41 protein-coding genes and 1 pseudogene (1 of these 42 only partly in view) are annotated in these 40,637 nt (G+C 68.6%); 29 read left to right on the forward strand and 13 right to left on the reverse strand.

The features are described from left to right. Nucleotides 1–398: the 5' portion of a ribosome biogenesis GTP-binding protein YihA/YsxC gene (gene yihA, locus Q673_RS19090; RefSeq protein WP_023004164.1), read on the reverse strand. Its footprint begins 220 nt before the window's first position; 398 of the gene's 618 nt are visible here — the first part of the coding sequence; it begins with the start codon at nucleotides 396–398; its stop codon lies beyond the left edge, outside the window. Nucleotides 399–631: 233 nt separating this feature from the next. On the opposite strand from yihA, the gene Q673_RS19095 reads away from it, so the two are divergent. From Q673_RS19095 to Q673_RS19120, 6 genes and pseudogenes are all read left to right on the forward strand, one after another. Further along, nucleotides 632–1,252: a c-type cytochrome gene (locus Q673_RS19095; protein ID WP_031217455.1), complete on the forward strand. Its 621-nt coding sequence runs from the start codon at nucleotides 632–634 to the stop codon at nucleotides 1,250–1,252. 163 nt (nucleotides 1,253–1,415) lie between these two features. Then, nucleotides 1,416–2,051, forward strand: a complete 636-nt coding sequence (locus Q673_RS19100) for a thiol:disulfide interchange protein DsbA/DsbL (RefSeq protein ID WP_031217456.1) — start codon at nucleotides 1,416–1,418, stop codon at nucleotides 2,049–2,051. A 1-nt stretch (nucleotide 2,052) separates the two neighbouring features. After that, on the forward strand, nucleotides 2,053–2,862 hold the full coding sequence (locus tag Q673_RS19105; protein ID WP_023004167.1) for an endonuclease/exonuclease/phosphatase family protein: 810 nt from the start codon (nucleotides 2,053–2,055) through the stop codon (nucleotides 2,860–2,862). 115 nt (nucleotides 2,863–2,977) lie between these two features. Beyond that, nucleotides 2,978–3,538 carry a TRAP transporter small permease subunit gene (locus Q673_RS19110; protein WP_023004168.1) on the forward strand — a complete coding sequence of 187 codons (561 nt, stop codon included), beginning with the start codon at nucleotides 2,978–2,980 and terminating at the stop codon, nucleotides 3,536–3,538. Then, nucleotides 3,538–4,941, forward strand: coding sequence for a TRAP transporter large permease (locus Q673_RS19115; RefSeq protein ID WP_023004169.1), 1,404 nt, complete (start codon nucleotides 3,538–3,540; stop codon nucleotides 4,939–4,941). Before Q673_RS19110 ends, Q673_RS19115 begins: the two co-directional genes overlap by 1 nt. A 105-nt stretch (nucleotides 4,942–5,046) precedes the next feature. Next, nucleotides 5,047–6,150 (forward strand): annotated as a pseudogene (locus Q673_RS19120) (TRAP transporter substrate-binding protein). A gap of 78 nt (nucleotides 6,151–6,228) precedes the next feature. On the opposite strand, the gene Q673_RS19125 reads toward Q673_RS19120, so the two are convergent. Further along, on the reverse strand, nucleotides 6,229–6,663 hold the full coding sequence (locus Q673_RS19125; RefSeq protein WP_031217465.1) for a YqaA family protein: 435 nt from the start codon (nucleotides 6,661–6,663) through the stop codon (nucleotides 6,229–6,231). A 66-nt stretch (nucleotides 6,664–6,729) separates the two neighbouring features. Between Q673_RS19125 and thiD the strand changes: the two genes are divergently transcribed. The 4 genes from thiD (at nucleotide 6,730) to dtd (ending at nucleotide 9,595) form a co-directional block, all read left to right on the forward strand. Further along, complete coding sequence (gene thiD / locus Q673_RS19130; RefSeq protein WP_031217457.1) at nucleotides 6,730–7,542, forward strand: bifunctional hydroxymethylpyrimidine kinase/phosphomethylpyrimidine kinase; 813 nt, start codon at nucleotides 6,730–6,732, stop codon at nucleotides 7,540–7,542. 92 nt (nucleotides 7,543–7,634) lie between these two features. Then, complete coding sequence (locus Q673_RS19135) at nucleotides 7,635–8,480, forward strand: universal stress protein (RefSeq protein ID WP_023004175.1); 846 nt, start codon at nucleotides 7,635–7,637, stop codon at nucleotides 8,478–8,480. A 67-nt stretch (nucleotides 8,481–8,547) separates the two neighbouring features. Further along, the gene (locus tag Q673_RS19140) at nucleotides 8,548–9,108 is read left to right on the forward strand and encodes a chalcone isomerase family protein (RefSeq protein ID WP_023004176.1); all 561 of its coding nucleotides are present in this window, start codon (nucleotides 8,548–8,550) and stop codon (nucleotides 9,106–9,108) included. Nucleotides 9,109–9,157: 49 nt separating this feature from the next. Further along, entirely contained in the window at nucleotides 9,158–9,595 is a 438-nt protein-coding gene (gene dtd / locus Q673_RS19145; protein WP_023004177.1) for a D-aminoacyl-tRNA deacylase, read from the forward strand. A gap of 167 nt (nucleotides 9,596–9,762) precedes the next feature. Here dtd and Q673_RS19150 read toward each other — a convergent pair whose 3' ends face one another. Then, nucleotides 9,763–11,703: an ABC-F family ATP-binding cassette domain-containing protein gene (locus Q673_RS19150; protein ID WP_023004178.1), complete on the reverse strand. Its 1,941-nt coding sequence runs from the start codon at nucleotides 11,701–11,703 to the stop codon at nucleotides 9,763–9,765. A gap of 50 nt (nucleotides 11,704–11,753) precedes the next feature. Between Q673_RS19150 and Q673_RS0117845 the strand changes: the two genes are divergently transcribed. From Q673_RS0117845 to Q673_RS19180, 7 genes are all read left to right on the forward strand, one after another. Further along, nucleotides 11,754–12,290, forward strand: coding sequence for a TIGR02444 family protein (locus Q673_RS0117845; RefSeq protein WP_235048462.1), 537 nt, complete (start codon nucleotides 11,754–11,756; stop codon nucleotides 12,288–12,290). Nucleotides 12,291–12,382: 92 nt separating this feature from the next. Beyond that, entirely contained in the window at nucleotides 12,383–13,405 is a 1,023-nt protein-coding gene (locus Q673_RS19155) for a TRAP transporter substrate-binding protein (RefSeq protein WP_023004180.1), read from the forward strand. A gap of 190 nt (nucleotides 13,406–13,595) precedes the next feature. Beyond that, nucleotides 13,596–14,174, forward strand: coding sequence for a TRAP transporter small permease (locus Q673_RS19160; RefSeq protein WP_023004181.1), 579 nt, complete (start codon nucleotides 13,596–13,598; stop codon nucleotides 14,172–14,174). A gap of 30 nt (nucleotides 14,175–14,204) precedes the next feature. Further along, nucleotides 14,205–15,488, forward strand: coding sequence for a TRAP transporter large permease (locus tag Q673_RS19165; protein ID WP_031217459.1), 1,284 nt, complete (start codon nucleotides 14,205–14,207; stop codon nucleotides 15,486–15,488). A 17-nt stretch (nucleotides 15,489–15,505) separates the two neighbouring features. Further along, on the forward strand, nucleotides 15,506–15,949 hold the full coding sequence (locus Q673_RS19170) for a universal stress protein (RefSeq protein ID WP_023004183.1): 444 nt from the start codon (nucleotides 15,506–15,508) through the stop codon (nucleotides 15,947–15,949). Between the two features lie 295 nt (nucleotides 15,950–16,244). Further along, entirely contained in the window at nucleotides 16,245–16,964 is a 720-nt protein-coding gene (locus tag Q673_RS19175; RefSeq protein WP_023004184.1) for an FKBP-type peptidyl-prolyl cis-trans isomerase, read from the forward strand. Continuing rightward, nucleotides 16,957–18,018, forward strand: a complete 1,062-nt coding sequence (locus Q673_RS19180) for a prolyl oligopeptidase family serine peptidase (RefSeq protein WP_023004185.1) — start codon at nucleotides 16,957–16,959, stop codon at nucleotides 18,016–18,018. The genes Q673_RS19175 and Q673_RS19180 overlap by 8 nt, the downstream gene beginning before the upstream one ends. Before the next feature lie 27 nt (nucleotides 18,019–18,045). On the opposite strand, the gene Q673_RS19185 is transcribed toward Q673_RS19180, so the two are convergent. Next, on the reverse strand, nucleotides 18,046–18,636 hold the full coding sequence (locus Q673_RS19185; RefSeq protein ID WP_023004186.1) for an SCO family protein: 591 nt from the start codon (nucleotides 18,634–18,636) through the stop codon (nucleotides 18,046–18,048). Beyond that, nucleotides 18,633–19,145 (reverse strand): hypothetical protein, encoded by a 513-nt coding sequence (locus Q673_RS19190; RefSeq protein ID WP_023004187.1) that lies wholly within the window; start codon nucleotides 19,143–19,145, stop codon nucleotides 18,633–18,635. The genes Q673_RS19185 and Q673_RS19190 overlap by 4 nt, the downstream gene beginning before the upstream one ends. A 107-nt stretch (nucleotides 19,146–19,252) precedes the next feature. Here Q673_RS19190 and Q673_RS19195 point away from each other — a divergent pair, with 107 nt between their 5' ends. After that, nucleotides 19,253–20,170, forward strand: coding sequence for an AEC family transporter (locus tag Q673_RS19195; protein WP_023004189.1), 918 nt, complete (start codon nucleotides 19,253–19,255; stop codon nucleotides 20,168–20,170). Nucleotides 20,171–20,367: 197 nt separating this feature from the next. Here the strand turns inward: Q673_RS19195 and hemN are convergent, their stop codons facing one another. Together hemN and Q673_RS19205 are read right to left on the reverse strand one after the other, a co-directional pair. Continuing rightward, complete coding sequence (gene hemN / locus Q673_RS19200) at nucleotides 20,368–21,753, reverse strand: oxygen-independent coproporphyrinogen III oxidase (RefSeq protein ID WP_023004191.1); 1,386 nt, start codon at nucleotides 21,751–21,753, stop codon at nucleotides 20,368–20,370. A 113-nt stretch (nucleotides 21,754–21,866) separates the two neighbouring features. After that, nucleotides 21,867–23,009 (reverse strand): NnrS family protein, encoded by a 1,143-nt coding sequence (locus Q673_RS19205; RefSeq protein ID WP_023004193.1) that lies wholly within the window; start codon nucleotides 23,007–23,009, stop codon nucleotides 21,867–21,869. Between the two features lie 87 nt (nucleotides 23,010–23,096). Here Q673_RS19205 and Q673_RS19210 point away from each other — a divergent pair, with 87 nt between their 5' ends. From Q673_RS19210 to Q673_RS19260, 11 genes are all read left to right on the forward strand, one after another. After that, complete coding sequence (locus Q673_RS19210; RefSeq protein WP_023004195.1) at nucleotides 23,097–23,510, forward strand: DUF454 family protein; 414 nt, start codon at nucleotides 23,097–23,099, stop codon at nucleotides 23,508–23,510. Between the two features lie 28 nt (nucleotides 23,511–23,538). Then, complete coding sequence (locus Q673_RS19215; protein WP_023004197.1) at nucleotides 23,539–23,988, forward strand: Rrf2 family transcriptional regulator; 450 nt, start codon at nucleotides 23,539–23,541, stop codon at nucleotides 23,986–23,988. Nucleotides 23,989–24,251: 263 nt separating this feature from the next. Then, nucleotides 24,252–24,566, forward strand: a complete 315-nt coding sequence (locus tag Q673_RS19220) for a c-type cytochrome (protein ID WP_023004199.1) — start codon at nucleotides 24,252–24,254, stop codon at nucleotides 24,564–24,566. 83 nt (nucleotides 24,567–24,649) lie between these two features. After that, nucleotides 24,650–26,779, forward strand: a complete 2,130-nt coding sequence (nosR, locus tag Q673_RS19225) for a transcriptional regulator NosR (protein ID WP_023004201.1) — start codon at nucleotides 24,650–24,652, stop codon at nucleotides 26,777–26,779. A 3-nt stretch (nucleotides 26,780–26,782) separates the two neighbouring features. Beyond that, the gene (gene nosZ, locus Q673_RS19230) at nucleotides 26,783–28,675 is read left to right on the forward strand and encodes a TAT-dependent nitrous-oxide reductase (protein WP_023004203.1); all 1,893 of its coding nucleotides are present in this window, start codon (nucleotides 26,783–26,785) and stop codon (nucleotides 28,673–28,675) included. Nucleotides 28,676–28,894: 219 nt separating this feature from the next. Further along, nucleotides 28,895–30,238, forward strand: coding sequence for a nitrous oxide reductase family maturation protein NosD (locus tag Q673_RS19235; RefSeq protein WP_023004205.1), 1,344 nt, complete (start codon nucleotides 28,895–28,897; stop codon nucleotides 30,236–30,238). Beyond that, nucleotides 30,235–31,173 (forward strand): ABC transporter ATP-binding protein, encoded by a 939-nt coding sequence (locus Q673_RS19240; RefSeq protein WP_023004207.1) that lies wholly within the window; start codon nucleotides 30,235–30,237, stop codon nucleotides 31,171–31,173. The genes Q673_RS19235 and Q673_RS19240 overlap by 4 nt, the downstream gene beginning before the upstream one ends. After that, nucleotides 31,170–31,994, forward strand: a complete 825-nt coding sequence (locus Q673_RS19245) for an ABC transporter permease (protein ID WP_023004210.1) — start codon at nucleotides 31,170–31,172, stop codon at nucleotides 31,992–31,994. The genes Q673_RS19240 and Q673_RS19245 overlap by 4 nt, the downstream gene beginning before the upstream one ends. 42 nt (nucleotides 31,995–32,036) lie before the next feature. Further along, nucleotides 32,037–32,612: a nitrous oxide reductase accessory protein NosL gene (locus tag Q673_RS19250; RefSeq protein ID WP_023004212.1), complete on the forward strand. Its 576-nt coding sequence runs from the start codon at nucleotides 32,037–32,039 to the stop codon at nucleotides 32,610–32,612. A gap of 66 nt (nucleotides 32,613–32,678) precedes the next feature. Then, nucleotides 32,679–33,227, forward strand: coding sequence for a hypothetical protein (locus Q673_RS19255; protein ID WP_023004214.1), 549 nt, complete (start codon nucleotides 32,679–32,681; stop codon nucleotides 33,225–33,227). Between the two features lie 69 nt (nucleotides 33,228–33,296). Next, the gene (locus Q673_RS19260; RefSeq protein WP_023004216.1) at nucleotides 33,297–33,878 is read left to right on the forward strand and encodes a peptidylprolyl isomerase; all 582 of its coding nucleotides are present in this window, start codon (nucleotides 33,297–33,299) and stop codon (nucleotides 33,876–33,878) included. A 119-nt stretch (nucleotides 33,879–33,997) separates the two neighbouring features. On the opposite strand, the gene ahpF is transcribed toward Q673_RS19260, so the two are convergent. The 6 genes from ahpF to Q673_RS19290 form a co-directional block, all read right to left on the reverse strand. Continuing rightward, a complete protein-coding gene (gene ahpF / locus Q673_RS19265; RefSeq protein ID WP_023004218.1) occupies nucleotides 33,998–35,551 on the reverse strand; it encodes an alkyl hydroperoxide reductase subunit F in 1,554 nt (517 codons plus the stop codon). Between the two features lie 169 nt (nucleotides 35,552–35,720). Beyond that, nucleotides 35,721–36,284, reverse strand: a complete 564-nt coding sequence (ahpC, locus tag Q673_RS19270) for an alkyl hydroperoxide reductase subunit C (protein ID WP_023004220.1) — start codon at nucleotides 36,282–36,284, stop codon at nucleotides 35,721–35,723. 136 nt (nucleotides 36,285–36,420) lie between these two features. Then, entirely contained in the window at nucleotides 36,421–36,825 is a 405-nt protein-coding gene (locus Q673_RS19275; protein ID WP_023004222.1) for a hypothetical protein, read from the reverse strand. A 168-nt stretch (nucleotides 36,826–36,993) separates the two neighbouring features. Beyond that, nucleotides 36,994–38,034: a proline racemase family protein gene (locus Q673_RS19280; protein ID WP_023004224.1), complete on the reverse strand. Its 1,041-nt coding sequence runs from the start codon at nucleotides 38,032–38,034 to the stop codon at nucleotides 36,994–36,996. Continuing rightward, nucleotides 38,031–39,236 (reverse strand): zinc-binding dehydrogenase, encoded by a 1,206-nt coding sequence (locus tag Q673_RS19285; RefSeq protein ID WP_023004226.1) that lies wholly within the window; start codon nucleotides 39,234–39,236, stop codon nucleotides 38,031–38,033. Before Q673_RS19285 ends, Q673_RS19280 begins: the two co-directional genes overlap by 4 nt. A 174-nt stretch (nucleotides 39,237–39,410) precedes the next feature. After that, complete coding sequence (locus tag Q673_RS19290; RefSeq protein WP_023004228.1) at nucleotides 39,411–39,938, reverse strand: HPP family protein; 528 nt, start codon at nucleotides 39,936–39,938, stop codon at nucleotides 39,411–39,413. Nucleotides 39,939–40,637: the final 699 nt, after the last annotated feature.

Below are 40,637 nucleotides of genomic sequence, written 5' to 3' on the forward strand. Positions count from 1 at the left end.
CCCAGCATGGTCTGGTCGAACTCGGAGAGCGGGTGGCGCACGTCCATCACCAGCACCAGCCCCTTGAGCGAGGCGCGGCGCTGCAGGTAGTCGGAGAGATGGCGCTGCCACTCCAGCTTGACCTTCTCCGGCACCTTGGCGAAACCGTAACCGGGCAGGTCCACCAACCGCCGCTCGAGGTCATCGCCCAGGGCGAAGAAGTTGATCAGCTGGGTGCGGCCCGGGGTCTTGGAGGTGCGCGCCAGCGCCTTCTGGCGGGTCAGGGCATTGATGGCGCTGGACTTGCCCGCGTTGGAGCGGCCGGCGAAGGCCACCTCGGCGCCACGGTCGTCGGGGCAGCGGGCCAGGGTCGGGGCGCTGGTGAGGAAGCGGGCAGCGGGGTAGTGGAGGCGCGCCATGGGCATGGTTTCCTGACAGTGATCAAGGACCCCGCGGCTTGCATTCCCGCCGCCAGGGTGATTCGGTATAATGCAGTGTCTTTTGTCTGCGACCCGGGGCACGCTAGTGTACCACCGCGCCCTCGACGTCCGCGATTCGCCAGCTCGGCAAGGGAGAGGCTGGCCCGCATCGCGATCCGGGCGGCACCCAGGGTACGTACCGGTCAACAACGTAACGGCATAGTGGATTAGCGATGAGAAAGTTACTGGCAAGCCTGGCAATCACCATGGGCGCCGTCGGCGCCGCCCACGCGGACCTCGAGGCCGATGCCGATGCGGCCGCGGGTCGCGACAAGGCCACCGCCTGCGCGGCATGTCACGGCCAGGAGGGCATCAGCCCCACCGGCGCCTTCCCCAACCTGGCGGGCCAGCAGGCCTCCTACCTGGCCAAGCAGATCATGGACATCCGCGACGGCAATCGCGTGGTGCCGCAGATGGCCGGCCAGGTCGACAACTTCTCCGACCAGGATGCCTGGGACGTGGCCAAGTACTATGCCGACAAGGACGCCGCCCTGGGTCAGGCCGACCCGGACGAGGCGCTGGTCGCCCGCGGCCGCGAGCTCTATCGCGCCGGCGACATGGCCAAGGGCATCCCGGCCTGCGCCGCCTGCCACACCCCCACCGGCCAGGGCATCGGCACCGCCGTCTACCCGGCGCTCTCCGGCCAGCACCCGGAGTATACCGTGTCGACCCTGCAGGCCTTCGCCGCCGGCGAGCGGGCCAACGATCCCGCCGCCATCATGCGCGATATCGCCGCCAAGATGAGCGATGCCGACATGGAAGCCGTGGCCAACTACGTACTGGGCCTGCACTGAGTTCCTCGCGGCCAGCGTAACAGTGCTCAGTCGGGGCGGCCTTCGGGCCGCCCCTGTCATATTTGCCACAGCGTAAGCGGGGAACCCGAGCCCGACACTGCGCTCAAAGGCAGCGACACCCGGACTCGCCGAGACGCGATTCATCCCAAGGAGAGAGATGCCCATGTTGAAGCCCCTGATATTCGTGCTCGCCGGCCTCGCCCTGCCGGGCCTGGCCACCGCCCAGAACCTGGTGGAGGGTGAGCACTATGAGGTGCTGCCCGAGCCCGTGGAGACCCAAGTGGGCGAAGGCCAGATCGAGGTCACCGAGGCCTTCTGGTTCGGCTGCCCGCACTGCTACAACCTGCAGGAGCATGTCACCTCTTGGTACGAGACCCTCGACGACGACGTCAGCGTGGTGCACCTGCCGGCCACCATGGGTGGCGACTGGAACCGACACGCCCAGGTGTTCTACGCCGCCGAGGCACTAGGCATCGAGGACGCACTTCACGCCGACCTCTTCCACGCCATCCATGAGCAGGGTCGCCGGCTCACCGGCGAGGATGAGATCGCCGAGTTCTTCAGCGACTACGGCGTCAGCGAGGAGGAGGCTCGCCAGGCACTCGGCTCCTTCGCGGTAAAGAGCCAGGTCAACCAGGCCAATGCCCGCATGCGCGCCATGCGCCTGATGGGGGTACCCGCCCTGGTGATCGACGGCCGCTACCTGGTCACACCCAGCAGCGCCGGCAGCCTCTCCAACATGCCCCAGATCGCCGACGCGCTGATCGAGAAGGTCCGCGAGGAGCGTGGTGACAGCTGAGATGTCGCATCTGGCCGAGGCAAGGACGCCGCCCCTGGAGGGCGGCCACCTGAAGCTGCTCACCTTCAACATGCAGGTGGGCATTCAGACCTCGGCCTATCACCACTACCTGACCCGCAGCTGGCAGCACCTGCTGCCCCACCCCCGGCGGCTGCGGCGTCTGGACATGGTCAGCGAGGTGCTGGGGCGCTTCGATATCGTCGGTCTCCAGGAGGTGGACGGCGGCAGCTTCCGCTCCAGCCACATCAATCAGGTCGAGTACCTGGCCTCCCGCGGCGGCTTCCCCCACCACTTCCAGCAGCTCAACCGCAACCTGGGGCGCATCGCCCAGCACAGCAACGGCTTGCTCTCGCGCCTCACTCCGGCGCGCATCGAGGAGCACCGCCTGCCCGGCACCCTGCCCGGGCGCGGCGCCATCCACGCCCGCTTCGGCGAGGGGCCGGATGCCCTGCACCTCTTCGTCGCCCACCTGGCGCTGGGCCACCGCACCCGGGTGCGCCAGCTCGACTACCTCTCCGAGGTCATCCAGCCGCTGCGCCACGTGGTGGTGATGGGCGACCTCAACTGCACCCCGGAGCAGCTCCACGGCCACCAGCGCTTCTGCGCCTCGCTGCCGCTGCACCCGGTGCGCCCCCCGCTCAGCTACCCCTCCTGGCAGCCGCGTCGCGCCCTGGACCATATCCTGCTCTCCAACTCCCTGGAGGCGGACGAGGTGCGGGTGCTCGACCACCTCTTCTCCGACCACCTGCCGATCGCCGTGGACGTGCGCCTGCCAGCGGCCTGCCTGGCGAGCCTCGCCCCGCGGCACTGACGCCAGACCGCGACTACCGTATAGTCAGCGTTTGCCCGAACGCATGGCGAGGCGCCCCCGCCATGCGACCATGGCACGCCTGACGACGTCCGGAAACCACGCGAGACCCTTCCCCATGCCCCAATCCCGCGAGCTGCCAGGCCTCATCGTCTGGCTCGACCGCGCCTCGGAGCGGCTCGGCCGCAGCCTCTCCTGGCTGGTGCTGGCCATGATGCTGATCCAGTTCCTGATCGTGGTGCTGCGCTACCTGTTCAGCATCAACAGCATTCCGATGCAGGAGTCGGTGATGTACATGCACGCCACCGTCTTCATGCTGGCCGCGGCCTGGACCCTCAAGCACAACGGCCATGTGCGCGTCGACATCTTCTACCGCGCCATGTCGCCCCGGCGCCAGGCGCTGGTGGACCTCACCGGCACCCTCTTCCTACTGCTGCCGGTGATGGTCTTCGTGATCCTCGTCAGCCTGGGGTACGTGGGCAAGTCGTGGCGTATCCTCGAGGGCTCGCCGGACTCCGGCGGCATCCCCGGGGTCTTCCTGCTCAAGACGCTGATCCCGCTCTTCGCCGGCCTGATGATCCTCCAGGGACTGGTGGAGGCGACCCGCCACTTCCTGGTGCTGACCGGCCGCCTTGCGCCCCCCGCCCATGACGATGACCAGCCCGAGGAGAAGCTGTGATGCTGGAGTACATGCCGCTGATCCTGTTCCTGGTCATCTGCCTGGTGCTGATGGCCGGCTATCCAGTGGCCCTGTCGCTGGCGGGCACCGCCCTCGCCTTCGCCGGCCTGGGCCTGGGGCTGGAGTCGCTGGGCATCGACGCCCACTTCGACGCCGGCTACCTCGCCGCCTTCCCCAACCGCCTGTTCGGCATCATCACCAACCAGACCCTGCTGGCGGTGCCGCTGTTCGTGCTGATGGGGGTGCTGCTGGAGAAGTCGAAGGTGGCCGAGACGCTGCTCGATGCCATGGCGCTGCTGTTCGGCTCGCTGCGCGGGGGCCTGGGCATCTCGGTGACGCTGGTGGGCATGCTGCTGGCCGCCTCCACCGGCATCGTCGGCGCCACCGTGGTGACCATGGGGCTGATGTCGCTGCCCACCATGCTCAAGCGTGGCTACAGCGTGCCCCTAGCCACCGGCACCATCTGCGCCACCGGTACCCTGGGCCAGATCATCCCGCCCTCCATCGCCCTGGTGCTGCTCGGCGACGTGCTCTCCTCGGCCTACCAGCAGGCCCAGCTCTCCATGGGCATCTTCAGCCCCAAGACCGTCTCGGTGGGCGATCTGTTCATGGGCGCCCTGGTGCCGGGCCTGATCCTGGTGGTGCTCTACATCGTCTACGTCTCGCTGGTGGCCTGGCTGCGCCCCGCCTCGGCGCCGGCCGTCGATCGCCGCGAGCTGATGGCCGAGAAGCACCACGAGGGCGGCCTGGGGCTGCTGCTGCTCAAGGGCCTGGTGCCGCCGATCGTGCTGATCATCGCCGTGCTGGGCTCGATCATCGGCGGCTTCGCCACCCCCACCGAGTCCTCGGCGGTGGGCGCCTTCGGTGCCCTGGTGCTGGCCCTGGCCTACCGCCGCCTGAGCCTCGCCACCCTGCGCGAGGTGCTGCGCTCCACGGTCCACGTGACCACCATGGTGTTCCTGATCCTGATCGGCGCCGCCCTCTTCTCGCTGGTGTTCCGCGCCTACGGCGGCGAGGAGCTGGTGACCCACCTGTTCGACAGCATGCCCGGCGGGGTCGTCGGGGCGACACTGGTCGTGATGCTGGTGATCTTCCTGCTCGGCTTTATCCTCGACTTCATCGAGATCACCTTCGTGGTGGTACCCATCGTCGGGCCGATCCTGCTGGCCATGGGGCTGGACCCCATCTGGCTGGGGATCATGATCGCCATCAACCTGCAGACCTCCTTCCTGACGCCGCCCTTCGGCTTCGCGCTCTTCTACCTGCGCGGGGTCGCGCCGGCCTCGGTGCCCACCTCGGCGATCTACAAGGGGGTGATCCCCTTCATCGTGCTGCAGCTGGGCATGCTGCTGGCCCTCGCCTGGTTCCCCGGGCTCGCCACCTGGCTGCCCGAGGCCTTCTGAACCGGAACGTTGAACCGGAACGTGAGTGCAGCGTTACGCCCCCCGCTGGTCGGGGGGCTATAGTCTGCGGGCCAACACAACATCAATATGACACCGACAACACGCATGAAGCTCAGAACGCTTACCACCGCCATCGCCATGACCGTCGCCAGCGGCGGCCTGGTCGCCGTCTCCGCGCTGGACAATACCGCCCAGGCCCAGGAGACCTTCGAGTGGAAGCTGGTCACCTCCTGGCCCAAGAACTTCCCGGGGGTCGGCCAGGGGCCGGAGCGCCTGGCCCGGCTGGTGGACGAGATGTCCGACGGCCGCCTGACCATCGAGGTGTTCGGCGCCGGCCAGCTGGTGCCCGGCTTCGAGGTCTTCGATGCCGTCTCCGAGGGCACCGCCGAGATGGGCCACTCCGCCTCCTACTACTGGAAGGGCAAGGCGCCCGCCGCCCAGGTTCTTCGCCGCCGTGCCCTTCGGCATGAACGCCCAGGAGATGAACGCCTGGCTGCACTATGGTGGCGGCCTGGAGCTGTGGAACGAGCTCTATGACCCGTTCGGCGTCGACGTGCTCACCGCCGGCGCCTCCGGCGTGCAGATGGGCGGCTGGTACAACAAGGAGATCACCTCCGTCGACGACCTGGACGGGCTGAAGATGCGCATGCCGGGGCTCGGCGGCGAGGTGATGCAGCGCATGGGCGTGGCCATCGTCAAATGCCCGGCGGCGAGATCTTCACCTCGCTGCAGTCCGGCGCCATCGACGCCACCGAGTGGATCGGCCCCTACAACGACCTGGCCTTCGGCCTGCACCAGGCCGCCGACTACTACTACTACCCCGGCTGGCACGAGCCCACCGTGATGTTCGAGGCGATCATCAACGAGGAGGCCTACGCCGCGCTGCCCGCCGACCTCCAGGCGATCCTGCGCACCGCGGTGCGCGACGTGAACCAGGACGTGCTCGACGAGTACACGGCGCGCAACAACGACGCCCTGGAGACGCTGATCAACGAGCATGGCGTCGAGCTGCGCCGCCTGCCCGACGACGTCCTGGCCCAGGCCAAGGAGCACTCCGCGGACGTCGTCGCCGAGCTCGCCGAGGAGAGCGAGCTGGCCACGCGCATCCACGACTCCTACCGCGCCTTCCAGGACAAGGTGGTCAACTACCACACCATCTCCGAGCAGGCCTACTACAACGCGCGCAACCCGGACGCCAGCACCGACTGAGCCCGGCCCGCGCCGTCGACAGCAAGGCCGCCCTCGGGCGGCCTTCGTCGTTTCGGGTCACCCATCAGGCCTGGCCCATCATGCCTGGCACAGCGGCGCCAGCCACGTCTCGGCGAGCCACAGCACCAGGGCGTAGCGCGCGCCCTTGGCCACCAGGATCAGCAGGGCGGCGCGCCACCAGGGCAGCCGGAAGATGCCGGCCAGCACGGTGAGCGGGTCGCCCACCACCGGCGCCCAGGCGACCAGCAGGCTCCACTCCCCGAAGCGTCGGTACCAGCGCTCGGCCCGGGCCAGGCCCGCGGCCGAGACGGGGAACCAGCGGCGATCCTGGAAGTGCCGCGCGTAGCGCCCCAGGGCCACGTTGACCAGGCTGCCCAGGCTGTTGCCGAGGGTGGCCACCGCCCACAGCGCGGCGGCCGCCTCCCCCTGGCACCACAGCCGGGCCAGCCACACCTCGGAGCCGCCCGGCAGCAGCGTGGCGCTGGCCAGGGCCACCAGGAAGAGGCTCAGGATGGCGCCGCCCTCCGCTCCTGGAGTAGGCTGGCGACTGGCGTTCGATCCACCGACGACATGGCTGAGATGACCCTCCCCGACACGATTCCCAATACCCTGACCATCGCCGGCTCCGACCCCAGCGGCGGCGCCGGCATCCAGGCCGACCTCAAGACCTTCTCGGCACTGGGCACCTATGGTACCAGCGTGATCACCGCGCTGACCGCCCAGAACACCCGCGGCGTGGCCGGGGTGCACCCGGTGCCCGCCGACTTCATCGCCGCCCAGCTCGAGACCCTGCTGGCGGACGTGCGCCTCGACGCCGTCAAGATCGGCATGGTGGCCAGCCGCGAGGTCGCCGCGGTGATCCGCGACGCCCTGACGCGACGCCGCCCGCGCTGGGTGGTGCTGGACCCGGTGATGGTGGCCAAGAGCGGCGACGTGCTGGTGGACGACGCCGGCATCCGCGCGGTGCGCGAGGTGCTGGTGCCGCTGGCCGACCTGGTGACCCCCAACCTGCCCGAGGCGGCAGTGCTGCTGGACGCCCCGGCGCCGGTGGACCGCGCCGGCATGCTGGCCATGGCCCCGGCGCTGCGCGGGCTGGGCGCCGGGGCCACCCTGCTCAAGGGAGGCCACCTGCGTGGCGAGGCATGCCCCGACCTGCTGGTCACCGCCGAGGCGGCCAGCTGGGTCGAGGGGGCCCGGGTCGACACGTCCAACCTGCACGGCACCGGCTGCACCCTCTCCTCGGCGATCACCGCCCGCCTGGCACGCGGCGACAGCCTCACTGCCGCGGTGGCGTCGGCCAAGGCCTGGCTGGGGACGGCGCTTGCCGAGAGCCGGCGGCTTGACGTGGGTCAGGGTCATGGCCCGGTACACCACTTCCACGCCTGGTGGTAGCGACGGGTCGCGCATCTCGCCCTTGCAGCCCGGCCCGGGGCCTCCCATGCTGAAGGACACCCCCACCGCGGCGTCCACGCCAAGGAGCCGTCATGACCCAGACCCTGCTGTTCGCCTGCGACCTCTCGGCCGAGAACCGCGCCGCCTTCGCTAGGGCGGTGCGCCTGGCCGGTGAGCATGGCGCCCGCCTCGACGTCATCCACGTGCTCGATCCCTACCTGCCACGCCGCGTGCTCCATGACCTGGAGGAGGCGGTGGTGGCGGACATGCAGGCGACCCTCACCGATATCCGCGAGGACTACGCCCTGCCCGAGCCGCCGGTGCTGATGCAGACGACCACCGGCGCCCCCTATACCGAGATCATCCGCGAGGCCCATGAGCGCGAGGTGGACATGATCGTGCTGGGGGCCCACCGCAAGCGTGGCCAACCTGACCTGGTGGCCGGCACCACCCTGGCCCGGGTGCTGCGCAGCGCCCCCTGCCCGGTGCTCTCGGTGAGCCACACCGCCAGCCAGGGCTGGCAGGAGATCCTGCTGCCCATGGACTTCTCGCTGACCTCGCGCCACACCCTGCGCGAGACCCTGCGCCGCTTCCCCGACACCCGCCTGACCCTGCTCCACGCCTGGGACATCCCCGGCGAGCGCGAGCTGGGCTCCCGCGGCGACTTCGCCCGCTGGCGCGATCGCGAGGTGGCGCGCCTGCAGACCCAGCTGGAGGCCGAGGTGGAGCGCCTGATGGCCGAGCTGGACGACGTGCCGGAGGTGGAGCTGGTGCTGGAGCAGGGCGCCCCCCTGGAGGTGCTGATGCGCCGCCTGCGGCGCCAGCCGCCCGACCTGCTGGCGCTGGGCAGCCGAGGCCAGCTGGGCCGCCACAGCCAGATCACCGAGTCGCTGCTGGCCGAGCCCCACTGCGACATCATGCTGTGCCGCGCCTGGTAGGACATCAGACAGAACCTGTACGAAATAATGGTGTCCGTATAGGCGAATCCCGTCAGGAGGCTTCGCCATGCGACCCCGAATTCTCGCCCTACTGCTCCTGCTGGCGCTCCCGGCCACCGCCCCGGCTGCGGAGCGCGTGGAGGTCAACGGCGCCCGCTTCGCCACCAGCCTGGAGGCGGACGGCCAGCCCTTCGAGCTGGTCGGCCACGGCCTGTTCCGCTACATGATCTGGGACGCCTACGCCGGCGCCTACTACCAGGCGCCCGGGGCCTCGACGCCCGCGCCCCTGGAAGCGATTCCGCGGCGCCTGGAGCTCGAGTACTTCCACGCCATCGAGGCCGACGACTTCACCGGGGTGACCCGCGACCAGGTCCGCGAGGACCTCGGCGAGGCCGGCTACCGCCAGCTGCTGCCGAGGCTCAACGCCTTCACCCGCGCCTACCGCAGCGTCGAGCCCGGCGACCGTTACGCCCTGACCTGGAGCGAGGCCGGACTGAGCCTAGCGCTCAACGGCGAGACCCTCTTCGAAGGCGGCGACCCGGCCCTGGCCGAGGCGCTCTTCTCCACCTGGCTCGGCGACTCGCCGCTCAAGGCGGGCTTCCGCGACGACCTGCTGGGGCGCCGCTGAGCCGCGACATGCTACCCTGCGCGCGTTGCAGATCGCCGGGAGAGAGAGGATGAAGGCACTGATCCAGCGCGTGACCCGCGCCAGCGTGACCGTGGAGGGGCGAACCGTGGGCGCCATCGACCATGGCCTGCTGGCCCTGGTGGGGGTGGAGAAGGGAGACGACGAAGTCGCGGTAGAGCGGCTGCTGCACAAGCTGCTGCACTACCGGGTGTTCGGCGACACCGAAGGCAAGATGAACCTCAACCTGCAGCAGGTGGAGGGCGGCCTGCTGCTGGTCTCCCAGTTCACCCTGGCCGCGGATACCCGCAAGGGGCTGCGCCCCAGCTTCTCCAGCGCCGCCCCGCCCGCCGAGGGCGACCGCCTCTTCCACCTCCTGCTGGAACGTGCCGAGGCGGCCTGGCCGAAGGTGGCCAGCGGCGAGTTCGCCGCCAACATGCAGGTCGCCCTGGTCAACGACGGACCGGTGACCTTCCTGCTCGAAAGTTGAAAGCCGTAAGCCGTAAGCCGTAAGCCGTAAGCCGTAAGCCGTAAGCCGTAAGCCAAGATCTCGCCACCGAAACGCGCAGCAAGGACTTTTCGTACAGCGTAAAGCGTATGGCTTACAGCTCACGGTGGTATCCGGCGACTTACGGCGTAACGCTTATAGCTTACAGATCAGGGCGAAGCCCGGGCGGCATCCTCCAGCTCCTCCTCGGCGGCGAGCCACTCCGCTTCCAGGTCCCCAAGGCGCGATGTCAGCTCCCCCTGGCGCGCCAAGGTCGCGGTGAGCGCCTCCTTGCGCGCGGGGTCGGTGTAGAGCTCGGGCTCGCCCAGCGCCTCCTCCACCTCGGCGATCTCGGCCTGGACCTTCTCCATGGCCTGCTCGGCGCGGTCGCGGCGCTTCTTCAGCGGGCGTAGCTTCTCGCGCAGCTCGGCGGCGGCGCGGCGGGACGCCTTGCGGTCCTCCTTCGGCGCGCCCTGCTCGGCCTGGCGCTCTACCTTGTCGTCGCGGGCCTCGCGCCGCGCCCCCTCCAGGCGCGCCTTGAGCCAGGCGCGGTAGTCCTCCAGGTCACCGTCGAAGGGCTCCACCCGGTGGTCGGCGACCCGCCAGAACTCATCCACGGTGGCGCGCAGCAGGTGGCGGTCGTGGGAGACCAGGATCACGGTGCCCTCGAAGGCCGCCAGGGCCTCGGTGAGCGCCTCGCGCATCTCCAGGTCCAGATGGTTGGTGGGCTCGTCCAGCAGCAGCAGGTTGGGCTTCTGCCAGGCCACCAGGGCCAACGCCAGGCGCGCCTTCTCGCCGCCGGAGAAGCGCCCCACCTCGCCGAAGACGTCGTCGCCGGGGAAGCCGAAGCCGCCCAGGAAGTTGCGGATCGCCTGGTCACTGGCGGTGGGCGAGAGGCGCTGCACATGCATGAAGGGGGTAGACGCGAGGTCGAGCCCCTCCAGCTGATGCTGGGCGAAGTAGCCGATCGCCAGGTGCTCGCCGGGCACCCGCTTGCCGGCCAGCAGCGGCAGCTCGCCGGTGAGCGACTTGATCAGGGTCGACTTGCCGGCGCCGTTGGGGCCCAGCAGGCCGATGCGGCTGCCCGGCTGCAGGGTCACCCTGACGTCGTCGAGCTGCACCGTCTCGCCGCCGTCCGCGTGGCGATAGCCCAGGCGCGCCTCGTCCAGCACCAGCAGCGGGTGCGAGGTCTTGTCCGCGGCGGGCAGTGTGAAGTGGAAGGGCGAGTCGGCGTGGGCCACGGCGATGTCGCCCATGCGCTCGAGCATCTTCAGGCGGCTCTGGGCGGCGCGGGCCTTGGTGGCCTTAGCGCGGAAGCGTGCCACGAAGCGCTCGATCTCCTCGCGGCGCGCCTGCTGCTTGGCGGCCTCCGCCTGCTGCAGCGCCAGCTTCTCGGCCCGGGTGCGCTCGAAGGTGGAGTAGTTGCCGCGGTAGAGCACCAGGCGGCGGCGGTCGAAGTGGACGATGTGGTCGCACACCGCGTCGAGGAAGTCGCGGTCGTGGGAGATCAGCAGCAGGGTGCCCGGGTAGCGGGTCAGCCACTGCTCGAGCCACAGCAGGGCGTCGAGGTCCAGGTGGTTGGTGGGCTCGTCCAGCAGCAGCAGGTCGGAGGGCATGAACAGGGTCCGTGCCAGGTTGACGCGCATGCGCCAGCCGCCGGAGAAGGCCGACAACGGACGCGCCAGGTCCGCCTGGTCGAAGCCCAGTCCCACCAGCAGCTGGGCGGCCCGCGCCGGCGCGCTGTAGCCGTCCAGCGCCTCGATCACCCCGTGCAGCTCCGCCTCGCGGTGGTCGTCGCCCGCCTCCCGGGCGGCCGCCAGGGCCGCCTCGGCGCGGCGCAGCTCGGCGTGGCCGTCGAGCACATGGTCGAGCAGCGAGCGCTCCAGCGCCTCCACCTCCTGGGCCATGTGGGCGATGCGCTGCCCGCCACTCATCTCCACCTCGCCGCGATCCGGGGCCAGCTCCCCCAGCAGCAGCTTGAACAGGCTCGACTTGCCGGCCCCGTTGGGACCGACGATGCCCGCCTTGTGGCCGGCGTGCAGGGTCAGGTCGGCCCCCTCCAGCAGGGCCTGGGTGCCGCGTTGCAGGGAAACTTGGCGCAGTGCGATCATGCGGGCTCCACGAGGGTGCGGCCGCCGCGGGCGGCGACGGCGGGAAGACGATGAGCGACAATTCTACCGAAATGCACGCCGATCTGCGGGACCGGCTCGCCAGCGATCCGCTGTGGGAGTTCGCCCTCGCGTTCTACGCCCGCCCGGGAGTGGAAGGCGCCTGCCTCGGGCTACAGGACCAGGCCGGCATCGACGTCTGCGAGCTGCTGTGGCGCTGCTGGCTGCTGACCCACGACGCCCTGCCGGGCCAGGCCGCCGAGGCCGGCCTCGCCGCGGTGCAACGCTGGCAGCGCGAGGTCACCGCACCGCTGCGCGGGCTGCGCCGCGAGCTCAAGGCCGATGCCGCGCTCCGCGAGGGTGTCGCACGGCTGCGCGAGGCCCTCAAGCGTGCCGAGCTCGAGGCCGAGCGCGAGACCCTGGCGCGCCTCGAATCCCTGGCCCTCGCCCACCCCCTGGCGCCGCTCCCACCCACCGAGGGAGCGGCGGAAAAAGCGCTGCAAAACGCCCTGCAACTGCAGAAAAAACCCCATCTTTCAACGCTCAATAGCCTGGTGGCGCGCCTTGACCCTCCCCGGGGGCCACGCTAGCCTGAAATCAGCCGCGTGAATGTGATGTTCACTCGATGCCTTGTGGCAAGCACCCGCAAGCCCGGGCAACAACCTGCAGAAGGACCACAAGAATGAAGTCACACAAGCTGTTGACCACCGCCGGTATCGGCGCACTGATGTTCGGCATGACCTCCGCCGCCATGGCGGATAACTGGCGCTACGCCCACGAGGAGTACGAGGGCGACGTCCAGGATGTCTTCGCCGTGGCCTTCAAGGAGTATGTCGAGGAGAACTCCGACCACAGCGTCCAGATCTACCGCTTCGGCGAGCTGGGCGAGTCCGACGACATCATGGAGCAGACCCGCAGCGGCATCCTGCAGTTCGTCAACCAGTCACCGGGCTTTACCGGCTCGCTGATCCCGTCGGCGCAGATCTTCTTCGTTCCCTATCTGCTGCCCACCGACATGGAGACGGTGCTCGAGTTCTTCGACGAGAGCACGGCCATCAACGAGATGTTCCCCGAGCTCTACGCCGAGCATGGCCTCGAGCTGCTGAAGATGTATCCCGAGGGCGAGATGGTGATCACCACCGACGAGCCCATCGAATCCGTGGATGACTTCCAGAACAAGAAGATCCGCGTGATGACCAACCCACTGCTCTCCGAGACCTACAAAGCCTTCGGTGCGACCCCCACGCCGCTGCCCTGGGGCGAGGTCTACGGCGGCCTGCAGACCGGCATCCTCGACGGCCAGGAGAATCCCATCTTCTGGATCGAGTCCGGCGGTCTCTACGAGGTCTCCCCCCACCTGACCTTCACCGGCCACGGCTGGTTCACCACCGCCATGATGGCCAACCAGGACTTCTTCGATGGCCTCTCCGAGGAGGACCAGCAGCTGGTGCGTGATGCCTCCGAGGCGGCCTACGACCACACCATCGAGCATATCCAGGGCCTGGCCGAGGAGTCGCTGAACAAGATCACCGAAGCCTGCGACAACTGCACCGTCACCCGCCTGGACGACGAGCAGATCGCCAAGCTCAAGGAGCAGGCACCGCAGGTCGAGGAGGCCTTCGTCGAGATGGCCGGCGACCAGGGTGCCGAGCTGCTCGAGCAGTTCAAGGCCGACCTCGAGGCCGTGACCTCCGACGAGGAGTAAGCTCGCCTCGCCGCGCCAGTGCCGGGGGGTGGCCCATAGCGGGTCACCCCCCGTGTCGTTGGGGGCCGCGTGCTCGGCAACGCGTGCACGCAGCGTTGACCCGGCGGGCACACCGTGGCGCCCACGGGTCGTATGCTGACAGCCGAGGGCGCCATTCCTGGCCTACCTGCATGCTGAAGGGAGTGCAGCCATGACAGACGAAGAAACCGAAAAGAACTACCGCTCCGGCCTGCCCGGCCCGCTGGGGGTCATCGACACCCTGCTCAGCAAGCTCGAGGCGGTGCTGCTGGCCATGGGCGTGCTGCTGATGGCGGTCAACACCATCGCCAACGTCATCGCCCGCTTCGTGTTCGGCGACAGCATCTTCTTCTCGGGTGAGATCAACCGCATCCTGATCATCATGATCACCTTCGCCGGCATCGGCTATGCGGCGCGCCATGGGCGCCACATCCGCATGTCGGCCATCTACGATGCGCTGCCGGTGGGCGGACGCCGGGCGCTGATGATCGTGATCGCCCTGTTCACCTCGCTGGTGATGTTCTTCCTGCTCTACTACTCGGTGGTCTACATCCTGGAGCAGCGTGCCAGCGGTCGCGTGCTGCCGGCACTGGGCTTCGAGATCTGGTGGATCTACGTGTGGGCGCCGCTGGGTTTCCTGATCACCGGCATCCAGTACCTGCTCACCGCGATCAAGAACATGACCTCACGGGACGTCTACCTCTCGACCGGGGTACTGGACGGTTACAAGGACACGGAAACGGAAGTCTGACGCAGGGCCAACACCCGAGGGGAACGTACAATGACCACCATAATGGTATGCACCATGATCGGATTGCTGCTGCTGGGCTTTCCGATGATGATCCCGCTGCTCACCGCGGCGGTGATCGGCTTCTTCATGATGTTCAACGGCCTCGGCCAGATGGACACCCTGATCCAGCAGATGTTCGCCGGCATCCGCCCCGCCTCGCTGATCGCGGTGCCGATGTTCATCCTCGCCGCCGACATCATGACCCGCGGCCAGTCCGCCGACCGGCTGATCGCCATGGTGATGTCCTTCATCGGCCACGTGAAGGGCGGGCTGGCGGTCTCCACCGCCGCCTCCTGCACCCTGTTCGGCGCCGTCTCCGGCTCCACCCAGGCCACGGTGGTGGCGGTGGGCTCGCCGCTGCGCCCCAAGATGCTTAAGGCCGGCTACTCCGACTCCTTCACCCTGGCGCTGATCATCAACTCCAGCGATATCGCCTTCCTGATCCCGCCGAGCATCGGCATGATCATCTACGGGGTCATCTCCGAGACCTCCATCGGCGAGCTGTTCATCGCCGGCATCGGTCCCGGGCTGATGATCCTGGCGATGTTCTCGGTCTACTGCGTGATCTATGCCATGGTGCGTGACGTGCCCACCGAGGCCCGGGCCAACTGGCGCCAGCGCATGACCGCGGTGCGCCAGGCGCTGTGGCCGCTGGGCTTCCCGGTGATCATCGTCGGCGGCATCTACGGCGGCGTCTTCAGCCCCACCGAGGCGGCCGCGGCCTGCGTGCTCTACGCGATCTTCCTGGAGTTCATCGTCTTCCGCTCGCTGAAGATGCAGCACATCTACGCCATCGCCAAGTCCACCGGCCTGATCACCGCGGTGGTCTTCATCCTGGTGGCCGCGGGCAACGGCTTCTCCTGGATCATCTCCTTCGCCCAGATCCCCCAGGCGATCCTCGAGGCCGTGGGCATCAACGAGGCCGGTCCCACCGGGGTGCTGATCGCCATCTGCATCGCCTTCTTCGTCGCCTGCATGTTCGTCGACCCCATCGTGGTGATCCTGGTGCTGACGCCGATCTTCGCCCCGGCGATCGCCAGCACCGGCCTCGACCCGGTGCTGGTGGGTATCCTGATCACCCTGCAGGTGGCCATCGGCTCGGCGACGCCCCCCTTCGGCTGCGACATCTTCACCGCCATCGCCATCTTCAAGCGCCCCTACTGGGATGTGATCAAGGGCACCCCGCCCTTCATCTTCATGCTGGTGCTGGCCGCGGCGCTGCTGATCATGTTCCCCCAGATCGCCCTGTTTCTGCGTGACGTGGCGTTCAACTGATCCAAGGAGAAGCGACCATGTTCAATCGGATCCTGGTCCCGGTGGATGGCTCCAAGGGCGCCCTCAAGGCGCTGGAGAAGGGCGTCGGGCTGCAGCTGCTGACCGGCGCGGAGCTCTACCTGCTGTGCGTCTTCAAGCACCATAGCCTGCTGGAGGCGTCGCTCTCCATGGTGCGGCCCGACAAGCTGGAGATCCCCGACGACGCCCTCAAGGAGTACGCCACCGAGATCGCCGTGCATGCCAAGAACCAGGCCATGGAGATGGGCGTGCCGGCCGAGAAGCTGCGCGCCTTCGTCAAGGGCGGGCGCCCCTCGCGCACCATCGTGCGCTTCGCCCGCAAGCGCGAGTGCGACCTGATCGTGATCGGCGCCCAGGGCACCAACGGCGACAAGAGCCTGCTGCTGGGCAGTGTCTCCCAGCGCGTGGCGGGCTCCGCCCACTGCCCCACCCTGGTGGTCTGACCCCGCCCTGGCTTATGCCAGGGGCTAACACGGTTGGCTCGCACTCGGTAGCGAAAGGCGCTGGGGACAGGTCGAAGAGGGGGTCCTATGCCAGGGACGGCATCGGTATCGCCCAGGGATGGGTTTACAGCGCCCCCTCGCAGGCCTGTCACCGGAAAAGCCTTGCGCGATGATGCTATCCATCTACGCTCCCCGGCCCGGTTGCCGCGTGCTGCGGAACCGGGCCGCCCCTGTTAGAGTCCCATGGTTCGCATTCACCCAGGCACCTGCGGTGCCGGAACCATAAGGGACCCCCATGAAACGACTGCTGACCACCGTCTCGCTCACCGCCCTGCTGGGTGCCGCCCCCCTGGCGTTCGGCGCCATCGAGAGCGACGAGCAGAAGCTGGGCTACAGCCTCGGCGTGACCCTGGGCCAGAGCCTGCAGCAGGACGTCGATACCCTCGACGTCGACGCCTTCACCCAGGCCATCCGTGACGTCTTCGCCGGCGAGGAGCTCGCCATGAGCGACGAGGAGATGGCCGAGACGCTGATGAACTTCCAGCAGCAGGCCATGGCCGAGCGCCAGGCCGAGGCCGAGGCGGCCGCCGAGGCCAACCGCGCCGAGGGCGAGGCCTACCTGGCCGAGAACGCCGAGCGCGACGGCGTCGAGACCACCGATTCCGGCCTGCAGTACCGCGAGCTGGAGAGTGGCGACGGTGCCACCCCGGACGCCGGCGACAGCGTCGAGGTGCACTACGAGGGCACCCTGATCGACGGCACCGTCTTCGACAGCTCCTACGAGCGCGGCGAGCCGGTCAGCTTCCGCGTCGACCAGGTGATCGAGGGCTGGCAGGAGGCCCTGCAGATGATGAGCGTGGGCGACACCTGGGAGATCGTGATCCCCCACGAGCTCGCCTACGGTGCCCAGGGCCAGGGCCCCATCGGTCCCTACGAGACCCTGACCTTCAAGGTCGAACTGCTTGACGTGATGGCCGACGAGGACGCCGCCGGCAGCGCCGAAGGCGATGAGTAAGCCCCGCGCGGGCCGCCGGGTAGCGGCGGCGCTCCTCGCCGCCCTGCCCGCCGCACCGCTGCTGGCCGAGACACCCCCCGCCCCGCTCCCCGCACTCTCCGCCGACGCCGCGGCGACCAGCGTCATCGGCGTCTCCTCGGGGGGCTACATGGCCACCCAGCTGGCGGTGGCCTGGCCCGAGCGCTTCGCCGGCCTCGGCGTGCTGGCCGCCGGCCCCTGGTCCTGCGCCCGGGGCTCGCTGGGGCTGGCCCTCGGCCAGTGCATGGGCACCAGTCGCGGCCTCCCCGACCCCGAGGCGCTGGCGCAGCGCCTGGCCGACTATCGCGAACGCGACCTGGTGGGCGACGCCGAGGCGCTGGCCGAGCTGCGCGTCTACGTGTGGCACGGCGCGGCGGACGAGGTGGTGGCGCCGGCGCTGGGCGAGGCCCTCGCCGAGCAGTTCCGCGGCTGGCTGGCCGACTCCGAGCGCCAGCTGCGCCTGCGGCAGGACCCCGACATCGGCCACGGCTGGCCCGTAGACACGGCGCGGGTCGATGCCGCGACGGCCGAGCTGGGCGACTGCCGCGACGGCGGTGCCCCCCACCTGCTGGCCTGCGATCGCGACGTCGCCGGCGAAGCCCTGGCCTGGCTGCACGGGGAGCTCGACCCACCGGCGGAGGCCGAGCCCGCGGGCGAGCTGAGGCGCTTCGACCAAGGCGACTTCGACGCCAAGGGGCTCGCCGACACCGGTTACCTGTTCGTGCCGACGGGATGCGAGGCGGGCGGCTGCGCCGTGACCCTGGCCCTGCATGGCTGCAACATGGGCGCCGAGCTGATCGGCGAGGCCTTCGTGCGCCATACCGGCCTCAACGCCTGGGCGGCGGAGAATCGGCGCATCGTGCTCTACCCCCAGGCCGAGACCCGGCTCGGCAACCCCCAGGGCTGCTGGGACTGGTGGGGCTATGCCGAGAGCACCTGGCAGCTCGACCCCCTGCACGACAGCCGCCAGGGCAGCCAGACACGCGCGCTGATGGCGATGCTGGAGCGCCTGCAGGAAGACCCCTCGCCACGCTGATCGCCGGTAGTAAGGCCAGTGGGGTACCTAGAGCGTCTCGCGCAGCGCCGCGAGCAGCCCCTGGTGTGAGGGGGAGTAGAGCACCCGCCGCTGGATCTCCCCCTCACGATCGACCAGATAGAGCGACGAGCTATGGTCGATGGTGTAGCCCATGGCCGAATCCGGCGCCTCGACCTTGCGCCACACCACGCCGTAGCGCTCGGCCAGCTCCTCGAGCTGGGCCTGGCTGCCGGTGGCGCCGATGAAGCGCTCGCCGAAGAAGGCCAGATACTCCTCCAGCCGCTCGAGGCTGTCGCGCTCCGGATCCACAGAGACCATCAGCGGCACCACGCGCTGGCGCTGGGCGGGCTCGAGCTCGGCCAGCGCCTGACGCACCACCGCCAGGCTCATCGGGCAGACGTCGGGGCAGTAGGTGTAGCCGAAGAAGAGTACCGCCAGCTGGTCGTCGCCCAGGCTTTCGAGGCTGAACTCCCCCTGGGTCGAGGGGAGCTCCACCGGCCCCCCGACCGGGCCGCCATCGCCCCCGGAAGCCAGCTGCTGCTGGTACCAACCGACACCACCCACCGCCAGCAGCAGCACGATCAGGACAACACCGGCCCAGACTCCCTTGCGTTTCATGGCGCGTCTCTCTCCACATCGAAATCGAACCCGCTGCCCAGCTTACCATCGGCCGTCTCGACGATGACACGCGCCCGCCACGGCATCACCGCATCGGTGCAGATCGGGATCTGACCCTCGCCGTGGTAGCGGCCATCGTCACCCAGGGTCAGGGGGTAGCGATGCAACCCCATGTCCATATCGCGGCCAACGAAGTCCACCACCACGCGCTGGGCATCCACGCCATCAAGGGCGACCTCCAGGGGCAGTCGCTGCAGGGCGCGGATCTCGCCACGCACGCCGAGGTCGAGGGCCAGGCGGCGCTCGTTGCCCAGCTCGGCCAGGCAGGGCCCGGCACTCAGCTCGCAGCCGGGCGCCTCGGGGTACCAATGCACCTGCCCCGCATCGCGCAGCAGGTGACTGGCCAGGAACCATAACGCCACGGCCACCGTGCCCAGGGTAAACAGCACCAGCAGGCGCAACAGCGGCGGGCGGGGAATGGTCGCTTCGTGGCTGGAAGAGTCGGGCATGGAGGACATGATCCTCACGGTGAGAGGCTATGCCGGCAAGCTTATCAGTATTCGTCTGTGGCAGACTGCGGAGCGATGTCGCAGGCAACGAGACCAAGGAGACCGACATGGCGGATATCGCGGGGGCCCTGGGGCCCCTGTTCCTGCTGATCCTGCTGGGCTGTGTGCTGGACTGGCTGCGTCTGCCGGGGGGCGACTTCTGGCCACGGCTTGAGCGGCTGATCTACTTCCTGCTGTTCCCCGCCATGCTGGTCTCGACCCTGGCCACCGCCGACGTCAGCCAGGTACCGGTGACCCGAGTGGCGGTGGCGCTGCTCGGCGCCATGGGAGTGTTCGCCGCCCTGCTGTGGGCGCTGCGCGGCTGGATGGGCATGGAACCCGCGGCCTTCACCTCGGCCTTCCAGGGCGCTCTGCGTTTCAACACCTACGTGGGGGTAGCCGGCGCCGCGGCACTGCACGGCGCGCCGGGGGCCACCGTGGCCGCGGTGGCAGTGGCGCTGATGGTACCGGTGGTCAACGTGCTGTGCGTGGCCAGCTTCGTGGCCGCCGGCACCCTGGGCCGCGGCAGCCTGGGCAAGAGCCTGGCCGCCCTGGGCCGCAACCCGCTGATCCTGGCCTGCCTGGTCGGTATTGGCCTGAACGTCAGCGGCATCGGCCTGCCGGGCTGGAGTGCGGCGACGGTGGAACTGCTGGGGCGTGCCGCCCTGCCCCTGGGCCTGGTGGCGGTAGGCGTGGCGCTGCGCCCCGCGGCCCTGGTGCGCCGCGACCGTGGCATCTGGGCCAGCCATCTGGTGAAGCTGGGACTGATGCCGGCCCTGGCCCTGGCCCTGGCGCTGCTGCTGGGTCTCGATCCGGTGAGCCGCGACGTGGTGCTGCTGTTTGCCGCCCTGCCCACCGCCACCTCGGCCTATATCCTGGCCCGCCAGCTGGGCGGCGACGCCGAGATGATGGCGGCGCTGATCACCGGCCAGACCCTGCTGGCCATGGTGACCCTGCCGCTCTGGCTGCGACTGGCGGGCACCTGACTCGCACTGCAAATAAAAAACGCTCGCATTTGTGTTGACGAGACAAACGAGAACGATTACTCTTCAACTGTCGGCGTTGATGAGGCGCCGTCACCGGCCAGGGCCCGCCAGTCTCCTGGCCTGGTTTCTCCCTCCTCATTGCTAGTCACGGTCTTGCGCCACCCTCACCGAGGGTGGCCTTTTTCGTCTGTGCGTGGCTACACCGTGCGCGAGTAGCGCCCCTTGCTGTGGGCCAAGTAGGCATCGAAGGCCATGGCGGCGTTGCGCATCATCAGGCGCCCGGCGGGCAGCAGCTCGATCTCGTGCTCGCGGATCGCCAGCAGGCCATCGTCGGCCATCTCCAGGAGCGCCTCCAGGGCATCGGCGAAATAGTCGCGGAAGACGATGCCGTGCTCGGCCTCGATGGCGGCGAAGTCGATGCGGTTATGGCACATCAGGGCGTTGATCACGTCGCGACGCAGGCGGTCGTCGTCGCTCAGGCGATAGCCGCGGAACACCGCCAGGCGCCCCTCGCCCAGGCGATGCTGGTACTGGGCGGTCTCCTTGACGTTCTGGCTGTAGGTATCTCCCACCTTGCCGATGGAGGTGATCCCCAGGCCGATCATGTCGCAGTCGGCGTGGGTGGAGTAGCCCTGGAAGTTGCGCTGCAGGGTGCCGTTCTCCCGCGCCAGGGTCAGTTCGTCCTCGGGCAGGGCGAAGTGGTCCATACCGATGTAGACGTAGCCGGCCGCGGTGAGGCGGCGGATGGTCAGTTCGAGCAGCTCCAGCTTGCGCTCGGGGGGCGGCATGTCCTCGGGGCGGATCAGGCGCTGGGCCTTGAACAGCTCCGGCAGGTGGGCATAGCTGTAGGTGGCGATGCGATCCGGGCGCAGGGCGATGATCTTCTCCAGGGTGGCGTCGAAGCTGGCCACCGTCTGCAGCGGCAGGCCGTAGATCAGGTCGACGCTCACCGACTCGAAGCCCGCCTCCCGGGCGGCCTGCACCAGGGCGACGACATCCTCCTCGCTCTGCACGCGGTTGACCGCCTTCTGCACGTCGAGATCGAAGTCCTGGACCCCGAAGCTCAGGCGATTGAAGCCCAGGTCATGCAGCTCGTGGATCTGTTCGGGGGTCACGGTGCGCGGGTCCACCTCCAGGGAGAACTCGCGCTCCGCGGGCGGCGCGAAGTGGAAGGCGGCGTCGAGACTCGCCATCAGCTCGCCGAGCTGGGCATTGCTCAGGTAGGTGGGGGTGCCGCCGCCCAGGTGGAGCTGGGTCATGCGCCGGCCTTCGTCGAACAGCACCCCCTGCACCGCGATCTCCTCCTTGAGCCAGGCCAGGTACTCGGCGGCACGCTCGGTGTTGTGGGTGATGATCTTGTTGCAGGCGCAGTAGTAGCAGAGGCTCTTGCAGAAGGGGATATGCACGTAGACGGAGAGCGGCTTGGGCGTCTCGGCCCGGTTGCTGCGCTCGGCGGCGGCACGATAGTCATCCTCGGCGAAGGCCGTGTGGAACTGCGGGGCGGTGGGGTAGGAGGTATAGCGCGGCCCCGGACGGTCGTACTTCTCCACCAAGGGACGGTCGAAGAGCAGGTGGTCTTGCATGGTGAAACGGCCTCTTGGAAAACCCTGGCACCGCCGCGGCGATGCCGAATGCTGCGCAGTATGCCAGGCCGCGGCCGGCGCGTCGGTACCCTCGAGGGGGTAGTTGACCGAGGTCAATCGGCCCGCCTCGCTGGCGCTCGTCGGGACCAGGCCAGCAGCCGCCAGGCGACGACGCCCCAGGCCAGGCTCCAGGCCAGGGCCGATCCCCACAGCAGGAGGAGCCAGCCCTCACCCGCCGCAAAGGCCACCAGGCGCAGCACGGCGGCCAGGGAGAAGAGCAGCGCCAGCGGCAACAGCAGCGGCTCTCGCTCGGGCCGCCCCTTGGCCCTGAGGATGGCCTGGCGCAGCATGATGCCGCTGGCCAGGGTACCCAGCGCCCCCACGGTGAAGGCGTGCAGCACACCGCCCAGCGGCTGGCCCAGCCACAGGACACGCACCGCCAGCAGCAGCCCGAACCCCAGCCAGGCATACCCCAGCAGCAGGCCGAGCAGGTCGGGGCGCTGCCGACAGGCCCAGGGGCGCCAGCGCCAGAGCCGCCACAGCACCAGCAGCCCCGCTGTCGCCGTCAGGGGCGCTGCCAGGCTTGCCGTGGCTGACCAGGGGGCGAGCAGCGGGGTAACGCCCAGCAGCACGATCAGCGCCGCCTCCAGGCGCGGCTGGACCCCCGCGCCAACCTGTCGCCGGCTGGACATCAGGTGGCCATTGATCGCCGGCGCCAGCACGCGCCCCCCCATGAAGGTCATCAACAGCACCAGCCACAGCACGGCGTGGCGCATCAGCGCGGGGGTCAACATGCCGTGCTGCACCAGGCGCCCGGCCAGGCTGGCAATAGCGAGCAGGCAGAGCAGGCCCAGCAGCGGCGAGAGCAGCCGGTTGCGCCACTTCTTGGCGGCCAGGAAGCGCGGTACCAGCCGCCAGGCGAGCAGCGCGGCGAACAGGGCATCGGCCAGCAGCACCGGCAGGGCCGTGGGCCACAGCAGCCCGCCGGCCCGAGCAGCAAACCACAGCGCCGCCATCCCCAGCAGCCAGCGTCGTGGCAGCGGTCCCAGCAGATAGCCGGCGATCACCGCCAGGGCGAAGCCGAACAGCAGTTCGCGACCGTGTGCCGCAGGGGAGTCGATCAACCCCAGGGGAGCCCCGTGGTAGAATGCCAGCAGTGACAGCGGCACCATCACCGCCGCGTGCACTGCCGCCAGGGGGAAGAACAGCCGCCAGGCGGGCGTGGCGGGACGACCTCTGTCGGCCTTCGTTGACACAGCGCAACTCTCCCGGCGTGTCGTGGTGCTAAGATGTATATGTTTTACCACTTAGAGTCTACGCCTTCGCCGCCGGGAGGTCACGCCATGTCAGGAGCCGTCATCCGCCTCGCCTGGTGCGTCCTCACCTGGGGTTGCATCGGACTGGGCACCGCGGGACTCGCCCTGCCGCTGCTGCCGACCACGCCCTTCCTGCTGCTGGCCGCCTGGTCCGCCCCCAAGGGCTCGCCAAGGCTGGCCGCCTGGCTGCACGACCACCCGCGCTTCGGCCCCAGCCTGGCGGCCTGGCACGCCCACCGCGCGGTGCCGCGCCGGGCCAAGGCCCTCGCCCCGCTCCTGCTGGCCGCCAGCTGGATACTGCTGTGGACGAGCGACATGCCGCCCATCGGCCTGGCGCTGGCGGCGCTGCTGTTCCTGGCGGTGGCCGGCTATGTGCTGACCCGGCCTAGCGCGCCCGCCAGCCCCGAGGCCCCGCCACCGCGCGCCTGGGCCCGGCGCTGATTCGACCTTCGACCATGAGACGCCCCACATGCACCTGACCCGCTTCACCGACTACTCGCTGCGCGTGCTGCTCTTCCTGGCGGTCAAGGGCGAGGAGCGCTCCACCATCACCGAGATCGCCGAGCGCTTCGATATCTCCCGCAACCACCTGATGAAGGTGGTGCAGGACCTCAGCCACCACGGCTACATCACCTCCATCCGCGGCAAGAACGGGGGGCTGCTGCTCAGGCGCGAGCCGGAAAGCATCGTGCTCGGCGAGCTGGTGCGCCGCACCGAACGCGACCTCTCCCTGGTGGAGTGCTTCGGCGACGACAACGAGTGTGTGATCACGCCGGCCTGCCGGCTCAAGCACATCCTGATGGAGGCCCTGGAGGCCTTCCTGGCGGTGCTCGACGACTACACCCTCGAGGACCTACTGGGCCCGCGCCGCCAGCCGCTGATTCGCCTGCTGCAGCTGGACGAGCCTCCCGCCGCCTGAAACCCGCCTCCCGCGCATCCCATGCCGGGTCGCCACCCCTTCCCCTCCGGGCCACCGCCACATCGCGGCGGCCCTGGCGATGCCTCCCCCATTCTTTATTAGGCATTTCTTTTGCCTTTTCTCGTCACGGGTCTAGGCTGTAGATGACGCACGTCAAGCCGGGCAGACATCTTGGCTGGCAAGATGGCAACAGCTGCCCGGTGAGGTCGATTGTCGCAACCGGGCTGTTCTAGGCAGAAGAAGATGCATTCTGGAGGTTACTTATGAAGCTGATCCTCGCAGCCGCCATGCTGGGCGGCGCCGTGCTGGCCATGGACGCCCAAGCCGCCGGAGACCCCGCCGCCGGCGAGGGTAAGGTTGCCGCCTGCGCCGCCTGCCACGGTACCGACGGCATGGCCACTGCACCCATCTATCCGAATCTCGCCGGACAGAACGCCGAGTACCTGGTGAGTTCCCTCAAGGCCTACCGGGCCGGTGAACGCGGTGGTGGCATGTCCGCGATGATGACCCCCCAGGCCCAGGCGCTGTCGGACGAGGACATCGCCGACATCGCCGCCTACTACGCCAGCCTGGAGTGATGGCCCGGGCCGGCCCCAGGCCGGCCCTCTCCTGATGGGTGGCGGCGCCGGCCGCCAGGGCACTTACCCGCAAGGACCTCCCCATGTCCGCGACACCTCCTCGGCCAGCCGCCTTCGCCGGCTTGCTGCTGGCCCTGCTTTGCCTGCTGATCAGCCTGCCGCTGCAGGCCCTGGAGCTCGACCCGCTGCGCGAGGGCTTCCCGCAGGCGGACCGCCTCGAGCCCGCCGACTCCCAGTGGCCGGTCAGCCGCGTGATGGCCGGCGACGAGACGCTCGGGTACGCCTTCGAGAGCGTCGAGATGGCGCCGATTCCCGCCTACTCCGGCAAGCCCGTCAACCTGCTGGTGGGGATCGACCTCGAGGGCAGGATCGTCCAGGCCGACGTGATCGGCCACGAGGAGCCCATCATGCTGGTGGGAATTCCCGAGGAGAAGCTCGAGGGCTTCGCCGATGACCACGTCGGTGCCCACGTCAACGACCGCATGAAGGTGGGCGGCAACCTGGATGCCATCTCCGGGGCCACCGTCACCGTGATCGTGGTCAGCGACACCGTGATGCGTGCCGCCCGCCTGGTGGCCGCCGAGCAGGGGCTGATCGCCGACCCCTCCGCCACACCGGCGGCAACGGTGCGCGAGGATGTCTTCGAGGCGGCGGACTGGTCGACGCTCACCGGCGACGGCACCATCCGCCGCCTGCACCTGACCCATGGCGAGGTGGACGACTCCTTCGTGGGCACCCCGGCCGAGGATTACATGCATACGCCGCAGCCGGCGGAGCGCACCTTCATCGAGCTCTTCTACACCTACCTGAACCCGCCCACCGCCGGGCGCAACCTGCTCGGCGACACCGGCTACGAGCAGCTGATGGAGCGGCTCGACGAGGGCGAGCATGCCATCGCGGTGATGGGGCGCGGCGACTACTCCTTCAAGGGCTCCGGCTACGTGCGCGGGGGCATCTTCGATCGCATCGAGCTCTCCCAGAACGGCAACACCGTGAGCTTCCACGACCGCGACCATATCCGCCTGGGCAACCTCGGCATCGAGGGCGCCCCGCCCTTCGACGAGCGCGATATCTTCATCATTCGCGATGCGGCCGCCTTCGATCCCGGCCAGCCGTGGCAGCTGGAGCTGCTGGTGCGCCGCGCCTCCGGCCCCCTGGACACCGAGTTCAGCCGCTTCAGCGCCGACTACCGCGTGCCCGAGGCCTATATCGAGCGCCCCGAGCCGCCCAAGGAGGTGCCGATCTGGGTCGAGGTGTGGAAGGACAAGGCCTTCCAGATCGCCGTGCTCGCCGCCGGCCTGCTGGTGCTCACCGGCATCATGCTGTTCCAGGACGTGCTGGTGAAGCACCCGCGCATCCTGCGCCCGCTACGCCTGGGCTTTCTGGTCTACACCCTGGTGTTCATCGGCTGGTACTCCCTGGCCCAGCTCTCGGTGGTCAACATCCTGACCTTCACCAACGCCCTGATCACCGACTTCAGCTGGGGCTCCTTCCTGATCGACCCGATGATGTTCATCCTCTGGTCGTTCGTGGCGGTGAGCCTGCTGCTGTGGGGCCGCGGGGTGTTCTGCGGCTGGCTGTGCCCCTTCGGCGCCCTCCAGGACCTGGTCAACAAGGCCGCGCGCAGGCTCGGCGTCAGGCAGTTCGAGCCGCCCTTCGGCCTCCACGAGCGGCTCTGGGCGCTGAAGTACATCATCCTGCTGGGGCTGTTCGCGGTGTCGCTACACTCGCTGGGCACCGCCGAGCGCTACGCCGAGGTGGAGCCCTTCAAGACCGCCATCACCCTGCGCTTCCAGCGCGAGTGGGGCTTTCTGCTCTACGCCCTGGTGCTGGTGGCGATCTCCGCCGTCAACCACAAGTTCTACTGCCGCTACGTCTGCCCGCTGGGCGCCGGCCTGGCGATCCCCGCCCGCCTGCGCCTGTTCGACTGGCTGAAGCGGCACCGCGGCGACTGCGGCACCCCGTGCCAGATCTGCGCCAACGAATGCGAGGTGGCCGCCATCCATCCGGATGGTCGCATCAATGCCAACGAGTGCCACTACTGTCTCGACTGCCAGATCACCTACCACGACGACAAGCGCTGCCCGCCGATGATCAAGCGCCGCAAGCGCTTCGAGAAGGCATCGCGGCTCTCCCGTGGCCAGGGAGGCGTCGGGACCCACGATCCCGCCAGCGCACGGCTGCAGCGGATTCCGACCTACCAGGAGGAGTGAACCATGAGTGACAAGAAGAAAGAGATCGAGAATCTCGGACGCCGCCACTTCCTGCGCAACAGCGCGGTGACCGGCGTGGCCGGGGCGGGACTGGCCGGCGGCTTCGGCGCCGGCACCCTGCTCGGCGGCAGCGAGAAGGCCCGCGCCGCCGAGGGCAGCATCGAGGTTGCCCCGGGCGAGCTCGACGAGTACTACGGCTTCTGGAGCGGCGGCCACTCCGGCGAGGTCCGGGTGCTGGGCGTTCCCTCCATGCGCGAGTTGATGCGCATCCCGGTATTCAACATCGACAGCGCCACCGGCTGGGGGATCACCAACGAGTCCAGGCGCATCCTTGGCGACTCGGCGCGCTTCCTCAACGGCGACTGCCACCACCCGCACATCTCCATGACCGATGGCAGCTACGACGGCAAGTACCTGTTCATCAACGACAAGGCCAACACCCGGGTGGCCCGCATCCGTCTCGACATCATGAAGACGGACAGGATCACCACCATCCCCAACGTCCAGGCGATCCACGGCCTGCGCCTGCAGAAGGTGCCGCACACCCAGTACGTCTTTGCCAACGCCGAGTTCCCCATCCCCCATCACGACGACGGCGTGGTCAACGACGGCCGCGGCATGGAGAACCCGGAGGGCTACTACACCATGTTCAACGGCATTGACGCCGAGAGCATGGAAGTGGCCTGGCAGGTGATCGTCGACGGCAACCTCGACAACACCGACGCCGACTACACCGGTCGCTTCGTGGCCTCGACCTGCTACAACTCCGAGAAGGGCATGACCCTGGCCGACACCATGCGTGCCGAGCGCGACTGGGTGGTGGTGTTCGATGTCGAGGCGATCGAGGCCGCCGTGGCCGCCGGCGAGTTCAAGACCCTGGGCGACAGCGAGGTGCCGGTGGTCGACGGTCGCCAGGGCTCGAAGGTGACCCGCTACATCCCCGTGCCCAAGAACCCCCACGGCCTCAACACCTCGCCGGACGGCAAGTACTTCATCGCCAACGGCAAGCTCTCGCCCACCTGCTCGATCATCGCCATCGACAAGCTCCCGGCGCTGTTCGACGACGCCATCGAGCCGCGGGACGCCGTGGTCGGCGAGCCGGAGCTGGGCCTGGGGCCGCTGCACACCACCTTCGACGGTCGCGGCAACGCCTACACCACGCTGTTCATCGACAGCCAGGTGGCCAAGTGGAACATCGAGGACGCCATCCGCGCCTACAACGGCGAGGAGGTCAACTACCTGCGCCAGAAGCTGGATGTGCACTACCAGCCGGGGCACAACCACGCCAGCCTCACCGAGACCAAGGATGCCGACGGCAAGTGGCTGGTGGTGCTCTCCAAGTTCGCCAAGGACCGCTTCCTGCCGGTGGGCCCGCTGCACCCCGAGAACGACCAGCTGATCGACATCTCCGGCGAGGAGATGAAGCTGGTCCACGACGGTCCCACCTACGCCGAGCCCCACGACTGCATCCTGGCACGCGCCGACCAGATCAACCCGAAGAAGGTCTGGACCCGCGACGACCCCTTCTTCGCCGAGACCGTGGCCATGGCCGAGCAGGATGGCGTCACCCTGGAGACCGACAACAAGGTCGTGCGCGACGGCAACAAGGTGCGCGTCTACATGACCTCGGTGGCGCCGCAGTTCGGCCTGACCGAGTTCACGGTCAAGCAGGGCGACGAGGTCACCGTGGTGGTCACCAACCTCGACCAGGTCGAGGACGTCAGCCACGGCTTCACCATGACCAACCATGGCGTCGCCATGGAGATCAGCCCCCAGCAGACCGCCAGCGTCACCTTCACCGCCGATAAGCCCGGGGTGCACTGGTACTACTGCCAGTGGTTCTGCCATGCCATGCACATGGAGATGACCGGCCGCATGCTGGTCGAGAAGGCCTGATAGCTGTTGAGTCAAGGTAATAGGGCACCCTTAGCCTCATGAAGCGAGAGGCGCCGGGGACAAGCCGAAGAGGAGGTCCTACGCCAGGGATGGCGTCGGTAGCGTACAAGGATGTATTCACAGCGCCTCCTCGCAGGCTTGTCGCCGGGTCAGCCTCGACCGATGAACGCCAACCCGGGTGCCCCCTCCCAATTCCCCCGCCTTTTCGCGGAGAGACGCATGATGCGACGACTGCGAGACGTCGTCCCCCGACTGTTTCCTGCCGCCTGGCTGCTCCTATGTTTACTGGCCGGGCTGCCGGGCGGCCTGCTGGCCGCCGAGCTGACGGCCAGCCCCGGCGAGCCGCTGCAGACGCTGGTCGAGCGGGCCGAGCGCGGCGACCGCCTGCTCCTGCCCGAGGGCCGCTACCCCGGCCCGCTGGTCATCGACCGCACCCTCACCCTCTCGGGCGTGCCCGGCGCGGTGATCGACGCCGGCGGCGAGGGCCACGCCGTGGTGCTCAAGGCCCCGGAGATCGTGATCGAGGGTGTGACCATCGAGAACTGGGGCGCCAACCTCACCGAGATGGATGCCGGCCTCTTCGTCGAGGAGAGCGCCCGCGGCAGCCTGATCCGCGACGCACGGCTCGAAGGCCCCGGCTTCGGCATCTGGCTCGACGCCGTCAGCGACGTCCAGGTGCGTGACAACGTGATCCGCGGCGACGAGTCGCTGCGCTCCCAGGATCGCGGCAACGGCGTGCACCTGTTCAACTCCCGCAACGTCACCGTGGCGGGCAACGATATCCGCCATACCCGCGACGGCATCTACATCGACACCACCAGCCAGAGCCTGCTGCGCGGCAACCATATGCAGGCGCTGCGCTATGGCGTGCACTACATGTACGCCTACGACAACCGCGTGGAGGGCAACACCACCCGCGACACCCGCACCGGCTATGCGCTGATGCAGTCCAAGCGCCTCGAGGTGATCGGCAACCGCTCCGAGGGTGACCGCAACTACGGCATCCTGATGAACAACATCACCGGCTCGACGCTGCGCGGCAACCACGTCAGCGGCGCCCACCAGCGCCGCGACGCCCAGGGCAAGGGGCTGGTCAACGGCGCCGAGGGCAAGGCGCTGTTCGTCTACAACGCCCAGTACAACCGCTTCGAGGCCAACCGCTTCGCCGACAGCGACATCGGTATCCACCTCACCGCCGGCTCCGAGGACAACGAGCTGGTCGGCAACGCCTTCGTCGACAACCGCCAGCAGGTGATGTACGTGGCCACCCGGGCCCAGGAGTGGTCCGAGGCGGGGCGCGGCAACTACTGGAGCGACTACCTCGGCTGGGACCTCGACGGCGATGGCGTGGGCGACACCCCCTATGAGCCCAACGACGCCATGGACCGCCTGCTGTGGCGCTACCCGGTGGCGAGGCTGCTGATGCACAGCCCCGCGGTGCTGGCGCTACGCTGGGTGCAGCGCCAGTTCCCGGTGTTCCGTCCCCAGGGCGTCAAGGACAGCCATCCGCTGATGCACGAACCCGACCTCAACCCACACGACCTCGGAGACGCCGACGCATGACCGCGGTGATCGACTTCCAGGGCGTCACCCGCCGCGACGGCGGCCTGGTGCGCCTCGACGCCCTCGACCTCCAGGTGAACGAGGGCGAGGTGCTGGCCCTGCTGGGCCACAACGGTGCCGGCAAGACCACCACCATGCACCTGATCCTCGGGCTGCTCTCGCCCAGTGAAGGGCGCCTGTCCGTGCTCGGCGGTGCCCCCGACGGCACCCACGCCGAGACGCTGCGTCGCCGCCTGGGCTACCTGCCCGAGAACGTCAGCTTCTACGAGCAGCTGAGCGGCCGCGAGGTGCTCGACTACTTCGCCCGCCTCAAGCGGGTCGACCGCGGCCAGGTGGACACGCTGCTGGAGCGGGTCGGCCTCGGCCATGCCGCCCGGCGCCGGGTGAAGACCTACTCCAAGGGCATGCGCCAGCGCCTGGGGCTGGCCCAGGCGTTGCTCGGCGACCCGCGCCTGCTGCTCCTCGACGAGCCCACCACCGGCCTCGACCCGGCCGCCACCCGCGACTTCTACGAGACGGTGCGCGACCTGCGCGATCGCGGCTGCACGGTGCTGCTCTCCTCCCACGTGCTGCCCGGCGTGGAGCCCTACATCGACCGTGCGCTGATCCTGGGTGGCGGCAAGCGCCTGGCGCTGGGCAGCCTGGCGGAGCTGCGCGAGGCGGCCGCCCTGCCGATCACCATGCGCGCTCGGGGCCATGGCGGCGACCTCGCCACGCGCCTCGCCGGCTGGGAGGACCCGCGCATCGCGGCCCGGCCCGTCGACGGCCACGAGGTGACCCTGACGGTGCCGCCGGACGCCAAGCTCGCGGTACTCCGCCGGCTCACCGACACCGCCGGCGTCGACGACATCGAGCTGCTGCCCCCCACCCTGGAGCACCTCTACACCCACTTCTCCGCCGACCTCTCGCCTGCGACACGAGGAGACGCCGAATGACCGCCATCCTGACCATCGCCGGCAAGGAGTTCCGCGACGGCCTGCGCAACCGCTGGGTGCTGGCCATCGCCCTGGTGCTGGCCTTCCTCGCCGTGGGCATCGCCTGGTTCGGCGCCGCCGCCAGCGGCGGCCTGGGCTTCACCTCGCTGGCCACCACCGTGGTCAGCCTGGCCACCCTGGCGGTGTTCCTGATCCCGCTGATCGCCCTGCTGCTGGCCTACGATGCGGTGGTGGGTGAGCAGGAGGCGGGCACCCTGCTGCTGCTGCTCACCTACCCCATCAGCCGCACCCAGCTGCTGCTCGGCAAGTTCCTCGGCCACGGCCTGATCCTGGGCGCGGCCACGGCGCTGGGCTTCGGTATCGCCGGGGCGGTGATCGCGCTGGGGGCCGAGGGCGTGGCGCTGGCCGAGCTGGCCGCCGGCATGGGGCTGCTGATCGGCAGCAGCATCCTGCTCGGCTGGGTGTTCATCGCCTTCGCCTACCTGATCAGTGTGTGGGTCACCGAGAAGGCCCGCGCCGCCGGCCTGGCGCTGGTGGTGTGGTTCCTGTTCGTGCTGGTCTTCGACCTGGGGCTGCTGGCGCTGCTGGTGAGCGTCGAGCGCGGTGGCGACTGGCTGCCCTGGCTGCTGCTGCTCAACCCCACCGAATGCTTCCGCCTGATCAACCTGGCCGGCTTCGAGGCCGCCCGCAGCTACACCGGCCTCACCTCCATCGCCGAGGGCAGCGCCTTCCACCCCGCCATGGTCACCACCCTCCTGGTGGCCTGGATCCTGGTGCCCCTTGGCCTGGCGCTGCTGCGCTTCCGGCGCCGTGCCGCCTGATCCGCTGGCGATTCCGACCACCCCTCGTGTAGAGAGACCCCGATGAACCGACTCCTCCTGCCGCTGCTGCTGCTGTCCACCCTGCTGCTCGCCGCCTGTGGCGACTCCGAACCCGAGGCGCTGGCCGCCGCCCAACCCATCGAGGAAGGCGACAGCTGCCACGTCTGCGGCATGCTGATCGACGAGCACCCCGGCCCCAAGGGCCAGGCCTTCATGGCGGCGCAGGGCGAGGCGCTGAAGTTCTGCTCCACCATGGACCTGTTCGCCTTCCTCAAGCAGCCCGAGAACGAGACCCAGGTCTCCCACGCCTATGTGCATGACGTCGCCGCCGCCCCCTGGGCCACCCCCGACGACGAGGCCTTCGTGCCGGCCAACGAGGCGACCTACGTGGTGGGTCACGACCGGCGCGGCGCCATGGGGCACACCTTGGCCTCGTTTGCCGAAAAGGCCGACGCCGAGGCATTCCGCGAGGCGCATGGCGGCGAGCTGGTGAGCTTCGCCGAGATCGACCTCGACCTGCTGGGACGCCTGGGCCGCGGCGAGCTGGGCGGTGAGTTCAATGGGGGCATGAAGATGGAGATGGGCGACGACATGGGGGGCATGCAGCATTCCCAGTAGCCTCCCGGCTGCGCATCGTGGACCGGCGTGCTAGCCTCGGGCGCATCGTCCCCCGAGGAGCCCAGGATGCCGTCTCGCCTTCCCCGTCTCGCCGCCGCCCTGATTGGCCTGGCCCTCGCCGGGTCGGCCGGCGCGGTGCAGTTCAACGTCGCCGAGATCGAGCGCCACGGCGCCTGGCAGTCGATGACCCTGAGCCTCGGCGAGCAGCGCCTCTACCGCGCCCTGGAGGGCAATACCTACGCCGACGCCCACTTCGGCGTCACCTTCACCCCCGGCGCCTGCGAGGCCCCCTGGCTGGAGATGCGGGTCGACCTCGGCGAGCGCCAGGCCGAGAGCCGCCCGGTCAACCGCGTGCCCGCCGACCTGCGGGTCGACGAGGCGACGATCCACTCCGGCCAGGCCGAGTTCCGCATCGAGCGTGGCGACAGCGGCTTCTATGTGCAGTTCGACCTGCCGCAGCAGCGCCTGCTGCTCGACGAGATGCGCCAGGGCGAGCTGCTGCGGCTGCGCCTGATGCGCGCCCCCGACGACCCCTGGTTCATGGTCTTCGCCCTCGATGGCGCCGATGAGGCGATGGCACGCGCCCGCACGGCCTGCCGGGACGACGAGCGCTGACAGCCCGCGCCCGGCGCCGTATGCTGGGCCGACCTTCCCATCACGATTCCCTTGACGACAGGAGTCCCCATGCGTCGCCTCGCCCTTGCCCTGCTCACCGTGGTTCCGCTGGCCGGCCCCGCACTGGCCCAATCCAACGACACCGAGGTGGTGTTGCACACCAGCGAGGGCGCCATCGGCCTCGAGCTGTTCGAGGAGCAGGCGCCGACGAGCGTCGAGAACTTCCTCGCCTACGCCGAGTCCGGCCATTACGACGGCACCCTCTTCCACCGGGTGATCGACGGCTTCATGATCCAGGGCGGCGGCTTCGATGCCGACTTCGCCCAGAAGCCGACCCGCGACCCCATCGAGAACGAGGCCGACAACGGCCTGAGCAACCGCCGCGGCACCCTGGCCATGGCGCGCACCGGCGACCCCCACTCGGCCACCGCCCAGTTCTTCATCAACGTCGCCGACAACACCTCCCTCGACCACGTCAGCAGATCGTCGGGGAGCACCTGGGGCTACGCGGTGTTCGGCCGCGTCGTCGAGGGCATGGAGGTGGTGGACGCCATCAAGCGGGTGCCCACCGGCAACCGTGGCCGCTTCGGCGACGTTCCCGAGACCCCGGTGGTGATCGAGCGGGTCGAGGTGCTGGACGCCGCCCCCTGAATAGGCTCTTCAGGCCCTAGCGTCGAGCCGGCCAAAACGACAAGCGCCCCCGCCGGTTCTCCCGGCGGGGGCGCTTATCGGTCGGGGGGCCAAGGCGCCCCGGGATCACCCGAGCATGATCAGCTGCGGATCAGGTGGTCGAAGGCGCCCAGGGCGGCCTTCGAGCCCTCGCCCATGGCGATGACGATCTGCTTGTAGGGCACGGTGGTGACGTCGCCGGCGGCGAAGATGCCGGGCACGCTGGTCATGCCACGCTCGTCGACCACGATCTCGCCGCGCTCGGAGAGCTCGATGGGCGAGTCTTTGAGCCACTCGGTGTTGGGCACCAGGCCGATCTGCACGAAGACGCCCTGCAGGTCGACCTGGCGGATCTCGCCGCTGGCGCGCTCCTCGTAAGTGAGGCCGGTGACGCGCTTGCCGTCGCCGTTCACCTCGGTGGTGCGGGCGCCGAGCACGATGTCGACGTTGGGCAGGCTGCGCAGCTTCTTCTGCAGCACGGCGTCGGCGCGCATCTCGTCCATGAACTCGATCAGGGTCACATGGCCGACGATGCCGGCCAGGTCGATGGCCGCCTCGACGCCGGAGTTGCCGCCGCCGATCACCGCCACGTGCTTGCCCTTGAACAGCGGGCCGTCACAGTGGGGGCAGTAGGCCACGCCCTTGTTGCGGTACTCGGCCTCGCCGGGCACGCCCATCTCGCGCCAGCGGGCGCCGGTGGCCAGCACCAGGGTCTTGGCCTTGAGGCTGGCACCGGACTCGAACTGCACCTCGTGCACCTCGCCGGGGCGACCGGGCAGCAGCTTGACCGCCCGCTGCAGGTTCATGATGTCGACCTCGTACTCCTTGACGTGCTCCTCCAGCGCCGCGGCCAGCTTGGGGCCCTCGGTGTGGGGCACGGAGATGAGGTTCTCGATGGCCATGGTGTCGAGCACCTGGCCGCCGAAGCGCTCGGCGGCAACGCCGGTGCGGATGCCCTTGCGCGCGGCATAGACCGCCGCCGCGGCACCGGCCGGGCCACCACCGATCATCAGGGTGTCGAAGGTCGGCTTCTCGCCGAGCCTGGCGGCCTCGCGCTCGGCGGCACCGGTGTCCACCTTGGCCAGGATCTGCTCCAGGCTCATGCGACCCTGGTCGAAGGGCTCGCCGTTGAGGTAGATGCTGGGCACCGACATCACCTGGCGCTCCTCCACCTCGTCCTTGAACAGCGCGCCATCGATGGCGACGTGGTGGACGCCCGGGTTGAGGATCGCCATCAGGTTGAGCGCCTGGACCACGTCCGGGCAGTTCTGGCAGGAGAGCGAGAAGTAGGTCTCGAAGCGGAGCTCGCCCTCGAGGCCCTTGATCTGCTCGATCACTTCATCGGAGGCCTTGGGCGGATGGCCCCCCACCTGCAGCAGCGCCAGCACCAGGGAGGTGAACTCGTGGCCCATGGGCAGGCCGGCGAACACCACGCCGGTCTCCTCGCCGGGACGATTGATGGCAAACGACGGACGGCGTGCGTCCTGGCCGTCGAGCTTGAGGGTGATCTGGTCGGTCAGGCCGACGATATCGGTCAGCAGGCCGTGGAGCTCCTTCGACTTGGCGCCGTCATCGAGGGACGCAACGATCTCGAAGGGCTGGGTGACCTTGGCCAGGTAGGCCTTGAGCTGAGTTTTCAGATTGTCGTCCAACATGACAGCGTGTTCCTTCATGTTCGGGAGTCGGGATCACGAGACGATCTCGCCCTGCCGGTCGGGCAGCGCGGTGAGCATCTCGTGAGTCGGAATAGGGGCCCCGGGCGGGGGAAGGTGCCCGGGGCGGGGGCGGCGAGGCCCGGGGCGGGACCTCGCGGCAGGGACCGGCTTAGATCTTGCCGACCAGGTCCAGGGACGGAGACAGGGTCTCTTCGCCCTCTTCCCACTTGGCCGGGCAGACCTCGTTGGGGTTGGCACGCACGTACTGGGCGGCCTTGACCTTGCGCAGCAGCTCCTCGGCGTTACGGCCGATGTTGCCGGCGTTCAGCTCGATGATCTGGATCTTGCCATCGGGGTCGACCACGAAGGTGCCACGCTCGGCGATGCCATCTTCCTCGATCAGCACCTCGAAGTTGCGCGAGATGGTGTGGGTCGGGTCGGCCAGCATCGGGTAGGTCAGCTTGCCGATGGTCTCGGAGCTGTCGTGCCACGCCTTGTGGGTGAAGTGGGTGTCGGTGGAGACGCTGAAGATCTCGACGCCCAGCTTCTTGAACTCCTCGTAGTTATCCTGCAGGTCGCCCAGCTCGGTGGGGCAGACGAAGGTGAAGTCGGCCGGGTAGAAGAAGAAGATGCTCCACTGGCCCTTGAGCTGCTCCTCGTTGACCTCGACGAACTCGCCGTTGTGGTAAGCGGTGGCCTTGAACGGCTTGACTTCGGTGTTCAGCAGGGACATTCGCTGATGCTCCTTTCGACTTTGGTATGAGGGTGTCTCGAATACGAGAGGCATGTTAGCCCGCATCGACTGATAGCGACAATTAAATGGTGCCATCACCCTGATAATTCAACCCTATGGCGATGACGCCGCCATGTCAGCCAATGCGCACCGCCTCGCCCTGGCGGTCGAGCGCCAGGAAGGCGTCGACGTTGCCCATCTTGAGCGACTCCACCATGCGCTCGAGCTGGGCCTCGGCCTGATCGGCCGCCGGCTCCTCGCCGCCGCGCCCGGAAAGGGCGCCGACGAAGACGATGTCCCACTCCACGCCGGTGTTGTGCGACTCGGCCACCAAGGCGGCCATGTCGCTGAGCTCCTCGGGGGCCTTGTCGACGCACAGCACCGGGGTGAGCACGCCGCCCTCGCCCTGCTCGAAGCGGGCCCGCTGTTCGGCGGAGGGGTTGTCCGGCAGCTCGGCGCGAGTGAAGACGAACAGCAGGCGCTGGGCATCGGGCTGCAGGCGCGCCTCGCTGAGCAGGTCGGAGAAGTTGGTGATGGCCACGGCAAGCCTCCTGGATCGGTCGAAAGGGGATCGGTCGAAAGGATGAACGAGCGCCAGCCTGCCCCCTTTGGCGGTGTCGCTCAAGGGGCAGGCGGGCGAATCTTCCGGGTCAAGATGGCGAGGGCAAGGATTGCTCGGCGCTGCTCCGGCGACGGGCCTTCGCTCCCGTCAGCCGTGACGGGCGGTCAGGATATGGTGCAGGCCGCCGCACGCCACCAGGGGGTCGTCGCAGTTGACCACCACCTCGGTATGGCCCAGCACGTAGGCCTTGCCGGTGATGGTGTTCTCCACCACCGTGTGGGGCCCGTCCTCCCGGGTGCCGGTGAAGGTGCCGATGAAGCCGGTCTCGCGCAGGGAGATGGTCTCCAGCCTGTCGCCGGGCGTGATGGTGCCCTCGTGGCGCATCAGCGCCAGGCGCGCCGAGGTGCCGGTGCCGGTGGTGCTGCGGCAGATCACCCCGGGGTGCACATAGGTGGCCGAGCGCGAACGGTAGAAGTCGTCGGCGACCTGCTCCACCGGCCCCATGAAGTGCAGGAAGGGCAGCGGGCCCACATCGCCCAGGGTGTAGTGGGAGAAGCCGCGCTCGGCCTGGATCGCCTCGACGATCTTGTGGGCGCACTCGGCAAGCTCGCGCTCCTCGTCGCGGTTGAGGTGGAAGCCGAGCTCGGTGGCGTCCACCAGGGCGTAGAAGCCGCCGCTGTAGGCCACGCTGTAGGTGACCTCGCCCAGCCCCGGCACGTGGATCGTCGCGCGGTAGGTGTCGATGTAGCTGGGCAGCCCCTCGCAGGTGATCGCCTCCACCACGCCGTTCTCCACCCGCGCCTCGATGTTGACCCGCCCCGCCGGGGCCTCGAGGGTGAAGCGCTGCACGCCCTCCTGCTTGGGCACGATGCCGGCCTCGAGCACCGCGGTGGCGGTGCAGATGGTGTTGGAGCCGGAGTAGATGGGGTAGCCCATCACCTCCATGATGATGTAGCCGGCCGCCGCCTCGGGGTCGGTGGCGGGCACCACCAGGTCCACCGACATCTCCGGCACGCCGTAGGGCTCGAACAGCAGCAGCTTGCGCAGGCCGTCGGCATCGTCGCGCAGGTAGTGCATCTGGTCGCGCACCGTGGCGCCGGGCAGGGCGTCGATGCCGCCGAGCACGATGCGGCTGACGTCGCCGCCGGCGTGGGTGTCCATCATCCTGAAGGTCAGCGGGCGGCTCATGGGCGCGACTCCTGGCTGGCGGAGGGCTGGCTGGCAGAGGAAGCGGCCAGGGCGAAGGGCGCGCCGTGCTCATTCCACTGGCTATCGGGCACGATCACGATCTTGCCCAGGAAGTTGCTGCCGCGGCTGACGAAGTAGCGCTCGGCGGCGTGCAGCTCCGAGAGCGGGAAGGCGGCATGCAGCACCGGCTTCAGGTCGCCGGAGCGGATCCAGGCGATCAGCTGTTCGGCCTCCTCCCGGGTGCCGTGGGAGACGCCGAAGATCTGCACCTGGTAGAGGTAGATGCGCGTCCACAGGATCTCCGAGATGTTGCCGCCGCTGGCGCCGGCGATGGAGAGCCGCGGGTAGCTGGTGCGCGCCTTCATGTCCTGGATCATGGTGTCGATGAAGCAGTCGGTCATCTCGCCGCCGACCAGGTCCATCACCGCATCGATGGGCTCGCCCCCAGTGGCTTCGAGCACCCGCTCGGCGAAGCCCTCGAGGTCGCCGCGGTCGATCACCGCCTCGGCGCCCAGCGCCTTCAGCGCGTCGGCCTTCTCCGGCTGGCTCACCGCATAAGGAATGGCGCCGACGATGCGACACAGCTGGATCAGCGCGGTGCCCACGCCGCCGCTGGCGCCGCTGACCAGCACCCGCTCGCCGGCGCTCACTCCCGCCGAGGTCATCATATGGTAGGCGGTCTGGTAGGAGCACATGCCCAGAGCGGCGAGCTCGGCGTCACGCAGTTCCGGGTTGGGCACGTGGTGGAACTGGTCCGAGGGCACGGCGACGTACTCGGCGAAGCCGCCGTCGGCGCCGTGGCCGTAGTAGTCCGGGGTCAGGTTGATGTCGCGCCGGGCATCCGGGTAGAGGTTGAAGTCGAGCAGGCCGCGCTCGCCGATGCGGGCCGGGTCGACTCCCTCGCCCACCGCCGCCACCCGCCCGGCGATGTCGGCGCCCTGGATGCGCGGAAAGGTCAGGGTCGGCTCGCCGCCCATGGCGAAGGAGGTCACCTCGCCCTTCTTCACCGGGTAGAGCCCCTCGCGGGCCTTGCGGTCGGTGTTGTTCTTGGCCGTGGCCGTGACCCGCACCAGCACCTCGCCGGGCCCCGGTTGTGGGGTCGGCACGTCGTCACGATAGACCAGCTTGTCGACGTCGCCATGGCCGGTCAGCAGCATGGCCGACATGGTGGCGGGAACGGTCGCGTCTGGGGGATTCGCCATCTGCTGCCTCCTCTGTGGGGCCGCCGGCGGCGTACCGACGGCGTGGATTGTGCACGAGACGATAGCAGAAGCCCCCCGGCACCACCGAGCCCCTGCGGGGCCCGAGGAGGGAGAAATCCTTTCCGTTTTCGCGGGGAGAAAGTTGCGGTTTTTCCTGCTCCCCGTTCTTGCCCCCTACCAGTGCAGCGGATAGCGACGATGGCGGGCCAGGTTGTTCACCAGCACGGCGACCACCAGCATGATGGCGCAGCCGATGCCGATGGGCATCAGCGGGTACCACCAGCCCAGCCCGGTGATCTCCGGACCGCCGATCACCGCCACCAGGGCGGCCGCCGCTCCGGGCGGGTGCACGCTGTGAGTCAGCTGCATCAGCAGGATGGAGAGCGAGACCGCCAGGGTCACAGCGAGCGGCGTGGCGCCCAGCAGCTGGAAGCAGGCGACCCCCGCCACCGCCGAGAGCAGGCTGCCCAGCAGCACGTTGCGCGGCTGGGCGAAGGGGCTCTCCGGAGCCGCATAGAGCAGCACCGAGGTGGCACCGAAGGAAGCCACGATCAGCAGGTGCTGGGAGAGCCAGTGGGCGCTGAGCCAGCAGATCGCCCCCATGCCGACCACCGCACCCAGCCAGGACCAGAGGGCATCACCGAGGTCGGGGGTCTCGCGTCGCAGGCGTTCGCCGCGCATCTTTCCCAGATAGGTCTTCATCTTCCCTGAATCGTTGCGAATGGACGGCAGAGTCTGCCAAATCACATAACGATATCAAAGACAATATTTTTTATAACAACATGAATGGTATTTGACCGACATCATGCCGCCATGACGCAGCAACATGTTGCACCGTATTAATTGACTCGCATCAAGCCATTATTCCAACGTCGCGCATGCGAAAGGGCCCGGGGAGATGCGTCTCCCCGGGCCCTCGAATTCGTGGCGCGCCCGGCAGGATTCGAACCTGCGACCTTTGGCTTCGGAGACCAATCATGAAAACGTGGAAAACGCGCCGCTCGTGGCGGAGTACTCAAAAAACAACTTGAAGATCAGTGGCTTACAAACTTCAAAGGCCTAGATGTTAATTCACCAATGCCCGATTAACACCGCCTCATATACACATAGATCAGTTTAGTGGGCACAGGCTGTTAAGTCCAGGCATGTCAAAATCTACACCTCGGACCCTTGGCCAAGCGATGGATCAGGCGCTGGAAAGATACATTGGAGCCCCCTCGATTCGCATCGCCTCCACCTGGGGTGCATTGTGTCTCATATAGGAAGCTGGTATTGCCTGTTTCTGGTGTCGCTTGACACCTGGACCTCGCAAGGTGGCGTAACCCCCATGCTTTTCTGAGCATCGAAGCAACGAGCAGAGCATCGCGGTACGCGCACAAAGAGTTATAGGTCGGGTAGACC

Origin of the sequence: Halomonas sp. PBN3 (genome assembly GCF_000475415.1) — a bacterium.
GTDB classification, from domain to species: Bacteria; Pseudomonadota; Gammaproteobacteria; order Pseudomonadales; family Halomonadaceae; genus Halomonas; species Halomonas shengliensis.

Bases quoted from the DNA above. Each gene is read 5' to 3' on its own strand.
- Q673_RS19095 (WP_031217455.1), top strand. From the start codon at position 632: ATGAGAAAGTTACTGGCAAGCCTGGCAATCACCATGGGCGCCGTCGGC.
- Q673_RS19100 (WP_031217456.1), top strand. From the start codon at position 1,416: ATGTTGAAGCCCCTGATATTCGTGCTCGCCGGCCTCGCCCTGCCGGGC.
- Q673_RS19105 (WP_023004167.1), top strand. From the start codon at position 2,053: ATGTCGCATCTGGCCGAGGCAAGGACGCCGCCCCTGGAGGGCGGCCAC.
- Q673_RS19110 (WP_023004168.1), top strand. From the start codon at position 2,978: ATGCCCCAATCCCGCGAGCTGCCAGGCCTCATCGTCTGGCTCGACCGC.
- Q673_RS19115 (WP_023004169.1), top strand. From the start codon at position 3,538: ATGCTGGAGTACATGCCGCTGATCCTGTTCCTGGTCATCTGCCTGGTG.
- thiD (WP_031217457.1), top strand. From the start codon at position 6,730: ATGACCCTCCCCGACACGATTCCCAATACCCTGACCATCGCCGGCTCC.
- Q673_RS19135 (WP_023004175.1), top strand. From the start codon at position 7,635: ATGACCCAGACCCTGCTGTTCGCCTGCGACCTCTCGGCCGAGAACCGC.
- Q673_RS19140 (WP_023004176.1), top strand. From the start codon at position 8,548: ATGCGACCCCGAATTCTCGCCCTACTGCTCCTGCTGGCGCTCCCGGCC.
- dtd (WP_023004177.1), top strand. From the start codon at position 9,158: ATGAAGGCACTGATCCAGCGCGTGACCCGCGCCAGCGTGACCGTGGAG.
- Q673_RS19150 (WP_023004178.1), bottom strand. From the start codon at position 11,703: ATGATCGCACTGCGCCAAGTTTCCCTGCAACGCGGCACCCAGGCCCTG.
- Q673_RS0117845 (WP_235048462.1), top strand. From the start codon at position 11,754: ATGAGCGACAATTCTACCGAAATGCACGCCGATCTGCGGGACCGGCTC.
- Q673_RS19155 (WP_023004180.1), top strand. From the start codon at position 12,383: ATGAAGTCACACAAGCTGTTGACCACCGCCGGTATCGGCGCACTGATG.
- Q673_RS19160 (WP_023004181.1), top strand. From the start codon at position 13,596: ATGACAGACGAAGAAACCGAAAAGAACTACCGCTCCGGCCTGCCCGGC.
- Q673_RS19165 (WP_031217459.1), top strand. From the start codon at position 14,205: ATGACCACCATAATGGTATGCACCATGATCGGATTGCTGCTGCTGGGC.
- Q673_RS19170 (WP_023004183.1), top strand. From the start codon at position 15,506: ATGTTCAATCGGATCCTGGTCCCGGTGGATGGCTCCAAGGGCGCCCTC.
- Q673_RS19175 (WP_023004184.1), top strand. From the start codon at position 16,245: ATGAAACGACTGCTGACCACCGTCTCGCTCACCGCCCTGCTGGGTGCC.
- Q673_RS19180 (WP_023004185.1), top strand. From the start codon at position 16,957: ATGAGTAAGCCCCGCGCGGGCCGCCGGGTAGCGGCGGCGCTCCTCGCC.
- Q673_RS19185 (WP_023004186.1), bottom strand. From the start codon at position 18,636: ATGAAACGCAAGGGAGTCTGGGCCGGTGTTGTCCTGATCGTGCTGCTG.
- Q673_RS19190 (WP_023004187.1), bottom strand. From the start codon at position 19,145: ATGCCCGACTCTTCCAGCCACGAAGCGACCATTCCCCGCCCGCCGCTG.
- Q673_RS19195 (WP_023004189.1), top strand. From the start codon at position 19,253: ATGGCGGATATCGCGGGGGCCCTGGGGCCCCTGTTCCTGCTGATCCTG.
- hemN (WP_023004191.1), bottom strand. From the start codon at position 21,753: ATGCAAGACCACCTGCTCTTCGACCGTCCCTTGGTGGAGAAGTACGAC.
- Q673_RS19210 (WP_023004195.1), top strand. From the start codon at position 23,097: ATGTCAGGAGCCGTCATCCGCCTCGCCTGGTGCGTCCTCACCTGGGGT.
- Q673_RS19215 (WP_023004197.1), top strand. From the start codon at position 23,539: ATGCACCTGACCCGCTTCACCGACTACTCGCTGCGCGTGCTGCTCTTC.
- Q673_RS19220 (WP_023004199.1), top strand. From the start codon at position 24,252: ATGAAGCTGATCCTCGCAGCCGCCATGCTGGGCGGCGCCGTGCTGGCC.
- nosR (WP_023004201.1), top strand. From the start codon at position 24,650: ATGTCCGCGACACCTCCTCGGCCAGCCGCCTTCGCCGGCTTGCTGCTG.
- nosZ (WP_023004203.1), top strand. From the start codon at position 26,783: ATGAGTGACAAGAAGAAAGAGATCGAGAATCTCGGACGCCGCCACTTC.
- Q673_RS19235 (WP_023004205.1), top strand. From the start codon at position 28,895: ATGATGCGACGACTGCGAGACGTCGTCCCCCGACTGTTTCCTGCCGCC.
- Q673_RS19240 (WP_023004207.1), top strand. From the start codon at position 30,235: ATGACCGCGGTGATCGACTTCCAGGGCGTCACCCGCCGCGACGGCGGC.
- Q673_RS19245 (WP_023004210.1), top strand. From the start codon at position 31,170: ATGACCGCCATCCTGACCATCGCCGGCAAGGAGTTCCGCGACGGCCTG.
- Q673_RS19250 (WP_023004212.1), top strand. From the start codon at position 32,037: ATGAACCGACTCCTCCTGCCGCTGCTGCTGCTGTCCACCCTGCTGCTC.
- Q673_RS19255 (WP_023004214.1), top strand. From the start codon at position 32,679: ATGCCGTCTCGCCTTCCCCGTCTCGCCGCCGCCCTGATTGGCCTGGCC.
- Q673_RS19260 (WP_023004216.1), top strand. From the start codon at position 33,297: ATGCGTCGCCTCGCCCTTGCCCTGCTCACCGTGGTTCCGCTGGCCGGC.
- ahpF (WP_023004218.1), bottom strand. From the start codon at position 35,551: ATGTTGGACGACAATCTGAAAACTCAGCTCAAGGCCTACCTGGCCAAG.
- ahpC (WP_023004220.1), bottom strand. From the start codon at position 36,284: ATGTCCCTGCTGAACACCGAAGTCAAGCCGTTCAAGGCCACCGCTTAC.
- Q673_RS19280 (WP_023004224.1), bottom strand. From the start codon at position 38,034: ATGAGCCGCCCGCTGACCTTCAGGATGATGGACACCCACGCCGGCGGC.
- Q673_RS19285 (WP_023004226.1), bottom strand. From the start codon at position 39,236: ATGGCGAATCCCCCAGACGCGACCGTTCCCGCCACCATGTCGGCCATG.
- Q673_RS19290 (WP_023004228.1), bottom strand. From the start codon at position 39,938: ATGAAGACCTATCTGGGAAAGATGCGCGGCGAACGCCTGCGACGCGAG.